Origin of the sequence: Desulfogranum marinum (assembly GCF_963675105.2) — a bacterium.
Classification (GTDB): Bacteria; Desulfobacterota; Desulfobulbia; order Desulfobulbales; family Desulfobulbaceae; genus Desulfogranum; species Desulfogranum marinum.
Window position 1 is genome coordinate 2,509,461 of the sequence record NZ_CAXXRO010000004.1, and the last position, 57,671, is coordinate 2,567,131.

48 protein-coding genes and 1 pseudogene (1 of these 49 only partly in view) are annotated in these 57,671 nt (G+C 46.6%); 14 read left to right on the forward strand and 35 right to left on the reverse strand.

Features of this window, described 5'->3' with window-relative positions; translation table 11 throughout:
• Nucleotides 1-621 carry the 5' portion of an EFR1 family ferrodoxin gene (locus tag ACHZCY_RS19690; RefSeq protein WP_319550095.1) on the reverse strand. The gene continues 180 nt to the left of window position 1, outside the view, so only the first 621 of its 801 coding nucleotides appear in the window; its start codon is at nucleotides 619-621; its stop codon lies off the left edge, out of view.
• A 210-nt stretch (nucleotides 622-831) separates the two neighbouring features.
• On the opposite strand from ACHZCY_RS19690, the gene ACHZCY_RS19695 reads away from it, so the two are divergent.
• A complete protein-coding gene (locus tag ACHZCY_RS19695; protein ID WP_319550096.1) occupies nucleotides 832-1,725 on the forward strand; it encodes an AraC family transcriptional regulator in 894 nt (297 codons plus the stop codon).
• A gap of 482 nt (nucleotides 1,726-2,207) precedes the next feature.
• Here the strand turns inward: ACHZCY_RS19695 and ACHZCY_RS19700 are convergent, their stop codons facing one another.
• The 6 genes from ACHZCY_RS19700 to ACHZCY_RS19725 all read right to left on the reverse strand — a co-directional run bounded on the left by ACHZCY_RS19700 (nucleotide 2,208) and on the right by ACHZCY_RS19725 (nucleotide 12,627).
• On the reverse strand, nucleotides 2,208-2,936 hold the full coding sequence (locus tag ACHZCY_RS19700) for a sulfite exporter TauE/SafE family protein (RefSeq protein ID WP_319550097.1): 729 nt from the start codon (nucleotides 2,934-2,936) through the stop codon (nucleotides 2,208-2,210).
• Between the two features lie 1,040 nt (nucleotides 2,937-3,976).
• Nucleotides 3,977-6,454, reverse strand: a complete 2,478-nt coding sequence (hpsG, locus tag ACHZCY_RS19705) for a (2S)-3-sulfopropanediol dehydratase (protein ID WP_319550098.1) — start codon at nucleotides 6,452-6,454, stop codon at nucleotides 3,977-3,979.
• Between the two features lie 576 nt (nucleotides 6,455-7,030).
• Entirely contained in the window at nucleotides 7,031-8,431 is a 1,401-nt protein-coding gene (locus ACHZCY_RS19710) for a sigma-54 interaction domain-containing protein (RefSeq protein ID WP_319550099.1), read from the reverse strand.
• Between the two features lie 199 nt (nucleotides 8,432-8,630).
• Nucleotides 8,631-9,554 (reverse strand): (2S)-3-sulfopropanediol dehydratase activating enzyme, encoded by a 924-nt coding sequence (hpsH, locus tag ACHZCY_RS19715; protein ID WP_324292245.1) that lies wholly within the window; start codon nucleotides 9,552-9,554, stop codon nucleotides 8,631-8,633.
• 94 nt (nucleotides 9,555-9,648) lie between these two features.
• Nucleotides 9,649-11,562, reverse strand: a complete 1,914-nt coding sequence (locus ACHZCY_RS19720; RefSeq protein ID WP_319550100.1) for a TRAP transporter large permease — start codon at nucleotides 11,560-11,562, stop codon at nucleotides 9,649-9,651.
• Nucleotides 11,563-11,619: 57 nt separating this feature from the next.
• A complete protein-coding gene (locus tag ACHZCY_RS19725) occupies nucleotides 11,620-12,627 on the reverse strand; it encodes a TRAP transporter substrate-binding protein (RefSeq protein ID WP_319550101.1) in 1,008 nt (335 codons plus the stop codon).
• Between the two features lie 728 nt (nucleotides 12,628-13,355).
• Between ACHZCY_RS19725 and ACHZCY_RS19730 the strand changes: the two genes are divergently transcribed.
• Nucleotides 13,356-14,198, forward strand: coding sequence for an amidohydrolase family protein (locus tag ACHZCY_RS19730; RefSeq protein WP_394713418.1), 843 nt, complete (start codon nucleotides 13,356-13,358; stop codon nucleotides 14,196-14,198).
• Nucleotides 14,199-14,607: 409 nt separating this feature from the next.
• Nucleotides 14,608-15,423, forward strand: coding sequence for a cytidylate kinase-like family protein (locus tag ACHZCY_RS19735; RefSeq protein ID WP_319550102.1), 816 nt, complete (start codon nucleotides 14,608-14,610; stop codon nucleotides 15,421-15,423).
• A 397-nt stretch (nucleotides 15,424-15,820) separates the two neighbouring features.
• Here the strand turns inward: ACHZCY_RS19735 and ACHZCY_RS19740 are convergent, their stop codons facing one another.
• Complete coding sequence (locus tag ACHZCY_RS19740) at nucleotides 15,821-16,237, reverse strand: DNA-directed RNA polymerase subunit alpha C-terminal domain-containing protein (RefSeq protein ID WP_319550103.1); 417 nt, start codon at nucleotides 16,235-16,237, stop codon at nucleotides 15,821-15,823.
• A gap of 301 nt (nucleotides 16,238-16,538) precedes the next feature.
• Between ACHZCY_RS19740 and ACHZCY_RS19745 the strand changes: the two genes are divergently transcribed.
• From ACHZCY_RS19745 to ACHZCY_RS19755, 3 genes are all read left to right on the forward strand, one after another.
• A complete protein-coding gene (locus ACHZCY_RS19745; RefSeq protein WP_319549146.1) occupies nucleotides 16,539-16,775 on the forward strand; it encodes a type II toxin-antitoxin system ParD family antitoxin in 237 nt (78 codons plus the stop codon).
• A gap of 1 nt (nucleotide 16,776) precedes the next feature.
• Nucleotides 16,777-17,103 (forward strand): type II toxin-antitoxin system RelE/ParE family toxin, encoded by a 327-nt coding sequence (locus ACHZCY_RS19750; protein ID WP_319550235.1) that lies wholly within the window; start codon nucleotides 16,777-16,779, stop codon nucleotides 17,101-17,103.
• A gap of 846 nt (nucleotides 17,104-17,949) precedes the next feature.
• The gene (locus ACHZCY_RS19755) at nucleotides 17,950-18,894 is read left to right on the forward strand and encodes an Lcl C-terminal domain-containing protein (RefSeq protein WP_319550104.1); all 945 of its coding nucleotides are present in this window, start codon (nucleotides 17,950-17,952) and stop codon (nucleotides 18,892-18,894) included.
• Here ACHZCY_RS19755 and ACHZCY_RS19760 read toward each other — a convergent pair.
• The 14 genes and pseudogenes from ACHZCY_RS19760 to ACHZCY_RS19825 all read right to left on the reverse strand — a co-directional run bounded on the left by ACHZCY_RS19760 (nucleotide 18,891) and on the right by ACHZCY_RS19825 (nucleotide 35,973).
• Nucleotides 18,891-21,008 (reverse strand): EAL domain-containing protein, encoded by a 2,118-nt coding sequence (locus ACHZCY_RS19760; RefSeq protein ID WP_319550105.1) that lies wholly within the window; start codon nucleotides 21,006-21,008, stop codon nucleotides 18,891-18,893. The two genes, ACHZCY_RS19755 and ACHZCY_RS19760, sit on opposite strands and share 4 nt — an antisense overlap.
• The gene (locus ACHZCY_RS19765) at nucleotides 21,009-23,885 is read right to left on the reverse strand and encodes a response regulator (RefSeq protein WP_319550106.1); all 2,877 of its coding nucleotides are present in this window, start codon (nucleotides 23,883-23,885) and stop codon (nucleotides 21,009-21,011) included. It abuts the gene before it with no gap.
• A gap of 22 nt (nucleotides 23,886-23,907) precedes the next feature.
• The gene (locus ACHZCY_RS19770) at nucleotides 23,908-24,492 is read right to left on the reverse strand and encodes a YfiR family protein (RefSeq protein WP_319550107.1); all 585 of its coding nucleotides are present in this window, start codon (nucleotides 24,490-24,492) and stop codon (nucleotides 23,908-23,910) included.
• A 48-nt stretch (nucleotides 24,493-24,540) separates the two neighbouring features.
• A complete protein-coding gene (locus tag ACHZCY_RS19775) occupies nucleotides 24,541-26,589 on the reverse strand; it encodes a TonB-dependent receptor plug domain-containing protein (protein WP_205224360.1) in 2,049 nt (682 codons plus the stop codon).
• 279 nt (nucleotides 26,590-26,868) lie between these two features.
• The gene (locus ACHZCY_RS19780) at nucleotides 26,869-27,039 is read right to left on the reverse strand and encodes an adenine deaminase C-terminal domain-containing protein (protein ID WP_319550108.1); all 171 of its coding nucleotides are present in this window, start codon (nucleotides 27,037-27,039) and stop codon (nucleotides 26,869-26,871) included.
• Nucleotides 27,040-27,050: 11 nt separating this feature from the next.
• A complete protein-coding gene (locus ACHZCY_RS19785) occupies nucleotides 27,051-27,785 on the reverse strand; it encodes a phosphate ABC transporter ATP-binding protein (protein ID WP_319550109.1) in 735 nt (244 codons plus the stop codon).
• 18 nt (nucleotides 27,786-27,803) lie between these two features.
• Entirely contained in the window at nucleotides 27,804-28,682 is an 879-nt protein-coding gene (locus ACHZCY_RS19790) for an ABC transporter permease subunit (RefSeq protein ID WP_319550110.1), read from the reverse strand.
• The gene (locus tag ACHZCY_RS19795; protein ID WP_232371210.1) at nucleotides 28,682-29,539 is read right to left on the reverse strand and encodes a PstC family ABC transporter permease; all 858 of its coding nucleotides are present in this window, start codon (nucleotides 29,537-29,539) and stop codon (nucleotides 28,682-28,684) included. The genes ACHZCY_RS19790 and ACHZCY_RS19795 overlap by 1 nt, the downstream gene beginning before the upstream one ends.
• Nucleotides 29,539-30,381 carry a phosphate ABC transporter substrate-binding protein gene (locus ACHZCY_RS19800; RefSeq protein ID WP_319550111.1) on the reverse strand — a complete coding sequence of 281 codons (843 nt, stop codon included), beginning with the start codon at nucleotides 30,379-30,381 and terminating at the stop codon, nucleotides 29,539-29,541. Before ACHZCY_RS19800 ends, ACHZCY_RS19795 begins: the two co-directional genes overlap by 1 nt.
• Nucleotides 30,382-30,586: 205 nt before the next feature.
• On the reverse strand, nucleotides 30,587-31,327 hold the full coding sequence (pgl, locus tag ACHZCY_RS19805) for a 6-phosphogluconolactonase (RefSeq protein ID WP_319550112.1): 741 nt from the start codon (nucleotides 31,325-31,327) through the stop codon (nucleotides 30,587-30,589).
• Between the two features lie 10 nt (nucleotides 31,328-31,337).
• Nucleotides 31,338-32,828, reverse strand: coding sequence for a glucose-6-phosphate dehydrogenase (zwf, locus tag ACHZCY_RS19810; RefSeq protein WP_205224368.1), 1,491 nt, complete (start codon nucleotides 32,826-32,828; stop codon nucleotides 31,338-31,340).
• Nucleotides 32,829-33,758, reverse strand: a pseudogene (gene gnd, locus ACHZCY_RS19815) (phosphogluconate dehydrogenase (NAD(+)-dependent, decarboxylating)); the annotation flags it as partial.
• A gap of 194 nt (nucleotides 33,759-33,952) precedes the next feature.
• Complete coding sequence (locus ACHZCY_RS19820) at nucleotides 33,953-35,041, reverse strand: alkene reductase (RefSeq protein ID WP_205224370.1); 1,089 nt, start codon at nucleotides 35,039-35,041, stop codon at nucleotides 33,953-33,955.
• 443 nt (nucleotides 35,042-35,484) lie between these two features.
• Nucleotides 35,485-35,973, reverse strand: coding sequence for a universal stress protein (locus ACHZCY_RS19825; protein WP_205224371.1), 489 nt, complete (start codon nucleotides 35,971-35,973; stop codon nucleotides 35,485-35,487).
• A gap of 406 nt (nucleotides 35,974-36,379) precedes the next feature.
• On the opposite strand from ACHZCY_RS19825, the gene ACHZCY_RS19830 reads away from it, so the two are divergent.
• On the forward strand, nucleotides 36,380-36,745 hold the full coding sequence (locus ACHZCY_RS19830; protein ID WP_319550113.1) for a SpoIIAA family protein: 366 nt from the start codon (nucleotides 36,380-36,382) through the stop codon (nucleotides 36,743-36,745).
• A gap of 69 nt (nucleotides 36,746-36,814) precedes the next feature.
• Here ACHZCY_RS19830 and ACHZCY_RS19835 read toward each other — a convergent pair whose 3' ends face one another.
• From ACHZCY_RS19835 to ppnP, 4 genes are all read right to left on the reverse strand, one after another.
• Nucleotides 36,815-37,171 carry a VOC family protein gene (locus tag ACHZCY_RS19835; RefSeq protein ID WP_205224374.1) on the reverse strand — a complete coding sequence of 119 codons (357 nt, stop codon included), beginning with the start codon at nucleotides 37,169-37,171 and terminating at the stop codon, nucleotides 36,815-36,817.
• 142 nt (nucleotides 37,172-37,313) lie between these two features.
• Nucleotides 37,314-37,688: a hypothetical protein gene (locus ACHZCY_RS19840; protein WP_319550114.1), complete on the reverse strand. Its 375-nt coding sequence runs from the start codon at nucleotides 37,686-37,688 to the stop codon at nucleotides 37,314-37,316.
• Nucleotides 37,689-38,323: 635 nt separating this feature from the next.
• The gene (locus ACHZCY_RS19845; protein ID WP_205224376.1) at nucleotides 38,324-38,959 is read right to left on the reverse strand and encodes a histidine phosphatase family protein; all 636 of its coding nucleotides are present in this window, start codon (nucleotides 38,957-38,959) and stop codon (nucleotides 38,324-38,326) included.
• 209 nt (nucleotides 38,960-39,168) lie between these two features.
• Nucleotides 39,169-39,483, reverse strand: a complete 315-nt coding sequence (gene ppnP / locus ACHZCY_RS19850) for a pyrimidine/purine nucleoside phosphorylase (protein WP_205224378.1) — start codon at nucleotides 39,481-39,483, stop codon at nucleotides 39,169-39,171.
• 335 nt (nucleotides 39,484-39,818) lie between these two features.
• Between ppnP and ACHZCY_RS19855 the strand changes: the two genes are divergently transcribed.
• Nucleotides 39,819-41,237, forward strand: a complete 1,419-nt coding sequence (locus ACHZCY_RS19855) for a CDP-archaeol synthase (protein WP_319550115.1) — start codon at nucleotides 39,819-39,821, stop codon at nucleotides 41,235-41,237.
• A 79-nt stretch (nucleotides 41,238-41,316) separates the two neighbouring features.
• Here ACHZCY_RS19855 and ACHZCY_RS19860 read toward each other — a convergent pair whose 3' ends face one another.
• From ACHZCY_RS19860 to ACHZCY_RS19875, 4 genes are all read right to left on the reverse strand, one after another.
• On the reverse strand, nucleotides 41,317-42,135 hold the full coding sequence (locus ACHZCY_RS19860) for an NAD(P)H-binding protein (RefSeq protein WP_319550116.1): 819 nt from the start codon (nucleotides 42,133-42,135) through the stop codon (nucleotides 41,317-41,319).
• A 266-nt stretch (nucleotides 42,136-42,401) separates the two neighbouring features.
• A complete protein-coding gene (locus ACHZCY_RS19865) occupies nucleotides 42,402-43,229 on the reverse strand; it encodes an MBL fold metallo-hydrolase (protein ID WP_319550117.1) in 828 nt (275 codons plus the stop codon).
• Nucleotides 43,230-43,460 (reverse strand): diguanylate cyclase domain-containing protein, encoded by a 231-nt coding sequence (locus ACHZCY_RS19870; RefSeq protein ID WP_394713419.1) that lies wholly within the window; start codon nucleotides 43,458-43,460, stop codon nucleotides 43,230-43,232.
• Nucleotides 43,461-44,081: 621 nt separating this feature from the next.
• On the reverse strand, nucleotides 44,082-44,657 hold the full coding sequence (locus tag ACHZCY_RS19875; protein WP_319550118.1) for a DPP IV N-terminal domain-containing protein: 576 nt from the start codon (nucleotides 44,655-44,657) through the stop codon (nucleotides 44,082-44,084).
• Nucleotides 44,658-44,790: 133 nt separating this feature from the next.
• Here ACHZCY_RS19875 and tnpA point away from each other — a divergent pair, with 133 nt between their 5' ends.
• The 3 genes from tnpA to tnpC are packed head-to-tail and all read left to right on the forward strand — an operon-like array spanning nucleotide 44,791 to nucleotide 46,524.
• The gene (gene tnpA, locus ACHZCY_RS19880; protein ID WP_319548959.1) at nucleotides 44,791-45,114 is read left to right on the forward strand and encodes an IS66 family insertion sequence element accessory protein TnpA; all 324 of its coding nucleotides are present in this window, start codon (nucleotides 44,791-44,793) and stop codon (nucleotides 45,112-45,114) included.
• Nucleotides 45,115-45,128: 14 nt separating this feature from the next.
• Entirely contained in the window at nucleotides 45,129-45,464 is a 336-nt protein-coding gene (tnpB, locus tag ACHZCY_RS19885; RefSeq protein ID WP_319548958.1) for an IS66 family insertion sequence element accessory protein TnpB, read from the forward strand.
• 58 nt (nucleotides 45,465-45,522) lie between these two features.
• On the forward strand, nucleotides 45,523-46,524 hold the full coding sequence (gene tnpC, locus ACHZCY_RS19890; protein WP_319550119.1) for an IS66 family transposase: 1,002 nt from the start codon (nucleotides 45,523-45,525) through the stop codon (nucleotides 46,522-46,524).
• Nucleotides 46,525-48,949: 2,425 nt separating this feature from the next.
• Here tnpC and ACHZCY_RS19895 read toward each other — a convergent pair.
• Entirely contained in the window at nucleotides 48,950-50,746 is a 1,797-nt protein-coding gene (locus ACHZCY_RS19895) for a PhoX family protein (RefSeq protein ID WP_319550120.1), read from the reverse strand.
• A gap of 520 nt (nucleotides 50,747-51,266) precedes the next feature.
• Between ACHZCY_RS19895 and ACHZCY_RS19900 the strand changes: the two genes are divergently transcribed.
• Genes ACHZCY_RS19900 through ACHZCY_RS19910 form a run of 3 tightly spaced genes read left to right on the forward strand, consistent with a single transcriptional unit; the run spans nucleotide 51,267 to nucleotide 54,167 of the window.
• Entirely contained in the window at nucleotides 51,267-52,094 is an 828-nt protein-coding gene (locus ACHZCY_RS19900) for a VanZ family protein (protein ID WP_319550121.1), read from the forward strand.
• Entirely contained in the window at nucleotides 52,069-53,685 is a 1,617-nt protein-coding gene (locus ACHZCY_RS19905) for a sulfatase-like hydrolase/transferase (RefSeq protein ID WP_319550122.1), read from the forward strand. The genes ACHZCY_RS19900 and ACHZCY_RS19905 overlap by 26 nt, the downstream gene beginning before the upstream one ends.
• On the forward strand, nucleotides 53,682-54,167 hold the full coding sequence (locus ACHZCY_RS19910) for a hypothetical protein (protein ID WP_319550123.1): 486 nt from the start codon (nucleotides 53,682-53,684) through the stop codon (nucleotides 54,165-54,167). The genes ACHZCY_RS19905 and ACHZCY_RS19910 overlap by 4 nt, the downstream gene beginning before the upstream one ends.
• Nucleotides 54,168-54,366: 199 nt before the next feature.
• Here ACHZCY_RS19910 and ACHZCY_RS19915 read toward each other — a convergent pair whose 3' ends face one another.
• The 4 genes from ACHZCY_RS19915 to ACHZCY_RS19930 all read right to left on the reverse strand — a co-directional run bounded on the left by ACHZCY_RS19915 (nucleotide 54,367) and on the right by ACHZCY_RS19930 (nucleotide 57,203).
• Nucleotides 54,367-54,888, reverse strand: coding sequence for a DUF6790 family protein (locus tag ACHZCY_RS19915; RefSeq protein WP_319550124.1), 522 nt, complete (start codon nucleotides 54,886-54,888; stop codon nucleotides 54,367-54,369).
• Between the two features lie 52 nt (nucleotides 54,889-54,940).
• The gene (locus ACHZCY_RS19920) at nucleotides 54,941-55,480 is read right to left on the reverse strand and encodes an MAPEG family protein (RefSeq protein WP_319550125.1); all 540 of its coding nucleotides are present in this window, start codon (nucleotides 55,478-55,480) and stop codon (nucleotides 54,941-54,943) included.
• A gap of 1,091 nt (nucleotides 55,481-56,571) precedes the next feature.
• The gene (locus ACHZCY_RS19925; RefSeq protein WP_319550126.1) at nucleotides 56,572-56,745 is read right to left on the reverse strand and encodes a hypothetical protein; all 174 of its coding nucleotides are present in this window, start codon (nucleotides 56,743-56,745) and stop codon (nucleotides 56,572-56,574) included.
• A gap of 116 nt (nucleotides 56,746-56,861) precedes the next feature.
• A complete protein-coding gene (locus ACHZCY_RS19930) occupies nucleotides 56,862-57,203 on the reverse strand; it encodes a YkgJ family cysteine cluster protein (RefSeq protein ID WP_394713420.1) in 342 nt (113 codons plus the stop codon).
• Between the last annotated feature and the right edge of the window lie 468 nt (nucleotides 57,204-57,671).

Below are 57,671 nucleotides of genomic sequence, written 5' to 3' on the forward strand. Positions count from 1 at the left end.
ATTATTGACCGGGCATACGCTGGCACAAACCCCGCACTGGACGCAGCTATCTTCTACATAGATATAATTCTCGATCCCTTCGCCAACGACATGGACTTTTAGTCTTTTTTCGCTAAAAGGTTTACCATCCCTTCGGAACATATAATTCATAGCCGCTTTATCCAGAAAGTTTTCTTTCAACGTTCCCTCTTTGGAAGCGGTAATATCAGATTTTACAGCTTCCAATTGCTGTTCAATCTTTTTTTTGGGTTCCTTGGCAATCTCTTTCTCCATATCGAAGGTAGGCAAATAATTATCCACCATCTTAATCCGGCTAATGTAAGAAAAGCGGAACCCGGCTTCATCAGCTATATCGGATAAGTGCTTGGCCACAGCGCCGGAATAAATTCCGTAGGTAACTACGGCAAAGAGATACTCACAGTTAAACTTTGCTTTCTTTAGAAAATCTACGATGTAGGGAGGTACCGACCAAGCATGGAGGGGGAATACAATACCAATCTTTTCATTAGTAAATTCATAGATATCCTCTTTCACCATTTGAGGGATGGAGTACAATTCTCCGCCGATCGATTTTGCGATATACAGGCTATTGCCGGTTGCTGTGAAATATAAGATTTTCATTTTTTATCCTTTCAAATAAATAAAGCTCGGATTACGTACCAGGAAGGCTTTTTAGTTACGTTGGTCGTTTACATGTGTGACAGGTGTTCCCCATCGTTTGGAACCACTATACCTCTCGAAGTTTGATATAGATAGGCGACATAATCTCAAAAACATGCCTAATTGTATCATCATGTTGAATTGTGTGCTTTGTAGTGCTACTTTGGTTGCATGAGCAAAAAACAGATAAAACAAATCATTGAAGACAGGGTACGAGAAGCCGGAATAGTGGAAACCGGAGTGAAGGGTGTAAAATTCTTCCGGGTTAGCGAGTCACTTCGCTGCGCCCCTGCGGTGTACGAGCCCACTGTGATAGCCATCGTGAACGGAGAAAAAGAAGCTCTATTGGATGGGACTAAATATGTGTATGACAGCAGTCACTACATGTGTTGCACTATCTCAATGCCGGTGGAGGCTGGGACGCCCAATGCTTCACCTGACAATCCCCTCCTGGGGGTACAGATTTCTCTGGACACTCGAGTGATGACCGAGCTGGCAATTGAAATGGAAAACGCCACTGGTGCCATCCGTAAGCCCAAAGGTGGGGATCTTCCCCAGGGGTTGGCACTTGCCCGTTGGGACGATACATTTACAGATGCGCTGCTTAGGCTATTGCAAGTATGTGGTAACCCGGCTGATACTGCCATACTAGGGGCTGGTCGGCTTCGAGAACTGTACTACGCTGTATTGAAGGGGGAGGCTGGGGAGTCAGCAAGGCGCGCATTTGGAGTGGGCAATGAAATTGCCCGGGCAATTGAGTACATGTCTTCCCGGTTGCACGAAGCGGTTACTATTGACGATATGGCCGCCCAGGTTGGGATGAGCCGGGCCGTACTTCACCGAAAGTTCAAGCAGGCTACCACGATGTCGCCTATCCAGTTTGTGAAATCCATGCGACTTAATCAAGCCGCCATGAAGATAGCTGGAGGAATGAATGTAAATGAAGCGGCTATGGATGTTGGCTATGGGAGTTCCTCTCAATTTAGCAGAGAGTTCAAACGATTGTATGGCCAGTCTCCGAGACAGTGGAGCCAGTCCATACAGATACCTGCAGGATTAGCCTGACAGGAAAATTCCAGGAATAATAGGTGCCTGCGAAAAAAAGGGGACAGAACTATTTAATTAAGTCAATATCTCTCCTTTAGATCATGACTATTAAAGTTATTGCCGGAAAATACAATTCCAGAGAATCTTAGCGATGTTCAGTAATTGTCTTGGACTGTGGATGCACAGGAAGCACCTCTCGTTTGAGCCGGCGGCAAAATTCATTACCTTCGATCTGGCAATATTAACTTCAATAACAAGTTTTAAAAATCACCTTATCTTTGGGAAACTTTTGTTTGCAGTTACTTCATTTCTGTGGAATTCCAGGTTGTCGGTCGATTCCACGATTCAAGAATATCCGTAACTTAAACAAGAGGGGAAATGGCTATACTTTCCTGTAATAATATTAAATTTAGAAATGGATGACATTGCTAGCAATCAATCCGAACATTGAACTGAGGAATCAATCTTTCCGCCTAGCCAGTTTCTCCATATTAGCTAGACTACAAAGCAGCAGAAAATACTAAACTGCCACCCATTGCAGCCAAGGCCACGAGCAGGAGTTTTCTGTAGACTACTTCAGAAAGATAAGATGATGCTCTAATACCAAGCTTACTGCCAAGTATTACCGCTGGAGTTGATGCTGCAAAAATGAGTAGGACGTTTGGCGTAATTTGCCCTGTAAAAGCCTTACCTGAAAAAATAAATAACCCGGTAATAACAAACCCAGCCCCAAGGATTCCTTTCACTGCTTTTGCAGGGCATCCGCAGTAGGCGGCAAATGCAGCAAGAGGTGGACCGTTAAAGCCAAAAGCCGTACCAAAGGTCGATGAGAGTACCCCTGCAAGATACCCCCAACCAGCGTGGATGGTTTTTCTCGCTTCAGCTTCAGCGAACAGTCCCCAAAGAGCATAAAGGGTAATAAAACCTCCCATCCCTATTTTCAGGTGTCGTTCTGAGATGTATTCCAGGACCATGAGACTTAAAACTGTTCCAGGTATAGCGCCCCAGAATATTCCTTTGAGATATTTGTAATCGATATATTTTCTAAACGTCCACCCGACATGACAGTTCAGTGTGAGGACAATGAGAACACAGCTGGGTACTGCAACAGAAAAATCAATGAAAGGAGCGATCAGCGGCATGGCGACCATCGCAGCTCCAAATCCGGCCATACCGTTAATAAAACCGCCTATAAACCAGCCAATTATGATGCAGCAGAGTTCAATCATTATGTTGAGAAAATATCTGATAGTCTAACGTTCAAAAATTATTTGTCTGTTTGGGGCCAGGCAATTGTGCATGAGCCAGGGACTATTATAGCCAGAGTCGATTTTTTATGCCGCAGTTCAACCTGCATTGAGATCAATCGAGTAGGGTGAGGCAAGTTGATCATACTTGCCTCATCCCTCTCGCAGAACCGTACGTACGGGTCTCGTATACGGCTCCTGTTTATTTTCCTTTCTGTGCGAAAACAAGACTACTCCTGTCCTGCGTACTCCTTCCCATGCGCTTGTTCGTCAACCTCGGTTCTTCTCGATCCGGATACCGCCTTCTAGCACAATGGCAATGTACGGCTCCTCTGATCAATACTCCGCTGAACAGCCAAAGACAGCAGAAAGGCCTTTCACAGCCCACCGCCGGCAATGCGCCTCACCCCGTCGGGTGACTCGTGTTCAATTGGCGCCAAGTTTCAATTTCCAGAGTACCTTCAAATAAACTTCATCCCTTCGCAACTCCTATGCCTTTTGGCACACAGGAGCCCCCACGAACACGCCGTGGGTCTTCCTCGTTTTCTCCTCCACACCGTTACCGGCTTTCATCGGCAAGGATTTCGACACTACTACGGAATCATCTGCCACCTCACACCATAAACACCTCCCGCTTGGGTTACCCCTTGCCGAACGAGCGCCGGAGAGTCTCCATCAAGCAATGGTGCAAGGCTTTCCCGGTTAAGGCGAACTCCCGGTAAACGATGCCATCCTCAATCACCACACGGAACTGACCAAGTATCGGGCTTCGCGCTATTTTGCACGCTTACCCTTCCGTATGGCCGAATCAGGTTCGCTTTCGCTATGGACCGTTCAATTCCTATCGCTTCCTTCAGACCCTGCCGTTGCCAACAACGCCCTTGCGATTCGGATTGTCTTCCCCCATATTGGGGTGACGCCTGCTTGCCGCAGGCTGGGTTTGCCCGCATGCAGGGCAAACCAAAAAGCCCGCCCAGGAGTATTCCTGGGCGGGCATATGTAAGACTGGAAAAAACTACGTACTAAACAGACTCATGTGCAGTACGCATGATCAGGTCGTTCTGCAGATCTGGGGAAAGATCAACAAAGTATGCAGAGTAACCGGCAATACGAACGATCAGGTTCTTATACTTATCGGGATCTTTCTGAGCGGCAATCAGGGTGTCTTTGTTAATGACGTTGAACTGAACGTGCCACAGCTTCAGATCGCAGAAGGTACGGATAAAGGATACCAGCTTCTCTGTACCTTCTTCACCCTCAAGGCATTTCGGGGTGAACTTGATGTTCAGCATACGAGCCGCACGATCACGATGTCCGTAGTTTTTGGTGTTGTAATTGGACATCAGAATAGAGGTGGGCCCATTTTTATCTGAACCGTGAGAAGCAGATGATCCATCAGAAAGAGCGGTCCATGCGTAACGTCCGTTCGGGGTCGCACCAACAACCTTGCCAAAAGGAACGTGGGAGGTGAACGGTACATAACGAATGTCGTTGTGCATGTTCATCTCTTTGGAGTACTTCTGACCAAACAGAACGTTGAGTTCATCGATTTTCTGACCAATCTCATCTGCATACGGTTCGTTGTTTCCGTAGCAAGGTGCGGACATCAGCAGCTGACGGACATCTTCTTTACCTTCGAAGTTGCACTCGCACGCCTCGATAACTTCTTTCAGTGTAATTTTCTTCTCTTCAAAGACAAACTTCTTGATCGCTGAGAGGGAGTCAACCAGGGTTCCAAGTCCCATGTGCTCGAAGTATCCAAGATTGATACCTTCTGGGATATCAGTGGTGTGCAGATCCAGGCAATGCTTCATGCAGAGGTCATGCATTGCTGATCCGAGCGGATGAGCAAAGTGCTGTGCACGCAGTTTGTTGATGGTGTACTGCTGATGGAATGCGGTCTTCAGGAAATGTGTATGTTGCTTAACATAGGCATCCCAGAATTCATCCCAGGTTTCCATCTTGGTTACATCCCCGGTTTGGATGGAAAGCTGCTCATCACCATGCTTTTGCATCTTGCCGTTTTTAAGAGTCATCTCAAGAGCGGCAACAAAGTTGATGTACGCACCACCGGAGGTATAGGTGTCACGGTTTGGCATACGTGCCTCAGTACAACCGGAAACAGCATAGTCGTATGCTTCCTCAAAGGTTGCACCTTTTGATACGTAAATCGGTACAATTTCTTCATCGTTGATCAGTTTCGGGAAACCAGAACCGTCTTTGATGGTCTCTGCAACGTCTGCCAGGTAGCGCTCTGGAGAGCGGGAGTGGATACGGGCAGCGAGATCAGGGTAGTGCAGTGGGAACTCGCGCTTGGACTTTAAGAACAGGTAAGTCAGGTCGTTGGTTGCATCACGTCCCTCTGGGGTCTGACCACCGATGGTAACAGCTTCCCAGTGAGCATATCCTTCGTTAAACGCACCACCGGTAGGAGATACGTACAGGTCGATGAACTGAGCCATACCAACCCAGAGACATTCAAGCAGCTCAAGGGCTTGCTCGTCATCAAGGAGGCCAGCTTCAACATCAGCCTTGTAGAATGGGTAGAAGTACTGATCCATACGACCGTTGGATACGATGGTACCGGTCTTTTGCTCAATACGGGAGAACATCTGAGTGAACCACTGGGACTGTACAGCTTCGTGGAAGGTACGTGCAGGGTGCTCAGGTACACGCTCACAGATATCTGCCATTTTAAACAGTTCTGCCTTGCGAACCATATCGGTTTCTTGCTCGGCAATTTTACGAGCCAGTTTTGCGTGACGACGTGCCCAAAGGATGATCGCATCACAAACAGTTACAATAGACTCGAGGAACGGCTTCTTCTCAACATTGTCTACCGGGGAGCATGGATCAAGAGCTTCCATCTTGTCAAGGGCTTCTTGTCTGATACCACCAAAACCGCGCTTTAAGATCTTCTCAAAGTCATGAACCCACTGGATGGAAGAACGGAAAGAGGAGGTCTCGTTGACAATAAAGCGAGAGGTGAGCCCCTCAGGATCATCGTAGGTGAGCTTATGTACATCTTCTGGGAAGGCTGCGTTTAGCGCTTCGTGATAGGTCTTGCCTTTCCAGTATGGAGCGATTTCCTCAACAACGATCTTCGCATCTTCAGGGGAGATGGAGAATGGAGACTCAACACGATTTGGCAGATCTTTTACCGCGATATCAAGGAAGTCACCGTCAAGCTCTGGGTAGAGCAGACCGTAACGACCAGGAAGGCCTGCACGACCACAAATCAGGTTGTCATCATCGATGTATACGGTGATGTTTTCTGCAACATGCTTCATTGCTTTTGCCCATCGCAGGCAGAGCATCTCACCTTCGGTCTCTTTCATGGACTCGGTGAAATAGCGTGCACGTTCTACATCAATTATTGGCTTTACATTGTCAAATGTATCCAGAATTTTGAAGACACGGGCATGGTTTTGGCGATAGATATCTTCCTTACCTTCGATTTTGTCCAGCAGTCTTTGCTCATGAGGTGAACAACATTGCATATCCAATCTCCTATGACTTTATTAATGAGTCGTTTTCTATAGGAGGCAAAAGTGCTCGCCTCCTACCATTTTTGTTTCCTTTTTTCTTAATTACCCCACTCTTTACAAGTGACGTGCCAACTTGACTGTACCCATAATAATTTCCTCATAATCTCCTAGCAGAGCATTGTTTATGCTCATTTACAGGATAGCTAAAAACAACAGGTGACGACTAACTGATTAATATTATGAAGAATTGCAACCTTACTTGCCTTGCAGCTTTTTTAGTAAACTGATAGGGGACAAAGAGGCGTGAAAAATGTTCAGGCAGATCTGCTTTTGCGAGGCAGTTGCTAAAGCGCAACCTGGCGGGGAGCTAAGTTGTAAAGTTGAGCAATAACAGTGGGATGCGGTTTATGTTGCAAAAGTGCTACTGGTTGCAAGTGCGCAACCTCTCCTGCAGAGGTAGCGCCACCACAGTATAGGCAGTGGATTGTGTTTAGGTTTGTTGATAAAGGATAATGTGAAAGAAAGAGGAGAAGCAGGTAGCCTAACAATGCTGGCGTTGCTTACACATTTTGGACTGATTGGGATTTTTTATTCAGATGAGTTTTTTTGGCGCATCTTCCTGAATAGTGTTGTTCTATTGATGGAGAGTGCTTCGGCTGCTTTCTTGACCGAACCGTGTTTGTCTAATGCCTGCTGAATGACCTGTTTCTCCATGTCAATCATTATATCCTTAAGTGACTTACCGCTATTGTCAGCCAAAGAGGGGCCAACTTTTTTTATGTGTGGGTCAAGGGCGGCACACATGCACGGGGAAAGGTTTTCCGGTAGAATCTCGTGTCCTTCGCAGGTTACCACCAAGCTTTGGATCATATTCTCAAGTTCTCGGATATTTCCTGGCCAGCGATAGGTGAGAAAAAAATTCAGGGTTGAATCGGGACAGATGATATCTTTACTGTATTTCGCACCAAAACGTTCCAGAAAGTGGTTTACCAGACCTGGTATCATTCCGGGAACCTCACGAAGCGGTGGAATCTCGACCACAGCTACACGGAGTCGGTAAAAAAGATCGGCTCGGAAGTTGCCGCGCTCAACCTCTTCTTCCAGGTTTCTATTTGTTGCCGCGATGATACGTACGTCAACCTTTCTCGGTGTGGATGAACCCACCGGCATTACCTCGTGATCCTGTAGTACCCTCAGTAATTTTGCCTGCATGGGAAGCGGTAGCTCACCAATCTCATCAAGAAATACCGTGCCTTTGTTGGCGATCTCAAAGTGGCCGAGTTTACCCTTGTTCGTAGCACCAGTAAAGGCTCCTGGTACATACCCGAAAAGCTCTGCTTCAATAAGATTTTCAGAAATGGAGCCGCAGTCCACCTTTAAAAACATCTCATCTTTACGAGGGCTATGCTCATGGGCCATACGGGCATAACGATCTTTCCCCACACCGCTCTCTCCAAGCAGTATGATAGTGGCATCTGTGGCTGCTACCCGCTTTACCAGGCTGGTTAATTTTTGAATCTGTGGTGCCTCGTAAGATCCGGTTACCTCTTTATTGGCTGTTGAGAGGTGTTCAATCTGATCATGGTATATGGAGATCAATTTTCGCTGCTGAAGTATCTGTTCCCGCATCTGGCCGATGAGGGTTACATCGCGAACCATGGTGATAACAAATGCCAGCTCGCCTTTGTCATCGAAGACAGGAAATCCTCTTAATATTAGTCTCTTGCCGTCTTGGAGAACCTGCACCTTAGTGACCGGCCGTTGCTTCTTAACAACAAGCGGATTGACGACTTCGTCGAAAACCCCTTCCTCTTTCAGCAGGGAAACATTCTTCCCAAGAAGATCTGGAGCACTCAGTCCTGTTAACTGCTCATACATCGGGTTAACATGAAGTGTCATTCCTTCTGGATCCGTGATGTAAAAACCGTCATCAAGGGCAGCAAAGATATTTTCTACATGAAAGGAAAGGTTTTGCAGGTACTTATTCATTTTGATTTCCGGCAAGTTAAGTTTCTCCAGCCGCCAATATTATCAGATTAAGACTTTTTTTTCATTTTCATGTTGCATAAAACAAAAAAATGCAACCCGTCCGGGCAGGACGAATTGCATTTTCAATAAAGGCTGCTAAAGAAATAATCGTGTGAGCATAGGCGGTTGAGTAACAGCTGCAAGCACCATCTGTTTGGGGTTAAATCAAAGCGGGGTGTTTCGAGGCCACTTCTTTTAGCTTAAGAAAGTGATTGTTATCAAGGGAAACATCTCCCAGCATGTATTCCCGACCCGTGTTTATATATTTCTGGGTTCCAAGTCTATGGTAAGGGAGTAACTCAAACTCCACCTCCAATGGCTCAATGAAATTGACGATGGCTTCAATATCTTTGCTGGTATCATTAAATCCTGGAATTACAGGTGTTCTCACCCGTATCTTCAGCTTTGGATAAGCCTTACGGATCGCTTTAAGATTATTCATGATTCGCAAATTATCCTGTCCAGTAAATTGTTTATGTTTTTCTGGGTCAAGAGACTTGATATCAAACATAACAGTGTTGATATATTTGCACGCCTCAACGATCACCTTTTCAGATACATGGCCGCAGGTCTCAATGGCAGTCTTCATATAACGGCGCTTGGCCTCTTTCAAAAGAGCCAGAGCAAATTCAGGCTGGGCCAGAGGTTCTCCACCACCAAGGGTTAAACCGCCTCCGGAGCGGGCATAGAAGGTCGCGTCTTTCTCCACCTCATCGATAACACTCTTAACAGTACGTTCTTCACCGTAGGTGATGAGGGCTCCTGCAGGACATACATCGGCGCAGGCTAAACAGTTGGTACAGGTCTGCCAGTTGACATCGATTTTGTCGTCTTCACCCTTTGTCAGAGCTCCTACTGAGCAGATTTCACCGCAGCGGAGACATTCAGAAACCGTGATACATTTGTTTCTGCTATAGGCAATCTCGGCTGTAAATGACTGCGACTCAGGATTGGAGCACCATTTACACTTGAGCGGACATCCTTTTAAGAAAACAACAGTACGGATTCCAGGCCCATCATGGACTGAATATTTTTGGATATTGAAAACCACGCCTTTGGTCTGTTGTATCTCTTTGTCTGTCATTGTTCTACCCGCTTTTAGGTTGATTTTTTTGTAAAAGGCATAGGCGACTCCCGACTTCAAGCGGGAATCGCCCAGCTTACACCTGATAGCCTGCCTAGTTAACCAGCATGAGTGGTAAAGATGGGATATAGGTAATAAGCAGCAGAATGAAAATCATGATACCAACAAGGGGCAGTGCCACCTTGGAGAGGTTCTCAATTTTAACATTGGCTACTCCACTTGCAACAAAGAGGTTGATACCAACCGGCGGAGTAACAAAGCCGATGGCGAGGTTAACCACCATGATGATACCAAAGTGGACCGGATCAACCCCAACCTTCATTACAATGGGTAGGAGAATCGGAGTAAGAATTACGATTGCTGCAAGGGCTTCCATAAAAGTACCAACAATCAGTAACAGCACATTGATCAGCAGCAGAATCGCAATTTTATTCTCAGTCAGACTGAGCATTGCGTTGGCAATGGTTGCCGGAACCTGCTCGATGGTCATGATGTTACCGAAAATGGTGGCCATGGACATCAGGATGATAACGATTGCCGAGGTACTACAGGCATCCATAAAACATGGAATAATATTTTTAAAGTTGAGCTCCCGGTAGACAAAAATGCCTACAACAAGACCATAGAAGGCGGCAAGGGCAGCGGCTTCAGTGGGGGTCATGATACCACCATAAATACCGCCGAGAATGATGACAGGTACCATCAGTGCCCACTTCGCATCCCAGAACGCTTTTACAAAACTCATGGCAGTACGTTCACGTTGCACGCCCTGCCACCCACGTTTTTTTGAGTAAAGGTAGGTGAAAAGCATCAAGGCACAGCCGGTGAGTACGCCGGGAACAATCCCTCCCATAAAGAGTTTACCAATTGAGACCTGAGCAGATACACCATACACAACAAACGGGTTACTCGGTGGAATCATAACCCCGATGGCTCCTGCTGCAGCAACAACGGCTGCGGCAAAGAGTTTGTCGTACCCACGTTCGACCATTGCTGGAATGGTAAGCGAACCAATCGCTGCAACCGTTGCAGGTCCAGAGCCGGAGATCGCCGCAAAGAACATACTGGTTGCAATGGCAGCCAGAGCTATACCTCCATGAAGAGAGCCAAGCAACTCGTCTGCCAGGGTGAGCAGTCGACGAGAAAGTCCACCCGCACCCATGAACACGCCAGCGGCAATAAAGAACGGGATAGCCATAATTGGGAAGCTATCAATGGATGTGAATGCTATCTGGGCAACATATTCAATGGGCAGGGTTCCAGCATTGATGATGGTTGCTGTGGCAGCAAGTCCAAGACTTACAGAAATCGGCACACCAATGACAAGAAAAATAAGGAAATACCCGAAGAGGATGGTCAGGGTACTGAGGCTTTCACTGAAATAGACAGGAACTGCAAGAGCGGCAACAAAGGCCACCCCTATGAGCGTATCAACAAAGCCACACTCTTTTACCTGCTTGAACAGATCCTGAAACAACCGCAGGGCCATAAGGCCAAAGGCAACAGGGAGCACCAGGTAAGGCCAATAGTAGGACATGCCCGTTCCAGGAGCAAACTGCGGATAGAGTTGCAGCATCTTCAGGTTATCTACACCCATATAAAAAATTACAGCAACAAGTGCCATAAAACACAGGTCGACAACTATCCAGCTGATGCCCTGAAATCTGGGTGATAACCGATCATAAACAATATCCACGCGGATGTTGTTTCTTTTCTTGATTGCAATGGGTATGGCGAGGTAGGAAATCCAGATAAAGATGAATCGTGCAAGTTCTTCGGTCCAAATGGCTCCCGCAGCATCTGCGGAAAACATGGTTCCTACATATCGATAGAAGGTCTGAAAGGTGATGATCAGGATGATGGAAAGCATTCCAATAAACAGGAAGGGCTTTTCAACGTGTTTATCTAACCAGTTAAGGACGCTTTTAAAAGTGCCGGGCTTATTCTTATCCAGCGCTGCGTCAGTGGTCGATACGGTGACTGCGTCGGCATTTACGAGGGTGGACATGTTCGCTCCTCAATCATTCTGAAAGAGCGGGACAGTTCACCTGCCCCGCTATGCAAATTACTTCTGGGTGTCTTGAACAAGCGTCATAACTTCTGCAGGGATCTTAGAAGCGAATTCTTCCCAGGTAGGCTTGGTCGCTTCAATAAACTCTGCACGCTGCTCATCAGTCAGGGTGTGGATTGAGATACCTTGAGCTTTGAAAGCTTCAACAGCTTTCACTTCAAGCTCAGCGGTGATGCCACGCTGATAGTCCAGTGCATCCTGACCAGACTTAAGGATAATCTCCTGGAATTTTGGATCCAGAGAGTCAAACTTTTTCTTGTTCATGAGAAGAATATGCATGGAGTAGTTATGGGCAGAATCCATTGCGTACTTCAGTACTTCAGTATGCTTAGCGTCATTTAACAGAGAAAAGGTGTTTCCTTCTGCATCCACGGTGCCCTGCTGCAGGGCAGTGTATACCTCACCCCATGCAATGGGAGTAGGATTCATTCCAAGTTTTGCTGCAACAGCAACTTCAACGGGAGAGGCAGTCGTGCGCACTTTGAGGTTTTTCAGATCAGCAAGAGACTTGATCTCTTTCTTGGTAGAAACGAAGTTTCTGTACCCGTACTCAGAGTACATGATCGGCTTGAGGTTAATTTTTTCGCACTCAGCAGCTAGGTATTCACCTAATGGGCCCTTATCAAGTGCGGCGTACAATTTTTCCTGGTTAGCCGGGCTTGTGATGTACGGCAAGTCGAACACCATGAACGCCTTGGAGAAGTTCGCCATGTTTGGGGATGATGAAGACGCCATATCCAGAGTACCACGCTGGGTGGATTCCATGGTTACCCGATCACTGCCGAGCATAGCATTACCAAAGAGCTGCACCTTGATCTTGCCTTCAGAGCGCTCTTCGATGAGTTCTTTTAATTTCTCATAACCTAGTGTGACATTGTTGCCTGGCGCCATAGGGTGGCCAAGGCGCAGGGTTATTTTTTTTGCTTGAACCGAAGCTGCCGCTCCGAATATCATTCCTACTGCGATAAAGGCTACTGCAACCTTTTTTCCTAGATAACGCATAACCTCACTTCCTCCATTTGTTGTGAATTTTATATTATAGGTGGCTATCACCTGAATACACATGGCTTGGCCTAAGGTGTGCCTCGAAATAAGCAAGTGCGGTGCCAGAAAGGTTTAAGTTGTTCCGACCTCGATAATTATCGCCATGTGCAGCCACTGTTTTGTATGCTTTTTATTGGACCCTGTATTATTTTTCCCTTTACACTTTCAGTGGAAGTTTCCCGGTAAATGCAAGGCTGCGCCTTGTTTTTTGGAAATACTGTCTTATGGAAACCCTAACCGAAAATTAAATAACGTTTTATGGGGATGAATAAATATTTGAATTTGCATTAATCTAAGGTGGTAATCATTATTGTTAGTTGCAACAGTGCAACATGCTGCATCTTCCAGTGATTAATTGTTGAAAATAAGAGTACCTAGCGACCAGTTGCAAGTATGCATCACGTGTCTCGCTTTTGCAACCTTGTTAACTTTTTTGTCAATCCATTTTCTATAGAATTCTGTTGGGCTTGTGCCCCACAAATAAAACTCCCTATATACATCTAACTATAGAGCGCCGTCTCCTTTCCCCTGTCACTGTTCGCCCAGATCTGTATGGCACAGAATATGCTTAACGCTCGAAAGTATATCAATTTCGATTAGTTCAATTTTAGTTTTACCCTTTGGTGCAGCTTAAGATTGCTAATCACTCTCCCTATAAATTTTGAAATTAGCAGGAGGCTGACAAAGTGGGCATTATAGACTTTCGATTTAGGCCAAACACAAAGGAAACCTTAGATGGAATTGGTAATAGCCCCATGTTTTCGGGCTTATGTGACCTTATTAATTTTCCTACAATGGCCGCGCAGAGCATGGATGACATTGTAGCTGACCTGAAGTCACATGAAGTTGTGAAAGCAGTAATAACTGGAAGGGACTGCGAAACAACCTATGGCGCACAATCAAACAATCAATCTGTTCTCGATTTTGTTGACCAGTACCCTGACATGTTCATCGGTTTTGCGGGAGTGGATCCTCATAAAGGAATGAATGGGCTTCGTGACCTTTGTACTGCTGTTGAGAAAAAAGGGTTAAAAGGAGCGGCCATTGATCCTTATCTTGCCAAAATTTACTCCAATGATGCCAAGTATTATCCATTCTATGCTAAGTGCTGCGAGCTTGACATACCGATCATTATTACCACCGGACCTGCCACTCTTGTACCTGGTGCAGTAATGGATCATGTCGCTCCACGCTATATCGATTTCGTAGCTCGTGACTTTCCTGAACTGAAGATCATCGTCAGCCACGGCGGATATCCATGGATTTCTGAAATGATCAACGTAGCTCAGAGAAACGAAAATGTTTATGTAGACCTCTCTGAGTATGAGCGTTCACCTCTTTCCGAGGCGTACATTCAGGCTGCCAACACCATGATCAGCGATAAAGTCCTTTACGCAAGTGCGCATCCTTTTGTTGATTTTAAAACTGCACTCAAGACCTACGCAGAATTACCCTTCACCATCGAAGTAAGGGAAAAAATCATGTACAATAATGCGGCTAAAGTTCTTGGCCTTCCTGCTCCCCAGTAAGCACACTGGATCTATCAGGACGAGAAGTGTCTGGCTGAGCAGGCAAAGCAGCAAAAGCGCTGTGAAAGACGATAAATTATAGCGGACTTAGAGAACTCTTCCTTTTTCGTTGCCTGAGTGTGGCTTCAATTTTCGCCCTGGAGAGTACGTACACAATGCGCCATGTCGGTCAAAACCGACTTGGCCATCTCCCGGCAGAGACCACTTGGGTTGAAATTGGCAGCCGGAAAGCGCCATCAAAGAGTGAGCTAACAGGTAGTCCACGCTCTTGTGGCGCGATCATACCGTCATAAAACAAGAATCTTCATCCCTGATTCTAGCAGCTGACAGCTACCAAGTATGGCCTGCGCTGAAAGGAGCTGGTCAATGTCTGTGAAGTTCAGGGGCACATCAATTAGTTGGAGGAATTATGCCGCTCATCACAATTACTCAGGATTACGGCAGCCACGGGTACCATGTCGCCAAGCAGGTTGCAGAAAAATTACAACTGCATCTTTATGATGACGAGACCCTTCGCAAGGCGGCTATCAGGCTCGGAGTGAAGACAGAAAATCTCGATGGACTGAAAGAACACGTGCCGGGCTTCTTTGATCAATTGATGCATGGCAAGAAAGATGTCTATCTGGACGTACTCCAAAACGTTGTCTACCAGGTAGCCAGTGAAAATAACAGCGTCATAGTAGGCCATGGTAGTCAGCTTCTTTTACGGGATTTTGGGTGTGCCCTTCACGTGCGTATCATCACCCCAGCGGAAAAAAGAATCAAGTACTTCATTGAGGAAAAGGGGCTTGAGCCAGGGCAGGCACGGAAAATTGTAAAGGCAAGGGATGAGCAGGCAGATGAGTTTTTTCGTTATGCCTTCAAGATGAACATAAATGATCCACTCCTGTATGACCTTGTTATCAATACCAATAAATTAAGTGTTGATTCCACGATCTCGCACATTACAGAGTTTGCACAGTCTAATGAGATTACCGAATGTGGCATTGATGCTCTGAAAATTATGGAGTGTAGGGCCCAAGAGATGAAGCTCCACGCGAGACTCGTTCAGGCAAACGTTTCAATGCTGGGCCTGCAGATCAAGGTAGAAGAGCCGGGTAATGTCCGAATCAACGGAGTGATAGGAGATTCTGAGCAGAAAACAAAAATCTCTGAAGTCCTGAAAGGGCTGCCCGAATTTAAGGATGTAGAGTTGAGCCTTGTTGAATTTCCGGTCAATGCTTGACTCTAGACGGTATTGTGCCGTCCAATTTAAGAGGTTAGATTTTTACGTCAGTAGAAGCATGCAGGAGTAATCAGAACCGAATCTGTCGTCTTCTTGGTTTGGGCTAGCCGAACCAAAGCTAACTTTCGATTACTCTGTGACATATCTCTAATAAGTGACAAAGTCTAAGCGGGAGATGTCTCTTGTATCCAGGAGGTTACGCTGCTCTCTATGTCTAACAACAAAGCAGAAATCTGAGAGTTGAGCTTATCTTTGGTAAGGTTTACTCAAGAGTTGCCCCATTTCTGAGCAAATGTACAGGACACCTTTTCTGCCTAGACCTCCCCCAAAATATCTTTTCCCTTTATGAAAATAGTTTTGCCCTTTTGGGTTCCCATTATGAGTTGCCGAAATGATATCAAAGGCTGGCAATAACAAATCCATACTTACCGAGAATGTCTTTCAACTGCCGGAGACCTGTTTTTCCGAGTTTTGGCATTCGTAACAAGGTTTTTTCATTATGTTTCAAAATATCTGCAACGGTTTCTATATCCCTCTGCCATAGGGCATTTAGAGTCAAGAGCTGAACGTCGGGAATTTCCCAAATTGAACTGTTTTCTGACAATTTGGCTCCGGCAGGATCATCGGAGAAGTCCCTCCTAATAAACTCAGCGGCATATGCTCTGAGTGTTGTTATTGGAACCCCCTGCTCAAACCAATTCTCGTTTGGCAGTAAAGTATCGTATAGTTTTCTATTTGTCCGGGCACAATACATTTTGGTTATTTTGACGCACTTGTGTTCCGGAACTCCATTAAGTCTGGAGCAGGATTTCACGGTTGCACCTTGCAGGATGCCAATGGCTATCTGTGTTTCCTCTTCAGAGAAAAAGGGAAATTTGCTTTTCATCTCATTATGGCGTTGTTGGTACATGAATGCTACCTGTTTAATGGACCTCGGAATTTGCCTCACATAGTGGTCACTTCATTTATTTAACGCTATTGTTGTCAATTTTCCATGTTTCAATTGGGAAAACCAAACATGCCTCAACCCGGCTGGTGGTCATAAATAAAAGCTGATATCTTTTGACAAAATGTGTATTATATATTGGTACAAATTTTTTAGCGGAGGATATTATATGCAAAGAAATACCAGTGTAACTTTAGGTGATCATTTTTCGAATTTTATCAAATCAAAAATTTCTCAAGGCCGCTTTGATAATACAAGCGAAGCTGTGCGCGCAGGTTTGAGGCTTTTGGAGGTTGAGGAAACCAAGCTGGAAGCGTTACGCGTTAAACTGGCCGAAGGTGAAGCGCAGCTTGATAAGGGACAGGGGGGTGACGGTCAAGCCTTTATGGATGAGTTAATTGGCTGATATGACCTATATTCTTTCTCCAAATGCGCAAGAGAGCTTGCGTAATATTAAAGCCTATTCATTTGAACAATTCGGTCATGAGCAGACCATCTCGTATTTGAAGCTGATTGAGAAAAAGCTGCGGGTGATCGCAGAAAGTCCGGATATAGGTCGGAAACGTGGAGAAATCAAAAAAGGCTATTTAAGTTTTTTGGCCGGATCACACGTTATTTATTACCGCAAAGCTAGAAAACACGTCGATATTATCGACATACTTCATCAAAGTATGGACCCTTACCGACACTTGGATGTGAAAAACTATTCTCCTCTATTCGATTTCAAAACCTAACACAATCAGGCAAGCTGCAACCTGTAGCTTCTCCATGAGAGGTTACAGGGGCACACGATATCACAATGGCATAGGCTAGTATTGGCAATGTTAAACATTTTAGCAACCCTTCGAGTTTACACTATTCCTGTATCTTTTTGAAGAAAGTGAGCTGGTCATCCAGTAGAGATTACATCTGCCAAGGTTTGCTTTACTCAGTATTGGCCAGCATGGCGTATACTTCCTGATGAGGTTTCGGCATGGAATGCGTAACAACGTTCTCCCAGTCAAAGTCAAGATCTTTCCACTAAATAGTAACTTTCTGGGCATCCCATAAAATGTCAAACAAGCCAAACTGTCACCCTTCTATTTTTGTGTATAAGCTCAAAATGGTTGAAATGTACCACCAGTGTTCGGAAATACAAAGTGATAAAAAAAGGAGACGCTGGTCTTTAGTGCTTTTTTGAGGCAACCATTTGTTTGTATGTGCCTCAGAGTGTTTGTATGTGCCTCAGAGGCTCACTGTCTCATGCAAGAAGAGTAATGGAGAGTGACCGATGGAGGGGAACATGTGAAAGGGTAAACTTACCCCTGCACAATCGTTTTTTAAGCGGCTTTCATGCAAGTATGTACGATGTCTTTTAGGGAATGTACTCGTTTTTGAGCGCTCATTAACAGCGCCTTTGCCGACCTTGTTCTGTTGACCATTACTGCTTAAAAGTATTTTTAATTAGGAGGTTTTTCTTTCAAGGGGGTAGTGCCACTCCTGTCTGGGTAAATTTACCGCCGATATGGGGCCAAGTGGCAGCCTCCATGAAGCGTAATTATACAAAATTCATATATGTTTGGTAAGACAAGGGCGTGATTATGAATATGTTTGCACGATTGCATTTAAGCGATTTCACAGGTGCTGCTATTGAGTGGGATATGACCCCGGATCTTGCGTTTTGTACTTTTTCGGCAAAAGGACTGAGTGAAGGGTTGACCAGCACCAAGGAAAGAGTCTGCTATTTTTTTGTGGATAACTGGGGCACATCTCCACGGCTGTACCTTATGGAGCGGGGTGTGCGCCATGTTCATATTTTGGCAGAGGTTAAGGCTCCTCAGCAATTGATCGAAGATTGCATTATAAGTCATGGTGGTACGCTCAATTCCCGTGATAATTTTCCTGTTAATGCAGCCTTGAAAAAATGGTTGCTTGCCGAGGTTGTTGAGCCTGAACACAGCCCGTTTCTTTTTCCTGTGACTGACGAAACGGCGGTTGAAGAAGAGAGAGGTGAGGCGCTGCCGATCTTGGGTAAGACAGGATTTACTGGTACCACTGTCATGTTGCCGGTAGAACAGACGACCCTTGATGATGAGCAGATAAAGCAGATCATAATGCAGTGGAACTTTTTTGATGCACAATTAAATCCGCATGGTTCATTTGCGAATTTTCTGGCCGATGATGATGACAAGACCGTGGTAGTGGACGAGAAAACCGGGCTTATGTGGCAGTGCGGAGGGGTGGATCTTTGTTCAATACGCAATATGAAACGTGCCATAGAACAATTGAACAACAACGGATTTGCCGGGTACCACGATTGGCGAATGCCAACCGTGGAAGAGGCAATGTCACTGATGGAAACAGCCCCTAACGCAAAGGGGATATATTTGCACCCCTGTTTTTCCAGGGAGCAGCCGTTTATTTTTGTCGCCGCCCGGCGCAGACCAACAGGGTATTGGTTTGTAGATTACATGCAGGGGAAGATGTACTGGTCTTCGGGCACTGTTCCCGGTGGGTTTTGTAGATTGTGCCGAGGGGCTAACTAAATAAGTTTCTCAAACTTTATTGCTGGAATCGGAGGAGAAAAATAATATCCCTGGTACTCATCACACCCATATTCTTTAAGGAGACGGAACTGCTCCTCGGTTTCAATCCCCTCTGCCACTATTTTCATGCCCAGGCTGTGGCCCATTGCAATAATAGCTTTAATAATCACCCGGTTTTTTTCTTTGTCCGAGCAGTGCATCACAAAAGAACGATCTATTTTTATTACATCTACATGAAAGGAAGTAAGGTAACTGAGCGACGAGTAACCTGTCCCAAAATCATCAATGGCCACTTTGATGCCGAGGTTTTTGATGCCGAGCAAAGTTTCAACAATTGCCTCGGTATCGCGCATGAGTACATTTTCCGTCACTTCCACCTCTATGGCATCTCCGGGCAACGAATGCTTTTTTAGATTCTGTTCCAGAAGCTGTACAATATTTTGTTCCGCAAGTTTGTACCCTGATAGGTTTAAAGCGATACGTACGGGATGCAGGCCTTTATCCTTCCATATCCGGTTTTGCCGGCAAGCCTCCTCAATGACCCATTTGTTGATGTCGAGGATGAGGCCCGATTCTTCAGCAATGGGAATAAATTTGTCTGGTGGCATAAAGCCTTTTTTGGGATGATTCCAGCGAATCAAAGCTTCGGCCCCCATTATACCACGGTTCAAAAAATGCAGTTGCGGCTGGAAATGGAGACTAAATTCCTTGTTGGCAATCGCGGATTTCATGTCTTGTTCCAGCGTAAACCTGGACAGAACCGCTCTGTTGAGAGATTTTTTAAAAAATTGATAATTATTGCCCCCATTTTTTTTTGCATGGTACATGGCAATATCAGCATGTTTTAGGAGAGCATTTGCCTCTTGACCATCTTCCGGGAAAACGCTGATACCAATACTTGCACTCACCGAAATTTCCTGGCCATCTATTACCTGCTTTTGTGGAATTGCCGCAATAAGCCGTCTGGCTGCAATTGCAGCACTTTCAGGAGAGGCAATATCTGAGAGTATGAGGACAAATTCATCACCACCGTGTCGAGCAACAAGAGTGTGTGGCTCCTCTGTTGAGGTAATTGCCACCGTATCAACCCGGCGAATCGACTGTTTGATCATATCTGCTGTATTTTTAAGGAGAATATCACCCGCGTGATGGCCCATGGTGTCATTGATCTGTTTAAATTGATCAATATCCATAAAAAGCAAAGCAAACGATTGTTTCTTGCGCTTTGAGTGCTCGAGTACACTGTTGAGGCGATTCAAAAAAAGTGTTCTATTAGCAAGCCCGGTGAGACTATCATAAAAAGCGAGGTACCTTATTTCTTCTTCGGCCTGCTTCATTTGCGTGCTGTCGTGCACAACTCCAAGGAGGAATTCAGGAGCGCCTGATTCGGTTCGCAGCACTTGGCCATACATATAAATATATCTAATCGAGGAGTCTGTTAACGTTTTTTGGAAATTGACTGTAAACGTTTTTCGCTCGCGTATTGCCTCTTCTACAGTGGCATAAATCTCGGGCTGTTCCGTTCCAATAAGAGTGTCGAGCAACTCTTTAACAGTGATTTCCTCTCTCGGTCCTCCGGAAAGACCCAGGATATGAAGTGCTTCAGGCGAAATGGTGCAGAGGTTGTTTTGCAAGTCAACTTGCCAGTTGCCGATTTTAGCAATTTCCTGGGTCTTGGCAAGAAAACTGCGGCTAAGGTACAGGTCTTTTAAAGCCTCTCCGGCTCGCAGCATATAATGGGCACGATGGCTGAACATTGTCCAGTTGATGGGTTTAGAGACAAAGTCATTGCCTCCGGCGCGAAAAGCCTCTTCAATGGATTCGTTGTCCTCAAGCCCGGTGACCATTAATATTTGGACATACTCTCCTCCCGGCCGTTTGCGTATTTCCCTGCAGGTTGCAAAGCCGTCCATTTGCGGCATCATCACATCAAGACAAATCAGATCTGGTTTTTTTTCATCAAAAAGAGCAATGCCGCTTTTTCCACTTGCCGCCTGCTCAATTTCAAAACCAGCCTTTCGTAATGCCGCCCCCATGGTAATTCGTGATGCATTATCATCGTCCACGACCAGAGCAAGAGGCTTTTTGGGCTGTTTTATATGTATAGAATCCATTTATGCCAGTTCCTTTTCCAGAGCCTTTTTGGTTCTGCTATATTGGTCGATAATTTCCGTTACAAGCAGAGCGTTGCTCTCTGAAGAGTTGGCGGCACAGTTTTCTTCGAGCTTTTTGGCCAGTGCGGAAAGTGTCATTGCACCTACATTGGCACTGCTCGACTTGAGTGTATGAGCCGTCAGCTTTAATATATCAATATCTCTGTCCGCTTGGGCTGTATCTAACTGCTTAACTATCATGTCGGCATCATCAATGTACGCCCTGATAACTTGTGAAAGGAGATCCGGTTCTCCATCCATTTGCAATTGCCGGATTGAGTCTAAAGCAAAAGGATCAAGCAGGGTGCTACCTTGCTCACTCGTCTCACTCACTGCTTCTGTAAGGCCCATCGGGAGTGCTTGATCCGGTGTTTGGGTTGAGGACTTTTTAAACCAATGGGCGATTACAGAGGCCATTTGTTCTAATTGGAAAGGCTTGCTGAGATAATCGTCCATCCCTGCTTGGATGCACTTCTCTCTATCACTAAACTGGGCATTGGCGGTGAGGGCGATGATGGGAGTGCGCATGAGCTCAGCTGATTGTGCTTCCAGCTCCCTGATTTTTTGCGTGGCCTGAAAACCATCCATTACCGGCATTTGGCAATCCATAAAGATAAGATCATATGTACGTTCGCCAAGGGCTTTTATTGCCTCAGCGCCATTGACGACGACTTCTGTTGTGCAGCCAAGTTTTCCTAACATCTTGGTGGCTACTAGCTGATTGGTGCTATTATCTTCCACAACAAGCGCATTCAAGCCAAAATTATAAGCAGCTTTGGCTACTTTGTCCTTTTGTTCTTCTTCAGATCCTGGAGTGGTGTTCACTGCATTGGATGCATTAATAACCGAGAGGATGGCTGAAAATAGATCGCGCTGGCGGACAGGCTTGGTCAGATACACATCAATTCCCACATCTTTACTTTTCTGAATGTCGCCATAGGCACCGACAGAAGTGAGCATTATTATGGGAATGGTTTTACTGTGTTCAGCTGTTTTGATTTGTTCAGCCACCTCCAGGCCGTCCATCTCCGGCATATCAAGGTCCAAGAGAACGATATCATAGGGTTTACTGTTATACGAAGTTCGAATTTTTTCAAGCGCAACCGATCCATTTTCTGCGACATCACAGGTCATATTCCAGGATGCAGTTTGATGGCACAGGATACTTCTATTGGTTGCATTGTCATCAATTGCCAGGGCATTAAGGCCGTCAAGGCTAAAGGTTTCTTTGTTATACGCTGATCCAGTGGCGGGAAGAGAAATTTCCATGGGAAGGGTAAAGGAAAATACCGACCCTTCTCCGAGTGTGCTTTCAACACCCAGCTTTCCCCCCATAAGGGCAACCAGTTCCATGGAAATAACTAGCCCAAGACCTGTGCCCCCATATTTTCTGGTGCTCGTGCCGTCGGCCTGGGAGAATGGTTGAAAAAGTTTTTTTATGTTTTCTTTGCTGATACCTATGCCTGTATCTCTGATAGAGATAGTAAGATCAGTGCCAAAATCAGTATCACTGGTTGATACTTCGACAATCACTTCACCGTGGCTGGTGAATTTTATTGCATTGCCGATGAGGTTAATCAGTACCTGTCGTAATCGGTTGGCATCTCCTTTTAAAAAAAGAGTTGAATTGGGCTGAATGAGGACTCCCAATTCAATTCTCTGAGCCTTGCTTTTTGAAGAGAGCAGTTGGATGATATCTTCAATAAGGTCCTGGAGGTCAAATGGCCGCGATTCAAGTTCAAGTTTTCCTGCTTCAATTTTTGAAAAGTCGAGAATGTCATTGATAACAGCAAGCAGGGCGGTGCCAGAATCTTGAATTGTATTTGCAAACTGGCGTTGAACTCCATTCAACTCGGTTTCAAGCAGCAACTCGGCCATGCCGAGAACACCATTCATCGGAGTTCGGATTTCGTGGCTCATATTGGCCAGGAACTGGCTTTTTGCTCGATTTGCTTTCTCTGCTGCGTCCCTTGCCTGCAGAAGATCCGTGACCGTGTTTTCTAGTTCAACTTTTGCCGTTGAAAGCGCATCCGTCCGTTGGGTGACCTTTTCTTCCAAGTCTAAACTGTATGACCTTAACTCCTCATCCCTACTATGAATTTCGGCAACCATCTTATTGAAGTGGTCGATGAGTTCCCCAAACTCGTCCTCTGTTTTTTTTTCTACAAAAATGTCGTAGGTTTTTTCTTTTATAATACGCTCCATACTTTGGACTAATCTGGTCAAGGGAGCTGTAAATAATGTTTGCGCCCAGGAAGTAACAAAGATAACGACGACAAGAATAGCCAGCCCCGCTAACCCGAGCTGAACAAAAAAATCATTAAGACGATTTTGGAGCTGCTGCATATCATCTACAAGGAGTATGGCACCCTTTATTGTATTGTCGACATACACAGGCCGTAAGAGATAGCAGTAATTTTTTGTAATTTTTGCGAAAACAGGCTTTGGAGCGAAGAGCGTAAAAAGTTCCTTTCCAGGAGGTGTTACCGCGGTTGCTACATTTTCCAGGTGGGAGATGTTTTTTTCAGTTTTTTGGTATGTGGCGTATATTTCTCCATCAGCATCGTAGAGGAAGGCAAATGCAATATCCGGCTTCCTCCGCAAAGATGCAAGGGCTTCTATGGCACCTTTTTTGTCATCAAATATCAAGTTGACACTGCTGTTCCAGGCAACGACATCTGCCATGGTGGTTAACTCTTTTACCAACCTCTTGGAAGCATTCTTTTTTTCAGAGACAACAAGAATGAGACTAAGTAAAAATAAACCAAGAAGAGCCGTTAGAAGAAAAGCAAGTTGCAGCTTGGCGCGAATGGATTGCATGGATACAAATAAATTCAAAGTATTACGAAATGCTCCGCATTTAATTATCAATCAGGGTGGCTATTTTTAGCAGGCGTGAACTCAATTTCAGGCCCTGCTTAGCAATAACGGTAGGGTTTATTGCAAATTTAAGTTTTTCGTTTTGTGTATAAAAGTGAATAGCTCCACCTAGCTTGGTGACGCGCTCTTTTTCGCCGACTGTCAGCACTGGCTTTCCGCGTACCGCAGAAAGAGTCCGTACCAGGTCTGCTGTGTCCACCTCGTCTTTATAGAAAACAATATGGCATTTTGGAGTCGTTGCCTGTGAATCCACTGCCTCCACATGGAGGAGCCGCTTACCAATCTTTTTTCCTTCTATGGATTGAAAGGCCTGGGGCAGGGTACTTGTCCCAACTACGCATAATGTAATATTCTCTGTTGGGTTGGAAAATGCTGCTTCCGGCCACTCTGTCAGCATCGCAAAATTCATGACAAAAGCAGCCTTTACTGCATACTCATCGCGTGGTGCAGCTGAAACCGACGCGCACCAGCAAAAGGTTAACAAGAAGAGGACGGTAGACCGCGAGAACCTTTTTAGAGCCTTCCTGCCTAAAAAGTTATGATAGCTATCTGGACCTGCGATCATTTATCCACCATGTTTATCCACGCCATGAAAAAGTCAACCGTGTTCTACTTAGAATCGGTAGGTTGCCTTAAGATAAACACCTCGCTCTATCTCGGTGGGGAGTGACCAGAATTCCTGAACATATTCTTCATGACTTTCCGTTAGCAGGTTCTGGCCGATCAGAGCTATGTCGAGCTGTGAGGTTGGCCGATAGGTGATCTGTATATCAGCAGTAAAATAATCGTCTATAGTATAGTACGGGTCTCCTGGGTTATAAACGTATATCCCGGCGGCATCACTTACATATCGTCCCCAAAAATCAAAGGAGAGGGAATCGGTTATTTTCCAATTGGCTCTCAGAGAGAACTGATGGATGGGAGCATCGCTGGCCTGGGTAATATAAATGTCTGTGTAGTCTTCGTTAATATAAGAGTAAGCGAAATCAAATTTTACTTTCTCCAAAGCCTGCCAGGCCACTGCAAGCTCAAGTCCATGGCTTGTACCGGCGGCTGCATTCGTAAACTGATTATACACTGCTCCATAGCTCCCATTAATAGTAGGAAGTGTGGGTTCCGTACTGCGTAGATCATCATAGTCGTTATAAAAAAGAGCCAGGTCCAAAGAGAGGGTCTGGTTTACCAGGTAGCGATACCCTGCTTCGTAAGCAACAACGATTTGTGAATCAAAGTCTGCATTGCTGGTAACGCCCGCTGCTGCAGGTATAGAAAGAGGGTTTATTGGATTAGAGGATGGAAGAATAATGGTCGTTAGCGTAGCGTTACGTTCAACCCTGTGGGGTGTTCTCACCGCTCTTGAAACCGCTCCCCAGAGCTTGTGATTTTTGAGAGGGCTGTACAGAGCACGCAGGCTGGGCTGAATTTCATAGCCGGTATAGTCATTATGTTCAAATTTTGAACCAAGGGTAAAGATGAGCGTATCCTTTAATGCTGTATATTCGTCCTGCACAAAAAAACTAAACAGGTTGGTATCAGCGTTTTCCGGTTCTAGCTTTGTCCAAAAAGTATTATAAAATTTTTCACTGATATAACGGTAATGCAAACCCCATATAAGGTCTTGCTTTTCCCCGAAAGAAAAATGATGCTGAAACTCCAGGTCCAGCGTGTCGGATTCTTCATGGTTTGTCATCTCATCCCGACTTGCCCTGTCGTAGTAAAACTGAAGGTCGACTTCACCGCCACCAGAGGTATATTGGGTCCAGGAGGCTAAAATGTTTCCACCTTTTGTATCTACGTTGTCATTATCTATAAAGAAAGCAGGATCAGTTAAGGTGGGCAATATGACGGTCTGGTTAAGATCCCCCTTGTAGATATCTCCCTGGATATTGAAACTATTGGATGACGCAAGGCTTCCATCGACACGAAATCCGCTGCGATAAGATTCCCATGAATCCTCCGAATCCTCGCCGGTTACAAATTGATAACTATCTCTCGAATTGCCTTTGGCATACAACCTTCCGTAGACGCCTTCTGTAATGGTTGTTCCGTATCGTCCAGCGGCAAAGGCTCGTTCTTCCGTTCCTCCTCCTGCTACAGCTAGTCCGCCCAGGGTATCTCCAGCGTGTTTGGTAATAATATTAATAACACCATTTACAGCATTGGCTCCCCAGATAGTTGCTCCTGGCCCGCGTATAACCTCAATACGTTCAATGTCGTCCAGCATTGTGTCCTGCACTTCCCAGTACACCCCTGAATAGAGTGGGTTGTAGACGCTCCTGCCATCCATCAGCACAAGCAGTTTATCAGAGAACCGCGAGTTAAATCCCCGGCTGCTAACTGCCCATTTATTAGCATCAATCCTCGCAACATTGAGACCAGGAACCATGCGCAGCAACTCTGGTATGCATGTGGCTCCTGATTGCTGGATATCTTCAGCTGTGATCACAAAAATAGCAGCAGCACTGTCGGAAAGACTTTGGGATTTCTTACTTACAGAGGTAACCTGGATGCCCATAAGGTCTTCAATGCTTAAGGTTGTCAGGTCTGTTTCGTTGACTTGAGCTGTCGCCGATGTAGCGAAAAGAGCGGTTCCCAGCATAATACCGGCACCCATTCGTTTCCTGTTGGCTTGAGCCTGCTTATCTGTAAATAAATCCAACATTCAAAGACCCTCCGGCCTCTACAATTTTTCTGATCAGAGATTTGCTTACCACTGATGCTGAATAGTAATCTTAATATGCTGATGTCATTATCTCTAAGCGCTTCTCTTTTGTCAAATTTTCACCATGTTCTTTCTGTTACTTGATCGGAAAGTTTGCATTCCGTCAGGGGGGATGCGGCCAAGGCAAGGGGACCTATATGGCGGGGGTGATCACATCCTAGTGCTCCGAATGCCTGACTAAAATTCCGTAGTTCCTCAATGGGCGGTTGATAAGGCTGGTCAGGCATCAATCCACCCTGGGGATGCTCTATTCCGCCAGGATTCTTTTCTCTTACATGCCAAAATGCCGGCTTGTAAAGCGATCAGCCTATCAACGGCGGAAACCATATCATGGCCGGTAACCCCCACCACCATAATTTGATGGATATCGGGGGAAATACTGCTCGCCAAAGTTCAGCTCTTTAATTCATCGACAATCGATTGCTTGGATTTTCGGGCAGACTATTTCTGCTAATACTGCACTGTCCGTTTAAGACCTGAACATGAAGATCAGCTATACGTTGAATCTGGTCTTGGTAGTGGGAAACCATAATCAAGGTGCATTTTGTTTTCAGGGAAAGTAGGAGTTCTTCAATGGCGGCGCTTGCGTCAGGGTCAAGCGAAGAGGTGGGTTCATCGAGTAGCAGGACCTCAGGTCTCAGTACAAGTGCTCTTGCAAGACACAGCCTTTGTTGCTGCCCGCCCGAGAGCAACCGCCCGTCATCGTTAAGGCGATCCTTGACTTCATCCCAGAGAGCCACCTTCCTTAGCGCGGATTCTACTTTTTGACCGACAAAGCGTTTATCGTGTATGTGTGCCAGGCGCAGGGGGAAGGCAATGTTTTTGCTGATGGACATGGGGAGTGGATTGGGCTGTTGGAACACCATCCCCACCTTGCGGCGCAATTCCAGGAGAGGGAGTGTTGGGTTGTAAATATTTGTGTTTTGCCCATTGAGATGCATGAAAACTTTTCCCGATATTCTACAGCCATCGATCTCTTCCCATAGTCTATTAAAAGCCATGAGCAAAGTGGATTTGCCGGACCCGGAAGGCCCTGTAATCGCGGTGATTTTATTAGCAGGAAGGTGGAGATTGATATCTCGCAGCACTTGCTGCCTGTGGTAATAAAAACAAAGTGACTGTGTTTGAATTTTCATAGTTATGTCAGCACGATGCTACCTGAAGAGCAGAAAGGTGGTAAATCGTCGTTGTATCCATAGAGCAAGGACCAGGAGACCGATACAGAGAAGTAGCAAGATGATTGCAGCTCCAAAGCCATTGGCTAATTCCTCCGGGCCGGTGTACTGAGAAGAAATATAATAGATGTAAAAGGGAAGTGCTTCGTACTGCCCCAAGAGCGAGCGGGGAAAACCGGCAGTTGCAACAACTCCGGTGAGCATGATCACCGCAGTATCCTCAGCGCAGCGGCCGGTTGCGAGGATAATCCCGGAGATAATGTCACTTATGGAGTGGGGGAGGAGTACAAGCGTAATGTTTTGCGAACGTGAAGCACCGAGTGCCGGGGCTGTTTTACGGATGAGCGGATCAATCGATTCAAGAGCTGTTTGCGTGGTTCGGATAAGATAGGGAAGAACCAGTAAGGCCAGGCACAAACAGGAAAGCAGAAGGCAGGGAGCAATTTGTCTTGGAAAATGTCGATTGAGCAGGATCGTCAACAAAAGGCCAGCCAAGCCCACCACAATGGAAGGTATTCCTGCCAGGATGTCAAAGGTCAAGTTAAACAGCGGCTTTAGCTTTCCCTTGCAATACTCTGCCATGTATATGCCACCGGCGACCCCGATTGGTATGGCGATCAGCATTGAGCACGCGATAAGTATAAAAGTACCTGCAATGGCGGGGAAAAGCCCGTCAAAAACCTGCCGCCTGAGAAGGAGTGCATCCAAAGGTGCTGTGTCCCCAAAAAACAGGCTCAGCTGGATGCTGTCGGCTCCTTTTTGGATGAGATAGGCAATAAGGGTGAAAAGTGCCATGAGCAAAAGGAAAAGAGCGACCCAGGAGAAAAAGGTGATACAGCTTTCAATCGTTTTGCGCATTATCTCGCCTGTGAAAAATAAGCTGTAGACAGGCGAAAGAGCAGCATCAGCAGTGCTGTAAGCAGATAGAGTGAAAGGCCGCAGACGAAAATAGATTTGAATTCCATGGAGTCAAAATCAAAAGCCAGGACAAGGGCTATGTGCGCGGTAAGGGTTCTTGCTGAATCGGTTACAGCTTCCGGCATTGCGGTACTGTTACCGGCCAGCATCAGGCTAACCATGGTGTCACCCATGGCTCGACCGAATCCAAGCAGAATTCCATTGATAACACCGGGCCACGCCTGAGGCAATATGATGTAAAGTATTTTTTGAATTTTACTACAGCCAAGAGCTTCGGCTGCCAAGGTAAATCGGGGTGAGACCTTGTTAAAGCTATTCACAAAAAAAAGGATCATGGTCGGTGCTATGACCAGTGCAAGCACCGGTGCAGCCGTGAGGATACTCATGCCACTTCCATGGCCGATAAGGTTGCGCATGAGTGGCACCAAAAAAAACAGGGCGGCAAAACTGTAGACTACGGTAGGGATGCCGGTCATCACGCGGATAAGGGCTAACAGAACACGTCGTAATCGAAGTGGCGCGAGGGCGGTGATAATAAAGCTGCAGCCGAGGCTTATCGGAAAACTGATGAGCATACTGAGGGTGGCCAGGGTCAAACTGGAGAGCAGCATTGGATAAATGCCATACAACCCTTTGCCGGGTGCCCAGGAAGAAAAGAGCACGTCAGCCAGTTGGCCCGATTGGAGCAAAGGCAAGCCGAAAAAGAAGAGAAACCCAAACACAGCGGCGGTGAGCAGGCCACTGAAAACCGCCGCTGTGAAGAATAAGTATTCGCTGGGCGAATAGCTCCGTAGCATCACTTAACTGGGATAAAGCCTTTGTCTGCAACAATTTGCTGCCCTGTGGGACTCACCAAAAAGTCAAGAAACAGTTTGGCAAGTCCGGTTGGTTCTCCTTTGGTCAGGCTATACAGACCTCGAGCAACGTGGTATTCACCGCTACGAACGGTTGTAAGAGCAGGTGTTATTCCATCAAGAGCTACCGGCGCAACAGATTTGTCAATGTGTCCTATAGAGACGAAACCAATGGCAAATGGGTCACCTGCAATGGCCGTTTTCATGGCACCGTTGGAAACAACGACATTCGCCTTGGTCGAAATATCCCCTTTTGCCAGTGCCTTATTCCAAAAAACTTTTCGAGTACCGCTGGCTTCATCTCTAGTATACAGATTGATTTGCCGATCTACACCACCGACTTCCTGCCAGTTGCCGATCTTACCAGCATAGATAGCCTGGAGTTGGGTACTGGTAAGTGACTGTACCTTGTTGGTGGGATGTACCACCGCACCAACGCCGTCGACAGCCCATTTCAGAAGTTGTAAATCAAATTTTTGAATTTCCTGGTCACTGGGTTTGCGGCCGGCGTTGCCGATATCGACCAACCCTTCTCCTGCCTGCTTGATACCCAGCCCTGAGCCTCCACCGGCAATGGAAATGTGGATTTGAGGGTTATAGTTGATGATCTGTTTGGCGGCCTCCTTCATCACTGGGATATGAGCTGTGCCGCCGGCAATGCGGAGCGTTCCTTTTTGTTGATCAAAGGGTGAGAGATCACCGGCCGCGATGGACCATGATGCAAAAAAAAGAACAACCACAGACGTTATGGTAACTAATGGTATTGAAATGCTATTTTTTCTCACTGGAGTCCTCCATATAGAAATAATTGTATAAAAATAGCAAAACAGTACTATGAGCTGGTCCTCTTTGGCAAATAGGTAATTTCTATCTGTAGTGCGCGGCTAACAGGTTATTTTGATAGATGATAATGAGGGGGAAGAGAAGTGAAAAGGAAAGCGAGTTGATATCAACCCGAATTGCTCATGAACTTTTTGATTTTAAACTCAATTAATGAGCAATTCGGGCTGATGTTGAATCAAAAGCGTCCTCGCTTACATACCAGACGGTTTTTTCAGCCGTAACGGATGCGGCAGGGTAACGGGTGGGTGCCGTAGGATCGTTTCTGATTTCGGAAATAATGTGCCGTTTACCCTGCCCAGCCACGAGGAAGAGTGATAAACGGGCAGCATTGAGCACGGGGAGGGTAATCGTCACACGGTCAACTTTTGGGTTGGCTGGCGGGTCGATTACCGGAACCACCCAATCGGTGCTTGCCAGTGCATTTGTGCCGGGGAAGAGCGAAGCCGTGTGCCCATCCGTACCCATTCCTTGCAAGGCTAGATCGAATCTCGGGACCCCCTGATCGTCAAAGATGCTCAGCATATTCTGAAGCATGTCTTCGGCGGCGATTTTGGCGCCACGTTCACCTTGAATACGGAAAATATTCTTTTCATGCACAGGCACATGAGCAAGAAGGTGATCCTGGGCTAGCTTGTAGTTGGACCACTCATGACTAGGAGCCACTGCCCTCTCATCACCCCAGAAGATGATCGTTCTATCCCACGGCATAGCTTGACGGTGACGATCTTCGCTCAGTATCTGAAAGAGGCGCTTGGGTGTAGAACCACCTGACAGGGCAACAATAAAACGTCCGCGTAAGTCTATGGCCTCGCGGGCGCAGTCGATAAATAAGCGGGCTGCGGCCTGACTCAACTCTTCAGGGTTTTTAAATACGTGAAACTCAGCCATCGATGTCTCCCTACTTTCCCATCCAGCCACGAACTTGCTTTGGACCATCGGTCCCGGCTTTGTAGAGATGAAGCCGTTCCTCATCATCCGGGCAATCGCATTCCTGGAGCACCGGTGTCAGAAACTCCCAGCACAGGTCTACGCCGTCCTGACGCCAGAAGAGTGTGTGGTCGCCCATGAGTACATCAAGCAGTACTTTCTCGTAGGCGCTGACACGGATAACGCTGCCCTGGGCGTAGTCGAAATCCATGGTCACGCTGCGCAGGCACATTGCCGGGCCTGGTTCTTTGGCCTGAAAGGTGAGCCGCACCTCTTCTTTTGGATGGATGGAAAAGATCAGCGTGTTGGCTGTGATATGATTGCCAAGAATGTTTCTGTACATTGAGTGGGGTACTTCTTTGAATTTCACCTGAATATCTGTACGTTTAGCGGCCATTCGCTTGCCGGACGTAATGTAGAATGGGACGCCCTGCCAGCGCCAGTTATCGATAAACACTTTCATCGCCGCAAAAGTGGGAGTGGTGGAATCAGGCGCTACATTGGGTTCTTCGACATAAGAGGGGACAGCCTTATTTCCAACCATCCCTGCCGAGTACTGACCGAGTATCAGGTGATTGTCCAGGTCATCCATGGGAAAGGGGCGCAGGCAGCGAAATATTTTCGCCTTTTCATCACGAATTCGGTACGCATCATAAATGGACGGCGGTTCCATGGCCACCAAAGAAAGGAGTTGCATCATGTGGTTTTGGAACATATCACGCAGCACGCCTGTATGGTCGTAGAAGTCAGCCCGATGTTCAACGCCGAGGGACTCGGCAGAGGTAATATGCACCGATTCGATATAGCGGCGATTCCACAGCGGCTCGAAAATAGCATTGGCAAACCGGAACATGAGCATGTTTTGTACGGTCTCTTTAGCGAGATAATGGTCGATGCGGTATATCTGGTTTTCTTGAAAACCCTGAGAAAGGGCATCCGCCAGTTTGCGGGAGCTTTGCAAATCATAGCCGAACGGCTTTTCCACTATGAGTCGCACCCAGTTCTTCTGTTCCTCGGCAAGGCCAACCTGGGCAAGAGATTTGGCGATGGATTCATATGCCACAGGTGGGACCGAAAGATGGAAAATTCGATTGCCTTGTGTTCCGATTTCCGACTCTTTTTCCTGTAAAAAAATCGCAAGGTTGGTGAAAGTGCCGATATCGCCATAGTCTACATTTCGGTAGAAAAGGCGGGAGCAGAAATCGTCCCAACAGGTCATATCGACACCGGTTTCTATGAAAACCGTTTTGATGCGAGCCCGAAACTCCTCATTGGTAAGTTTGGTGCGAGCTACGCCTATAACCATGCTGGGAGTGGGAAGGCGTTTTGCGAGAAGTAAATCATACAATGATGGTAAAATCTTACGTGCTGCTAAATCGCCGGTTGCCCCGAAAACAACTACAGCACAAGGATCTTCAGGCACGTTGTATTGGCAGATGTCAGACAACATTGTATCGGCCATTTACTTATCCTCTGCTTTCTTGACCGCGTGACCGCCGAACTCGCGTCGCAATGCCGCCAGTACTCGGTTGCGAAAATCATTGGGGCGACGAGACGAAAAACGTTCCATAAGGGCCATGGTCAATACAGGTGTCGGCGTTGCTGTCTCCACTGATTGGAGCACTGTCCAACGGCCTTCGCCGGAGTCGTCTACATAGCCTTCCAGGTCTTCTAGGCGCTCTGATTTTTTAAAGGCATCCGCTGCCAACTCCAGCAACCATGAGCGAATGACACTGCCTTGATTCCACAGGTCGGAAAGTTCACCAAAATCGATATTTTCGCCGAAAGGGGAGTCTTCAATAAGCGCAAATCCTTCGGCGTACGCCTGCATCAGGCCATATTCGATGCCGTTATGGACCATTTTGACAAAGTGACCAGCCCCGGCAGGGCCGCAGTGCATGTAGCCATTTTCCGGAGCAAGGGCCTTAAAGATTGGTTCCAACCGTTTAAATTCGTCTTTGGGGCCGCCAACCATGGTACAATAGCCAACTTTTAACCCCCAAATACCGCCGGACACGCCAGCGTCAAGGTACTTGATGCCGTTGTCAGCCATTTCTTTGGAGTTGACGATGTCATCCTTGTAATGGGAGTTGCCGCCTTCGATCACGGTATCTCCGGCATCGAGTAATTCCTTGAGTTGATTCATGACGGCGTCGGTGGCAGGACCAGCCGGAAGCATAGACCAGACCGTTCGAGGTGGTTCAAGCTGGTCTTTGATCTCTTGTAACGTATAGGCGGCAATGGCGCCTTCTTGTTTTATTTGGTCCACCTTGTCTGCACTACGGTTATACGCCACCACTTCAATGTCATGCTGCATCAGTCGACGAACCATATTCATGCCCATGCGTCCCAGCCCAATCATTCCTATTCTCATCTCGTTTCCTTTTGGTTTGAGGGTGTCTCGGTGGTCTTCAGTCTCTCCAACTCACGCAGCACCGGATTTGATCATTTTCTTTCCTGATTAAATAGAATAACCTGTTGTTCATTCACGAACTGCAGCTCATGTTTCGTTATGGTTTTTCCCCTCATTTTGTCGCTGCTTTCTCTCCCCTGATTCGTTTTTACCAGCTCCTCCGTCTCTTGATACTATTTTGAATAGGGGCGATAATCCGTATATCCTTCCGGGCCTGGTGTATACCACAGCGACATATCGTCATATGGCGCCAGTGGCCAGCCGTTCTGAAAACGTTCCACCAAATCCGGATTGCTGATATACGGTCGGCCAAAAGCGGCAATATCGAGATTTCCAGCTGCCAGGCGTTGTGCGGCATCTGCTTGCGAATACCCGCAATTGCCGATAATAATACCTTGATAATGTTCTCTGAACTCCTCCAGGCGCATTGGCTCCCCCAGTTCGTGGAAACCAAAAGCCAATCCGTCCATAATATGAACATATGCCAGGCCGAGAATATTGAGTTTTTTGATCAGGTAGAGGTAGGTTTCCCGGAAATCATCGCTTCCCATATCATTGAACACGCCATTTGGAGAAAGCCGCACCCCAACCCTGTTTGCAGGCCAGACATCAAAAATAGCGGCAAGGACTTCCAGCAGCAGGCGGCACTTATTTTCCAGGCTACCGCCATATTGATCAGTACGTTTGTTTGTCTTGGAATCGAGGAATTGATTGAGCAGATAACCGTTTGCACTGTGGACCTCAACCCCGGAAAAGCCGGCTTCTTTCGCACGTAAGGCCGCTGCGCGGTAATCACCTACGGTTGCTTGTATTTCTTCAACAGTGAGCGGTCGAGGCGTTTCATAGTCTTTTTTACCCAAAGGCGTGTGGATGTGATCTCCTTGCAACTTCACCGCAGATGCAGAAACCGGTAACGCACCATTATGAAAATCGCTGTGGGAGACTCTCCCGCAATGCCACATTTGCAAAAATAAATGACTACCAGTCGGATTGACCAGCTGGGTGACTTTGCGCCAGCCATCAGTCATTTCATCAGTATAGATTCCGGGCGAACCAATCCACCCATTGCCCTGGGCAGAAACAACCGTTGCTTCTGTGATCAGCAACCCTGCAGATGAGCGCTGATGATAATATTGTGCCATCAGTTGATTGGGAATTCGTGTATCTCCAGCCCTGCCACGGGTCATGGGGGCCATGGCTATTCTGTTTTTTAAGGTCAGATTGCCAACATGTACCTGGTCAAATAGCGACACTGCAGTCATCGTAGCCTCCTCCTGGATGGTCATCTTTTTATCTTTTAACCTACCAAACTATAAGATGTTTTTTGCTAATGTCTGCCGGCAAAGGGATTTCTTTTCTCTGCAGTGAAAAAACGTGTACAAGAATAGACCGGCAGTGGACGTAAATCCGCTTTCTGTGGAAGACGTAATGTCTAACTTGTTTCGGGACACGGTTTTGGGGCAACACTTGATCAAACAATGGCTGCAGGAGCCATTGCTTGCTTGAAAAAATGTTTGCCTTTGATGCGAATCAAGGAAATAATGGAGAAGATAGCAAAAGAGTGTTGATGACCAGCATCTCTTCTCTGTTGAATTAGCGACATCTTGCCGCAATCAATGTACTTGGCCGTACCGTATTGCCTAATGGATGAGGCAGGCTTTGTACGGATTAATGCTGTTGTACAAAACCTAAAGAAGCCGGTTCATTATTCCGGCAAACGTATCACCGTAACAGGTTTAAGGCATCTTCGAACGACTCGCCGAGCTGTATTTCCCAATAAAGCCGTTGCCAGTGCTCCTAGACCGTGGGTACCGATGACAACCATATCGTAATCCCCTTCATGGGCTTCATCTAAAATTTCTTGCGCTGGGTTACCTTCCCTGATGAGAGTCCGCTCTGCTAAAAATTGGCATTTTTTGGTCTCGTTAGCAGCTTCTTCACAAAATTGCTTGATCCGTTGCTGCATCATCTCTTTGTATTTGCTTACTTTATGTCTCTGTATTTCTTTTAATTGTTCTTCACTCAGGTAGTTGGCTATGAGGTTTTTACTGGACCACGATAGATCGTCCAGCACATGAAGAACGGTTATTTCCGCATCAAGTTTGTCAGCAAGCAGGGCAGCGTAGCCAGCGGCGTATTTTGCATTGTCTGAGAGGTCCGTGGCATAGAGTATTTTTTGTATTTTCGGCAACATATTTTCCTCCATTTTTCCATGAACGAGTAGACTCTATATGTACACTTACAACACTATGGCTTGTGGTGGTGCAAAGCAAGTCGGTCAAGCCAATAAACCATATGATTCGTTCGGTTTTTTGAGCAACTGAGAAAATATCCGGCACAATCTGAGGTACACTGCCCGGATAGGCGATTGTTGCTTTTCTGCTGAGCATGGGCACTGCAAACATTTTTACTTCCAGCTGATAGAGAGTTGAGCCGCAGATATGGGAACATTGCTCATAAGGTAGAGAAAAACTGGACACAGGGCCTAGAAGAGTTAATGTGCTTCATGAGGTGCTCTTGTCGATAAGTTATATGGGCATCGGGTTCATCGGGGTAATAACGAAAAGGGGGCACCCCTTTCTGCACTGGAGGTAAGGATAATGCTGGATGTTATAGATATTGGAGTTGAGCAGGCCATTGCCTATCGTGTAGCCGGTAAGATTACCGAGGAAGACATGACCACGGCACTCACCGGCATAAAAGACCAGATATATAATTTTGGAAATGTCTTTCTCTACCAGGAAATTGAGAGTATCGGCGGGGTGGAGTTGGATGCTATCGTAGAAAAAATAAAATTTATGGCTGATGTGGGCCTTTCAAACTTCAGCAGGATGGCCGTTGTTACCGACAAGCAATGGATGCATAAAATTATCGATCTGGAAGACCAACTGTTCAAAAACATTGAAATAAAATGTTTCTCCACTGAGCAGAAAGAAGAGGCTATCGATTTTCTGCGGGTACCCTGAAGAGTGTAAAAAAAACAATGCTCAAAGGCTGTACGTTGCCTTTTTTGTTTTCCCTTCCAACTTTATAGTTCAGTGTTTATCCGACCAGACCGCAAATTCATTACCACTTGGTTCTGTAAAATGAAAACGTCTACCACCAGGAAATGCAAAAATTGGTTGTATGATAGAGCCATTAGCTTTTTCAATCTTGTCTTGAGTGGCTTCTAGATCTTGACTGTAGAACACTATGAGAGCTGCGCCATTACCGGTCGAAGAATGCAACTCCGATTGAAAGAAACCGCCATCAATACCCTGGTTTGAAAATGCAGCGTATTCTGGGCCGAAATCTTGAAATGACCAGCCAAACGCTTGTGTGAAAAAATCTTTCGTGGCTCGAATGTCTCGTGCCGGAAACTCGACGTAATTAATTTTTTCGTGTTGATTCATTTCACCAATTCCATTTTATGGATAAAAACATAGCTGATCTGTTTCACAGTTTTTTTGTAGGTGTTTTGGGTGACTTCAATTTTTAAAGCGGGGTAATGGCAGACGTGATGTCCGGGCAATGCCACCTCGAACCTAGAATGGGTTAATATTGTAATACCCTTGCGCCTGGCCCAACTCTCGGCCCCACATATTGTTGTGCAAAAGTCAAATACTCTCTCCCGCCGTTAGTCCTTCTTTGTATTGATCTATACACGGCAGCCATAACTTTTATTAACTGCTCTTCAGGAGTATCCGGTAAATCCTGTTCCATGATCTGTGACATTTTTTCAAATAGAATCTTGGTCGCAGGATCCGTAAAGGACATCTCGGAATTTTTGAAATGCAATGTATCAAAAGCTGCCTCTAAGAGCTGAAGTGCTGTCTTGTCTGTAAATTCATTTTCAGCGTCGATGTCAAGTCTACACAAGATCGATTCGATGGTATTGGAAATATTCTGAAGGGTGATTGAATCAGACATTTGCTCGATTCCGTAAAAGGGAACTTTACGGTAGTTTCTATTCTGGGAAACGTTTTTATAGTGGACACAGCCCGTACATTTTTCAGGGTTACGAGATTGACCGCAACATAGACTGCAGATCAACGAGTCCTCAGCCATGCATTTTCGTTTTCCCTTACGGGAATTACATATTGTACATTTTGCCATAATTATTTTCTCCATTTTCAGTTTATCAGGCGAGGGCTGGTTGTTTTGGTAAATGAAAGTATCTTACCTGATTAAAAGCCGATTTGGCATGGCGGAAATCAGCAAACTTCGCTTACCTCTGAGGTTTTGGATGAAACAAAGCAGTTGGGCGAAAAGAATGATATTTCATCATAACCTGCAGTTGAAAGTCCGGCCACCAAATGTATGAGCTGTAATAGAAATCAAGCTGATTCGGTCTTTGAAGCTCTGTTGGAGGGTATCCTCTAGAAACATTGAAGCCACGTGGTAAATCGGCGCCGGAAGCGGTATAGCCCTTCTTGGATCGGGAACAAAAGAGTGAAGGCGTCATATCTTTCGCTATCCGCAGCCGGTAAAGTGGTAAAAGAAAATGTGGTGCGTCCATTTTTTTGCACCGGCAACGGGTCACCCAATGCGTTTCGCTGTATATTTTACTCTGTCTGCACGCTGCCAACGACTATGAATTCACCGGGTTTGGATTGTCGAACAACAATAATTTCGCCCGAATCAGGGTAGATGTCGGTCAGTGCTGTAATGTTGACCTGGTGCGTAACCAGCAAAAGCGGTTGTGTAAAGTCTTGCTGTACTAACCATTCTTTCAGCGCTTGCGTTTGTGATTTTTTGCGCTCATAGTGCCGAAAAAAGGAGTTTAATACCGGTAATTCCTGAACCGGCCCCAGTGACAGCAATTTTGCCGTTTCGAGGCACCGACACCACTGACTTGAGAATACGCGGACCTTGTCTATACCGTTTGCCCTAAAACGATCACCAATTTTTTTCGCTTGATTGCGTCCTTCATGGGAGAGGTTTCTCTGGGTTGAGCATTCTCCAAGCGCAAAATGCCCAGGATCGCCGGTTCCAGGAGCGATAGCATGACGTAACAGGGCAAAGTGGTTGCCCGATTTAAGCGCATTCCACACAGCAGACTCATTGGCATAGAGGTCTCCGGCTGTAAAAAAGAGCAGACATGAAACCGGCAGCAGGAATACCGGTAAAAAACGAAGTGCAATGAATATTGAAATAGAGCTAATCAAATGGTGCATTGTTTTCCCCTTTGGTTTCTGCATCGGCTTTCATCCTTTTTGCATCTCTGCCTTCTAACTGTAGTCCAACCGGCCACAGATCTTCCATTTACAGTTAACGATATGTACGAAAAAGGTGGGCACCACTTTTCCAGTAAACCGTTGGTAGATCAGTAACCTTAAATGTGGTGCTGCCCTTATTTGCTGACCGGAAAAGAGGATGTTTAGGCCCGCTTCCCGGTTTTTTGTATGGTTTAGTCGAGATAGGAACAGCAGTAATCGACAATTGTTTTAACCTTCAGCTCAAATGTTGATTGTGCCGGTACTTCGAAGGATTGCCCTCCGGTGATTGTCTTCCACTCCTTTGCATCGGCCAGGAGTATCTCAAGCTCGCCCGAAAGGATTTCCATGATTTCCTTGGCATCGGTGTTGAAAGTATATTCTCCAGGGAGCATGATGCCGAGGGATTTTTTTGTGCCGTCGGCCAGTACAAATGAGCGACTGGTGACGTTGCCGTCAAAGTAGATGTTTGCCTCTTTGGAGAGAGTAACGTTGGTAAATGTACTCATTTTCGGGTCCTTATAAAAGATGTTGTGCGCACAAAGGCGCAGTGATGCCGGGAACGGCGAGTAGTTTTAAACTGAAGGGTTGCATACTCCGATATTTTGTTGTTTTCGATCCTCTTGCTACCTCTGTGGCCGCGCGAGGTCGAAAAATACCTATATTTAAGCGGTTTTTTACGTAACAAAAAGGAATAAAGAAATAATGCGCAGATTTTTATTTTTCCCGGTTGGTGGCCTGTAAAAGAAAATGGAGTGCGTCCTGTTTTGTCTGCTGTTGTGCTATAATACACCAAGTCTGGTAGCTAGCCTGATATTTTCAACCGAGAGCCTGGATGAGCAGTATGAATTCTTCATTACTCACCATCATCGGAACAACGTTCGGCATTCTTCTTTTTCTTTATGTCGTGAATTGCCTGCCGGTTCTTGCTCATCTTGTATTGGGAGATAAGCTGCGGTTTCCTGTGGATGGGGGCATTCTATGGCTGGATAAGAAACCACTGTTTGGACCACACAAAACCATCCGCGGCATTGCAGTCAGTATCTTCGGCGGCATGGGAGCCTGCTTTCTCCTGGGAATGTCATGGTGGCAAGGGGGAGCAGCGGCGGTATTTGCCATGGTTGGAGACCTGACATCAAGCTTTATCAAACGCAGATTAAACGTACCTTTTGGCGGTGATACCTTTCCGCTCGACCATGTACTGGAGTCGCTTTTTCCTGTACTTTTTTTAGCGTCGTTTCTCCCTTTCTCGTGGACGCAACTTATTCTTATTGTCGTTCTTTTTACATGTTCTGCTTACCCTGCAACACTGTGGTGGAAATATACAATCCACAGGACCCCGCGCGATAATTATCCGTGTATCCTCCGCTCAACTGTTAGGCTTCGAGAATGGCGAGCGTGTCATATTCCTTTGCCAAGATACCAGATCTGGTTCAATCTCAGTCGCATCCTCACTGACCAGGTGATCCTTACCTGGTTGGTCAAGATTTCCGGGCTATATGAAAAAGGCAAGCAAAATGCGCTGGATATCCGGTTAGTGCACAAGGACTTTTCTTTTCCGACTTTGCCTGAGGCCTTTGATGGGTACCGCATCCTCTATTTGACAGACCTGCACCTGGACGGTCTGCAGGGCTTAACGGAAAAGCTGATTGATGTCGTTCAAAATATCGATGTTGATCTCTGTCTTCTGGGAGGAGATCTACGCATGAAGCTCTACGGCCCCATGGCGCCAAGTGTTCGGGAATTGCGCAAAGTGACGGCCCAGGTAAAAGCTGCGGACGGCATTTTAGGAGTGCTCGGGAATCACGATTGTATCGAAATGATACCGGACATGGAGGAAGCCGGTGTCGTTATGCTGATCAATGAAGCCTGGCCGATCGAACGTGATCAGAGAAGAATATGGGTAGCCGGGGTAGACGACCCGCACTACTACAGACTAGACGATGCCGCATACGCCTGCAGAGAAATTCCAGACAAGGACTTCACCATATTCCTGGCCCACTCCCCTGAGGCATATAAAGAGGCACAGCAGCAAAAAGCCGATTTGTACCTGTGTGGTCATACCCATGGAGGACAGGTATGCCTTGCCGATTATCGTCCCATTCTTTCCAACAGTCGCGCTCCACGCGATACTGCGGTCGGGGAATGGCGATTTGAAGAGATGATCGGCTACACCAGCACCGGCGTTGGAGCATCAAGTATTCCTGTTCGTTTTAATTGCCGGGGAGAGGTATGCCTCATTACTCTGCACCGAACCAACTAGCCTCAATTTTTCACCAGTTCATGCGGCGTCGGTTTCAGGGTTTTGGGCTATAGATAGGCAGACGAGACTCCAACATCGGTTATAAGGCATCCTCAAATTGTATTTTCATTAAATCCGGATGCAAAAATTGGTAGTGTAAACGCTGCTTCACTTTCTGGTTGCTGATTATTTTGTATGGACTGGTGCCTGTGAGAATAAATTCAGGCGCAGGATTGCCTATGGAAGTGGCCGCCTGCGTGTAAAATTCTCTTTTTGTGGGGTGGGTGTCAGCGCAACAATTAAACACTTCTCCCCATACCTCCTGCTCAATGATTTGAGTGATAATGGCGATGCAGTCATCACGATGGATGAGGTTTACCCTGGAGTCAGGGTGTTGCACCTTTCTCCCTTTGCGGAAAAAATTTCCAGGGTTGCGGCTGTGCCCGATTAAGCCGCCGAATCTGACAATGGTGGTTTTGGCTGTGTTGCATTTTTTTAACAGGTTTTCAATTATCACCAATGGGCTCTGTTCGGATTCCAGGCCGTCTGCCTCGGTTATTACTGTGTTGGTGTTGTCGTAAACAGAGGTGGAGCTGACAAAGACGATATTTTTGAGTGCGGATTTTTCAATTGCTTGGGCCAGGAGGCGAAAGCCGGCTATGTCCTTTGACGGTATGTTGATGATCAGTACGTCAGCCTGCAGGAATTCTTGAATAGTATCCGGCAAAGATCCAATATCAATCAAAAACGGCTTAACACCTATGGATGTCAGTTCCGTCAGTCGATCTTTCGAAGTGGTAGAGCCAATGACATTGTGGCCCATTGAAACAAAGTGCTGCGCCAAGGGGAGACCTAGCCAACCTGTTCCCAGTATGCTTATCGTTTTAATAGTTGCTCCTGAGTAACTGTTGAGCAGCACTCCATCTGCGCACGATCAGGCAGGAAAACATAGCATTACTATAGTTATCCAGCCTGCTTGCACCCATCTGAAGCACTGCTTCTAAGTAACAAGATGGCTTTTAAAATAAAGGCCGAGGCCCCGGTTGTATTGCTGAACAGTTACAGATCGAGGTTAAGGTGAGCTTATTTGTTACTCGCTGAATTGTTCCGCTCCCGATTATGTATAGCATAGAGGCTGAATCGGTTGGGCTCAGTGCAAAATCGTTACTCATGGAACAAGGTTATTTATATGAGGATAGTTGTGCCGTCAAGTGCCAGATATGTTTTCATAAAAGATCTTTTTGCATAGGCGAGCATTCCGCGTAGTCTTTCGTCATTGTACGAAGGGTTTAAATGTATCAAAACTAAGGTGTTTATTTGTGCCTTTTTGGCCACATGCATAACCCAATCAATATTGGCATGTGAGCGTAATGCAATGGATACATCTTCTGTGACGCTGCCGTTGTTGCTGCTCAGTGTAGTGTATTCAAGGTTGTCAAACCAGGTTTCATGCAAAAGTATATTGGTGCCATCAACAAAATCAATCGTATCCGGCGAACAGGCAGTGTCGGTTATATATGCAAGATGGTCATTTAGTCTGTATCCAATTGTCGGGTCGCTGTGGCTTTGGAGCAGAGTGCTTATTTCAACCCCTGCTATTTCATTTTTCCCTAATGCAATATCAACAAAGGCTAAATCCATAGGGTAGTCAGTCAGGGGCAAAGCAAAATAGGGTTTTTCCAGATGGGCAGAAAGGATTTCTTCTGTGCTCTTACCGTAAATATTTTTTCCAGGGCCAAAAATAGTTACCCTGCAGCCTTTCAGGTATAAAGGCAGGTAGGTGATGCCGGTTATGTGATCAAGATGATAATGCGATAAAAATATATGTATCTCTTTGAAACTCATGAGCTTTTCAGGCGGGTAAAGCTCGCCGAGCCTGCAGGCTCCGGAACCAAGATCAAAAATGAATAAATAATCGCCTAACTCAAGAGCATAGCAGCAAGTGTGCCTGTTAAAAGCCGGTATCCATCCGTTGCCTCCTAATATTGTCAGTTTACAATCACTGGTTGCCACTCAATTCCCTCGAGTTTTGTTTTTTTGTAGAATGCCGTAAATCATTTGAAAAAATGGGTATCCATGAGGAAGAGGGCAAGCAATCTCAGGTAAACGGTGGACAACGCGGCGTAACAACTCGTTACCGATACCGTTCCCAAATATATCGTTAATCGACTTGAATCGGCTGAAGTTGAGGAGCAGCAAGGCGACCGCTTTTTTTAATAGCTTGCCCCTGCGATCATAAGGCACCAGCCTGGAGCCTGTTTTTAATCAATCAACCCCTTGGTTGATCCAATTTTGGAATCATTTCATCAAGAAGGAGCGCGATCTGGTGTACCACTTTTTCATAAGACTTCCGACCATGTTGGCAAAGACCTTCTTTTTAACTCGCTGCTGTATTTACCATCTTCGATGGATTCGCTTATTTGATGGATTGTATCAGCTGCAATTCTAAACCGGTAGATTTTTTGAAGTGCTATTGATATGAACTTGATCGACGGCATTGGCCACCAATGTGAGTTCCATTTGCTGATTGCTGACAGGTAAACGTATCCGTCATGGATAACCGGTGCTCGGTACCGGCAATACGTATGCTGCTTTGTTCTGCATTGGTGCAGTAATAACAAGGGATGTTATCCTACCACCTGCGGCTTCCCAGGGGAGAAAGGGAATAGCCGATTGCGGGTAATTGCAAAGGCGGAGAAGGTGATCATTACTTTGTGGTAAAAAATATGTGGCTCAAGTCGGCCGGCAACCTTTCTTTCGTTTATCTATGCCGCAATGTTGAGTCCTCCCCGCCTATAGTCAATGCAGAACTGACGACAGTAGACGGGGATTCGACTCGGACTCCTGGGTAACGCGTTTGCCCTTTCAGCCTTTTGCAGGCTCGACCTCCATGACCCATAGGTCGGCGCCACCGTCCCTGATTGACTCAAACAGGAGAAATTTCCCGTCAGGTGACCACGCCGGGTACATATCCTGCCCATTCAGGGTCAGTTCCCTGGCGGTTTTGCTGGTAAAGTCATAGAGCCATAAGGTAGCGCGCGATGATTGATTCCAAGCCCAACAGACCACCTTTGTTCCATCCGGAGAAAAGAGGGGGCCACGGTCGCCAAGGGTATGGCCGTCAGTAAGGAAAACATGGTTGACCGCTTTGGCTACTCCATCTTGGAGGTGGAGGTCTGAAGCCATTGCCACATAACTGACCCGATCCTTGCCGGAACTGTCGGTTACGATTTCAGCAGTATAAACAATTCTGCTGCCATCAGGACTCCAGCCATTCATCTGTACCGATTCCGGCCCTTGCCAGGTGTGGATAACCGGATTTGACCATCCCTCGGGAAAGGTGATGAAGTTCTGGCCGGTGAGGCTGTAGGCACCACCTGCGGGGGCGATTTTATAAGCAAGCACCTTGCCGTCCGGGCTCCATAACGGGTTGGAGTCCATACTGCTGTCGGTGGTTAGGCGGAATTTTTCATTGGTATCCAGTTCCAGCGTAAGCGAGAATTTTACCGCATCTGTATTTTGACTTCGAGCTATGTCATGTTGATCTCCCGATCAACTCATACGGAGGCATCACATGACAAACCGTGCTCACACATCTCGTTTTTGGATGGCGCATGTTGAAGCGCAGGCAAAAAGCGGCTTGAATCGCGCCGAGTACTGTCGCCAACATAAACTATCTTACCACGCGCTGACGTATTGGCAGAGAAAACGGAGGCGACCTGATATCTCGCATACCCCTCAACTGATCCCGGTTCCGGAAAAAGCAACCCGGATCACACTGTCATCTCAGCGCGGAGACATACGTGTAGTATTGGCCAACAATATCAGCATCGAGATAAGCAATACCTTCAGCAGCGATGCCCTCGGCAGGCTTCTTCCTCTTCTCGCGAGTCGGTAATGCTATTTTCTTCCATGCCTGTGCAAGTTTATCTTGCGCCCGGCACCACCGACATGCGGAAATCAATCAATGGCCTTTCCATGCTGGTTGCCGAACAGTTCGAGCTTGATCCTTTTTCCGGGCATCTGTTCTGTTTCTGCAATCGCAGGCGTGATATCGTCAAGATTCTGCTGTGGGATCGAAACGGATTCTGCCTCTGGCATAAGCGGCTCGAAAAAGACCGTTTTCAATGGCCGCAAAGCGAGCTGGAGGTTATGAGCATATCCGGACAATCATTATCCTGGCTGCTTGACGGTTTGTCCATTGAGCAGGTTGATGCCCATGAACGCCTCATGTTTGACACTGTATAACAGTCTGTTTTTTTAAGTTAATCGATGAAAATTCAGGTAGATATGTTATGATGGTTTCATGAAATTTGAAGCTGCCACATTACCGGATTCGCCAGAATCTCTTAAAGAAATCATACTCGATTTGCAGGACAGGATTGAGGGGCTGGAGGCGTCTTACCAAAAAGAAACCTCTATCCTGTATGAGCAGTTACGTCTTCTTCGGGCCAAACTTTTTGGCCGTAAAAGTGAAAAGATCCCACCGGACAGCACGGTTGAAGTTCTCCCCCTATTTGACATGCCGGAGCCGGAGGGAGAAGAGGCTGGCCCTGAAGAAATCCCGGTTAAAGGGCATCAACGCAAGAAAGGGGGGCGTAAGCCGTTACCTGCGGATCTCCCCCGTGTGGAAAAAGTGCACGATATTGCTGATAGCGAGAAGACCTGTGGTTGCGGATGTCCGTTGACCAGGATCGGGGAAGAGGTCAGCGAACAACTGGATATAGTACCTGCCAGGATGCAGGTAATCCGCCACATTCGGCCTAAATATGCCTGCAAGTGCTGCGAAGGTGCGCTGGATGAAGGGCCGACCGTCAAAATTGCCCCTGTCCAGCCACAGCTTATCCCCAAATCCATAGCTACCGCCGGTCTGCTTGCTTTCATCATGACCGGGAAGTTCATAGATCATCTGCCTTTTTATCGGCAGGAGAAACAGTTTTCCCGTCTTGGGGTTAAAATATCGCGATCCTCCATGTCCACCTGGGCCATGCAGGCCGCACAGGCATGCATCCCGTTGCTGAACCTGCTTCACGATGAACTGCTGGCTGCAAATGCCATCAACATTGATGAAACTACTGTACAGGTGCTCAAAGAACCCGGTCGAGACCCGACTTCCAATTCCTATATGTGGATCTTCCGCCGGGGCGATCCCGACAAACAGGTTCTTTTGTATCAATACCACCCGACCCGTGCCGGAGATGTTGCTGCCGATTTTTTAGGCGAGTACACCGGATACGTTCCAGCAGCCACAGATCCCAGTTCTGGTTATGGTTGGCAGCCCAGGCCAAAACCTTATCGTCGGGGCTGAAAACCGGTCGGTCAAGCAGATTTGATGATTGCTCGACAATACGGTGCTTATCGTTTTTGAGGTCGATAACTTTGATCAGATTTTCCTCGGACTCTGGGTCGTAGCCCCAGCAGACAATGCGATTTCCACTGTGGTCCCACTCCGGCCAACCATGGCTCGCCGGCCCTGTGGTCAATTGTACCTGATTGGCACCATTGGTATCCATGAGCCACACCTGGTCACGGCCGCTGCGGTTGGACACAAAAGCTATCCGATTGCCGTCAGGGCTCCATTTGCCGCCGATGTTGCGCCCGTTGTTTCGAGTTAGCCTCGATAACGCCGACGTTTCTTTTTTCTCTCCGTTGCCTATGTTTATCGGTTCTGCGAAGCGTAACTTCAACTTCGCAACCGGGGCATCTATCCGGTGACAGGAGTAGCAGCTTGGGTTGTTACCCAGGGGAACGATCAATCGAGTAGGCAAGGTTAAACGATCAGGAAAGCTGTGGTGTACATGGTCAAAGGGGGCTGCATAACTGCTTCTGCGGATTATACCATGCCTGTCTGTTTCGTACGCCTTACCATTCGGGCCACCCATGGATTTTCCACGGACCGATGATTCTACTTGGCTGGTGGCAATAGCGGAGCCTGCAGGCGCACCGGGAGGCAGGTACCTTCCATACACGCCGGCTATGTTGGTTTCCTGTTGCAGACCGGTAGGCAAGTCCTGCTCGACTTCCTTGTGGACTGTCTTGTCCAGCGGCTCCAACGGGGCGATCCTGCCTTGGGCATAGCTCTGCTCACGCACAAGGGAAAGGTAGGCTTTGTTGAGTTGCAATGCCCTCTGCGGTGAGGGGATAAGCAGGGTGGAAATGTCATCATGCAGTTTGTTGAGCATCTGCGGTCGCACGCGTCCTTTTTCGTTAAAAAACAGGGCGTCGGCCTCGCTGTTTCGTCTGTATTCCGATGCTGACCCGCTGTACATCAGATAATAGCTGTATTCGTAGTAGAGTGCCCCGTTATCAAGCTTGATTTTGGGCTCTTTGATCTGCTGGTACCGATGGCTGTTGTGACCGATCCAGCCGTTCTGCTCATTGCGGCCGTTGAATTTTCTTGAAAAGGAGTAGACACCGTCTGTGGGCGCACCTACTCCGCCGTGGCAGCCTGTACAGCTGAGGGTCTCTTCGTAGCTTTGGGGACGAAGGCTGCCCTCGGTGTCTTCGATAAAACCCTGGAGCAACCAGCCGTTGCCATTGTATACGCCTTGTTCCATGCTGCCAATGAATTGAGTCAACCGGTCCGGGAAATCATCACGCTCCTTAACTTCTTCCAGCGTGCCTTCTTCAAGGTCTGCATAGGTTTGCCAGGTCTTCTTGACCATGTAGCGCAGTTCTTTCATTCTTGGCGAGAGAATGAGTCCTGCTTCTTTGGGTTGGAGATAGTGCAGGGCTTGGAGGAACTCCGTTCCCTGAGGGAAAAGGCCGGCCGCAAGTCTGATTTCGCCCTCCTGCTGCTTCACGCCGGCAAGTCCTACCCATTGCATCTGCCTACCGGCAAGAGGGTCCCAGTCGTAGTGAATATACCTGGCCATGCTCAGGCGTCCATCCCTATCCAGATCCACCTGGTAAAGTGTTTCATCGACTGGAGCAATCATGATATCCTGTTTGCCGATAAGTGCTTCAAGGATAGCCAGGTTGACCACATATATCTCCTCGTTTTCCTCGCCATATATATCCTGGCGAAAGGCTGCGGGAAGGCGGATGGCCAGCTCATGGAGGGTGCCGTTTGTCGGCCAGGATGCCGTTGGCAGGGGGTAGGCGGAAAAGACTCTCCAGCCCGTCATCCTACCCGTTGGAGTACGATCAAAACCATGGATGTCAAAATGAAAATAGCAGTCTGGTACATACCCATCCCAGTGGCCGTTGCTGTTTTCATCCCACTCAGGCGGAAGATTTGCCAATTGAGCCATAAGTTTTAGTTGACCATCATTGGTTCGGTAATTGTCCGTGCGCGTATAGTCTGTAATTTCAGCATCGGTGATGGTGGCTGCTGTCGGGCGCCAATCCTTAAAGAGATTCTTCCATGGGTTACGCAAGGCCTGCTCAGGGAACGAATAGGACAACTGCAGGTCCTGATCATTGAGGTAGTTAGGCTCTGTTGATCTGGTATGGCAGACATAGCAGGGGTTATACAGTGCCTTTGCTTGGCCTTTGGTATCGGTGTAGCATTGGGGAGGAATGTAGGCCGTTTCGTTCTTCGGAGTCCATTGGGCGGAAGATACTACGGCGGGAGCGAACAAGCACAAAATACTAAGTGCGAGGGGAAACAAACGGGTCGGGGGCGGTGGTAAAAATAACATTGCTTCTCTCCGGGGAAAAGACAACTCCCCGATGCCTTTACAGGGCAACGGGGAGCGGAAAGGGCACAACGAGTAAATTGACTGTCGTGCTTAATTTACAACGGGAAGTGGTCCAATATAGCCGGTATAGGCGGAAGCTTCAGCCGGATCCTTCAGCTTATCCTTATCAGATTCGCCATAAGGATGCTGGATAACGCTCATGAGATAAGCATGTCCATTAATATTGGAGTAGTAGTAGGGGGAGGTGGTTTCCGAACCATAAGGAGTGGTCTGGATGCGGGTAAGGGACTGGGTGGCTGTATCGTAGGCCCAGATAACATCATTCTGGTGGCCGGAACCGGTATCCTCACCAATGATAAGGATATTGGTGCCGGTCATGTAGGTTACATTGTCCGGATTGGAGATACCATTGATGTCGCATGTATTATTGGCGTAGTCGCTATCTTTGGGATAGGTGCGCATAATGCCGTTAACCACGCCGTACATGTTTTTTGCAACGTACTCGCTGCCGATTTTTTTGTCTGCACCAATTGTGAGGCCATACACAACTCCGCATTTATTCTTGGGCAGGCGAATATTATTCGGGCCACCCTTATCCTGTTTTGCGTTGTCCTCCATGCCCTTGGCGATTTCGGACATGGCCACGTATAAAGTGGAGGTGGCAGGGTTAAAAGTAATCCCCTCTTCTTTGCGGAATTCTGTGGTGGCGCCTTTCATGGCTGCATATCGTCTGGTCTCCAGGCGAGAGGCAATTCTCTCCTTGCCTGGCTTGAGCTGCAGGCATTCATGACCTGTGGTGGTGTTTATTGATGTAAAACCAGCTTCACAGCTACCGTCTTCCTTGGGGGATGAGACGTCGAAGATGTCGGAAAAAGTAATTCCGGATTCGATGGCATCCTGTATTTCCTGGTTGTTTGCATGGCCGAGATCAATCCAGTCAAGCTCCGCATAGCCGCCGGAACCGTTGTGGACCTGGTTCCATTTTGCGGCGTAGAGGTTTCCTGCAGAGAGATCTTTGGCTTTATCGGCAACAAACATGAAAAAACCGACATTGGTACCGTCATCAGAGATGTAGGTGGTTTTGTTATCCGGCATCACATAGGCAAGTTCAACAGCTACGCGGCCCATGGAAAAATGTTTCACCGGGGTTGCGGAACCATTTTCTTTTACACTAACTTCAACAGGGTAGCCGTAGCGGTAGGGCTGAAAGACGGAACGAAAGGTGTCCACTGTGGTAGATTCGGCATATGGATCGACGCCGAAATACCTGGCCATGGGTTTATCGTAATCTTCAATTTCCGCCATCGATGCAGCAGACTCAGTGGCTCGAGCATTATTAGGGTACTCTTCACTGCCCAAATGGGTGTTCCACGGGGTAACGCTGCCTGCACAGGGAACCCAGAGGCCGCCATAGGCAGAAAAATCGATATTCTTGGTGCTGAGTGCTGTCAGTTTACCGGTGGTTTTATCCTGAGAGAGTTCAGTTACGTACATAGCGCCGGGGCGGCTCTCGAAATGGGAAACAGCAAAGAGCTTGTTGCCTATGGGCAGCAGGGAGGAAAAATCGTTATCGACCGAGATATGCTGAGAACCGTCCTTGTTTCTAACGGGCTTGCCGTTTTTATCCATCAACAGACCAAAGGTGCCGTCACCGACCTTATCTCCACTACGAAGGATGACGTTATAACCGATGGGGTAATCTTTTCCATTCACCGTCACCGCAGAACTGGCAAGAACCTGCCGTTTCTGTTCATCGGTTACGGGAAAGGTGACGCCTTGAAAAGCCACCTCTGCTGGTTGAGCTTTACTTGTTTCACCGGCTAAAGTGGAAGTGGCGGCCATCACCATGGCACCAAAGCACACAGCGGCGGAAATCCGTTTTTTCATGTAACCTCTCCTCAAAATCGTTTCAATTCCTGCAGCAAAAGACTTCAGGTGCTTTTGCTTCCTTGAGTAAACCCAGTGACAATTACCGGAACTTGATTAGCGATAGATTAGGATTGCTTTAAAAAGCAGTGAAAAAAAGAGGGCATCTTGAATAATTAGAATTGTCGTTCAAGATTGAGGCGTGGATTTGACTTCGACAATTTTAGTTAACAAATCTGTTCTTTGCATTGAGTTGTGTGGATCACAAACAAAGATGGCTAAAGTCTTTTGGGAATAGTCTGCCAAGATTAAATTTTTTTTATGTTTTAACAACGAGTTGGTAACTATATCTCGTTATAGGGTTCAATAATTCTTGTTTTCCGGTCGATCTTGAAGGTATTTTGTACAGAGTAAATATTTTACGCCGAAGGACATCAAACGGTTGAACACTCTGCTTTACTGGACAAAATGAAGAGAATCTCATTCCTTTGCCGGGCCATCTCTTTTTTTTCGTATTTTGCATGATGGAGGTGGTAACCTGATGGAAAAAGGCAGCTTACCTTTGCAAATTTTTCTCTATACAGCCTGCTGTTTATTGGTGGTTGTTTTTGTGCATCTTTACGGTGTTTTTTCCCTGCTCAACAGATTGCTTCCCACACCGGTCATTGCTGTCGTTCCCATAGCTGCCGTACTGTCGGTACTTGTGTTTCTCCCTCGTTTTTTAAAGACTCAGGCACATGAGGGGAAGGTAAGTCGGCCCTGGGTAGTTGCAGGCGTATTGCTGTGTATAATTGCGCTGGCCATTCCAGATGGCCGGTACCCGGTGAAAAGAATTCATGTGCTCGAATACATGGCACTTTCCTGTCTGGTCCGCTATGCGATGTCCTGGAGACTGCAGGGCGGCCCGCTGTTGTTTTTTTCAGTGCTTGCCGGCATGGCTTTTGGTGTCCACGATGAGTTGCTCCAGGGGATACATTCACAGCGAACATACGGACTGCGAGATATTTCAGTCAATGGAGTCGCGTCACTTGGTGGGAGCTTTATCTGGCATGGAGGGGCACTGTTTGTTGGGAATAATAAGAGGCTGCTGCCCGAACATATCACGGAACGATGGGGCACAGCGCTTTTCTATCTTGCCTGGTTGGTCCTGAGTACCCTTGCATTTATCATCCCCCTTGCAGGATATAAAAACGTTGCCCTTCCATACTGGATGTTCCTGCCGTTGTCCGCCGCTCTTGTTTTTTGGGCACTGTATCACCAGCAGTTGCAAGGGAGCGTGCGGTATGGCTGTCTGGTTGTCAGTTGTTTGGCTTTTTCTTTCTTCTGCTACCCGGTTGTGATCAATGCGGTATCGCTTTCTTTTCATTAGTCTTGCGTTCATCCTTTTTTTCACGCTGGTGGTCAAAGGTGTCCTTCTGTACCAAAAGGAAAACCGCATCAGCGTCATTCTCCTTACGGTGGAGAGTTTGCGCCACGATTTGGTGAAAGAGTCGATAACACCCAATCTATTGCAGGCCGCAAAAAGCGCTCATCGATCCCTTGTCCATCGTGCTGTCAGTGGCTGGACAGGTTCCAATATGATTACTTTGCTCACAGGGCTGACACCTTTTCAAGCGGGTGTGCATACAAGGGGGCAGTCAGTTGACGGTAAGCTGCTGTTGCCCTTGGAGGTGCTTGCCGATAAAGGGTATCAGGTGGCAGGACTGCAGGGTTTTATGACCATGGACCTGTATCGCAACCTGGGGCTTGGTATCGATGATGTGGGGACTGATCCGTTTTTTTGGCTTACCCAAAGAGCACAGGATAAAAAGTACTTCTTTCTCTGGGAGCATTATCTCCATACCCATCTGCCATATCGGCCGGGCAAGGGATATGAAGTTGCACTCGATGCGTTAGTGGCTGATAAGGAGGCCAAGCAAAGGGTTGAAGCGGTTCGAACAACGACCCACATCAAGGCCGGGAGTATTGCTTATCAAACTGGAGATGTGCTGGCCATCCACGCATTACATACGGCAAATGCCAGGGAATTTGACGACTGGTTTGCACGGTTCTGGGAGTTGTATACCAAGAGCGGGCTGCGTAACAGGTGTGTGCTAGTTGTCACCGCCGACCACGGGGATGAACATGGAGAACGGGGAAATGTGGGCCATGCTTCCACCAACCTTGGGGGGCACCTGCATGAAGAGATCGTTCGCGTGCCTTTTTTTATATGGGTGCCCGAGACGCTGATAAAACAGGAGTGGCCCAAAGTTGTCGACCATTCCAGCCATACAGATGTAATGGTGACGCTCCTTGAGCTGCTGGATGTGAACGTCCCTAAATATCTCGAAGGGCGAAATTTTTTAGAAAAGCAAGTCCCAGCGTCATGGTTCGGCATGACTTCCGGCGGGGGATTCAGCGAGGAAGATCCGGCCAATATCAAATATTTCGAATATGGGGTGATCGAAGGGCGCTGGAAGCTGCTGTGGCGAAAACATAAGGATGGCAGAGAAGCAAGGCGACTTTATCATTTAGGGAAAGATCCTGGAGAAAACGACGATGGGTATGCATTATATAGGGATCAGGTCGCAGAGCTCGAAAAAACGCTTGCGGCAAAAATACACACCGCCCGAAATCGGCCGGTGCGAGAAGATGCTGCGCAGAACCTTGTCGGCAGCGGCCCGCAGTGGGTTTTTCCACCCGGAAGCGGTGCGTACGGTTATAAGCAGCTTGCCGGGCGTTTTTACTTTGAATGGCAGGGCAGGGACGATGCCAATTATATACTGCAGTACCGGGCAGGCAGCGGAGACAATATGGTTGACGGCGAGCTGGAGGTTCGCGGAGTAAAAAAAGATTTTGGCAAGCTCAGTAAAAGATATTGGCAAACTTGGGTGGTCCCGGTGAGTCCGGTGCGAGTCCGTGTCCGCAGGGCTGACAGGGGCGGCTGGAGCAGCTGGCTGGAGCTGGAGGCTATGCCGTGAAGTGGTTGAAACCGGCGGTCGTTTTCCTGGTGTGTTGTATCAGCGCTATTTTGTGGTGTATCCATGCCGTACAAGCCCCTTTTTTTAATGAGGACACTCGCCGAACCGAGGCATATCTGCGCGCAATGTACGATAAGCTGGCGCCGGATCTGCAACAGGAGAGGAGGTTGGCAAAAGCTTACTGGAGACGCTATCCCGACGTCCGGGAAAACCAACTCTGGGGCGAAGATGGAGTACTCGGTATTAAAGGTCCTGCAGATCATTATCGTAATCATGGTCGGCAGGAAGGCAGGACTTATACGGAAATAGATTGGCCCGAGGATATCGCTCAAGAAAAAAAGTTGGCGCAGGCCTACTGGGACAGATATCCGGATGTCGCTGCTTCAGCAGTATGGGGGAGGAGGAGCTCCATGGGCGTGCTAGGCCCCAGGGATCATTACCGGCTTTTTGGCAGGATGGAAGGACGCCACTGGGGGGAGTGATTTTTTTTCGAATTGAAATCAGTCTGTTCCAGTTGAAGGTAATTCTCTTCAAAGTCGTTTTTTCAGGCAACGTGAGCTTGTAACTTTGACTTCGCCGAGTGCGGAACAAAGGGAAAAAGAAAGGACGTATCACATTTTCAATGATCAACTGGTAAATCGATAGAAAAACGTATGGTAACCTTCTTTTTTTGCTACTTTTTTAATAATTCGTAGCTCCTCGCAGAATTTTTGTCTGGGCATAGAGTAGTGCGAAGCCGATTATTGGCAACAGGATATCGGTCCAAAGGACAGTGCCTGCGTTCCCTGAAGCCATATTGTGTGTTTGAAATATTTGGTAAATATGGCCTCCTGCTGCACCAAGCAGAAAGAAGGCGGGAGGGATAAAAGTTGCTACTCGGAAGGCTAGGTTTTGCCTAAAAGCGATGAGGCCTGCCACGCCCATGCCAAGACTGGCAAAGCCTACTTCCAGTTGAAAAGGGCTGTTGGGCCAGCCAATGAATTTTGCCGTATATTCGGCGAACACAACATGCATAAGGAAGTTGTTTAGATATCCTATCCCAATGCTGAACAGAAAAAAATAGGCAACAAGGTCTTCTATAATAACGGACTTCGTTAGCGGCTTTTTCTTGAAATTGAGCGATATCAGTGAGCTAATCAACCCAAGGAAGAGAAGAGAAACAGAGGGGTTCGACAAAACAAGTTTAATCAATGAAGCGACCATTTTTTGCTCCTTTTTGTCGTTGAATGTTGCATGGACATGCTTGCACAGCGCCTTAGATTATGAATTTTTCGATCTGATAAAATACAAGCAATAGCAGCAGTAAAACCGTTGGGTAAAAAGTTAATGCAAAGCCAAAAGCCCTTGATGGAGCGCCTTTTTGATATCCTGAATAAAAGCTGAGACGGCCAATAGCAAAAGCCAGGGAGCATAATGGTACGGCGGACAACCAGGCTGCAGGCATGACCAAGCACCAAGCAGTATATGCGCCAATTGCAATGACAAGTTGCTCTAGAGTGTTCTGCAGGAGACTTTGCAATATTATAGCCTTTTCAGATCCCTTTGTTAATCCACTTCCATCTATGTCCTCCGGGCTGAAAAAACGAAATTTGGCTAGTCGGCCTATCGAGGCAGTCAAAAATAATGTTGGGAGAATAATGCTCAGTCCCAAAACCTCCAATTTTCCTTCGAGCCCTTCGAGTTTATGGAAATGAAATGGGTCGGTCATAATCCCCAGGGTCACTGTAAGTAAGGATACAAGCATCGCCGTAGCCATACCTTTAAACACTCCGACCTGTTTTTGGGATATCTTCATGAAATATCTTGTAAAATTTAAAGAGGGTATTGGTGTTTTTGAGCTTGACCGTTAGTCTAAACGGTATTTATCCGTAGACGCTCTCTGGTTGTCCCCTTCTATCATATTTGCAACGGGGGCAGCATGTAGGCATTTTTTATTGTAATACCAGGTAGCTTTAAAAATCCGATAAGCCGAAAGGCAGATGAGCACTTTGAAAATTGAGAAAGCATTACCGTAATCCAGCCAAATGCCTTGAAAAAATAGACCCAACGCTACAATTGCTAGCAACGTTGCTGTGATTCTACTCTTTAGCCCGGATTTCTCATCAGTTCAGGCGGCGTCAGGTTCAAAGTTTTTGGCAATGAATAGGTAAGCGTAGACTCCGATAGTCGCCTATATTCATTGCCAAAATACTGAAGAAAATGATGCTGGATGGACTGACCTTTGGTGAACATTGTGACAAAATGCCAAATCTATTTGAATTTACATAACATACAGAAATTAGGTGTAATTTGTTAAGTTGACACAATGTTCATGAGAAATTCGGGTTGATAACGTTGTCAGATAAGCAAGGGTAATAGAGAACGTTCCAGCAAATAATAATTCCGAGCCAAAAGATATATCAAATGAATTTTCATTACGGCTGATGAAAAATGTGCCCGCCAGTAACGAAAACACCCCAATTACATAAAAATAATAGGCGTTATCCTGTATAATTTTTTGGGCCTTTTCTTTCGAATCTATAAGTGATTCTGGATATATCGTAAAAGGCTCAATCATTTCTTATATTTTCATTATTATAACGGTGAGTGCATCGACGAGCCTCAGCGAGCTCCCTCTATCCGCCTTTTTTTCTCCGGATACCTTTACTCTGAGCTCTTTATCAGTGTTTTAAATAATGAGATTTTTTAATCAAGATCAGGTAAGCCTCGACTCCGAGGTATGCTCAAAATTTTACCACAGGCATATATAGTATCGGAGTCTACGCTTACCTCCGAGGATAAAATTTTGAGGATAACGCCGAAATTGGCAGAAAAAGCTGTTATTTAAGATGCCCTTATGAATCCACAAAGACTTTTGGCCTTGTTCAACTTCTAATTTTATTTGTTCTAGTTGTCGTCATTAACAATAGGTGCACTTGTATCACCATTGACCGTTAAAGATTGATCAGCTTGAGATTCTTGGGTAGCTTTTTCCAATTTTTTTAATCGCTTTTGTTCCTTTTTTTTCTTTTTAGCCAGCTCTTTTTGTCGTTTTTCGTATGAATAATTGGGTTTTGCCATTGGTTTCCCTCGTATTGATTAAAAAGTAGGTAGTATGAAATATAACATTAAACTCACTTGCACCCATCGGCCATGTCATCAGTCCGTTACAGATCGGGGTTTCAAGTGAGTGTTTTTTACTCATGAGTGGTAATCAGCACTTTCTTTTTATTTGCAGTGCAGACGTTATCCTGCACGGGGGTTGAGGGATATTTTTTACAAATCCCTGGTCTTTCATCGTATACGGTACAAGAAAAGCTCCCCTCATTCTCCTTTAAGAAATAGCAATGTCCATTATCCTGGAATTGTAAGAAATATTCTTCTACTTCTTTGCCTATTGGGTTTGTAAACACCTGAGCTGGTAGGCCTGTTAATTTTTTTAACGAATGTATCTCATTTTTAGAGAGAGTTATAAAAGGATAATTTTTACAACATTCAGCACACTTTTTACATATTTCCGTCAATAGACGATTCTCCATAATTTAAGAAGTATTGTTTGCATCATATCTGTTTCGGTGAAGATTGTTCTGTAATATCGCTTCTATCCGCAATTCGCAGAGCAGACTCTGCAGATGTTGAATTCACCTGTAAAAAGAATTCAGCGGAATGTGGGAAGCAATGGTGCGCGCCTTATGAAAGAAGCGGTTCTTACGGCAGGCGAAGATTACAATGGTGTATGGTCCTGTAGCGGACTCATCTCAGACGGGAGGTTATGGGTTAGGCACTAATTGTTCCTATAGTACCCTATTGTCAATGTATCATACCATAGTCATGACCGTAAGGCCCCATCTACTTTACGCTACCCGTTGCTGACTCAGAAAGAGGAAATGTAAAGCGTCTTTAAAGTTTTCGATCTTGCCGCTACAAGAAGCTGATATTTTATATCAACAGGCAGAGCTGTATAAATGCCACCTGTTACTTAAGCGAATCCTGTTTTTCCATTTATC

Coding starts and splice junctions, on each gene's coding strand:
- ACHZCY_RS19720 (WP_319550100.1), bottom strand. CDS start 11,562: ATGTCCACCCTCGTAAATGCCGACGCAGTCACCGTATCGACCACTGAC.
- ACHZCY_RS19735 (WP_319550102.1), top strand. CDS start 14,608: ATGCCGCTCATCACAATTACTCAGGATTACGGCAGCCACGGGTACCAT.
- ACHZCY_RS19725 (WP_319550101.1), bottom strand. CDS start 12,627: ATGCGTTATCTAGGAAAAAAGGTTGCAGTAGCCTTTATCGCAGTAGGA.
- ACHZCY_RS19855 (WP_319550115.1), top strand. CDS start 39,819: ATGAATTCTTCATTACTCACCATCATCGGAACAACGTTCGGCATTCTT.
- ACHZCY_RS19920 (WP_319550125.1), bottom strand. CDS start 55,480: ATGAAGATATCCCAAAAACAGGTCGGAGTGTTTAAAGGTATGGCTACG.
- ACHZCY_RS19900 (WP_319550121.1), top strand. CDS start 51,267: ATGGAAAAAGGCAGCTTACCTTTGCAAATTTTTCTCTATACAGCCTGC.
- ACHZCY_RS19750 (WP_319550235.1), top strand. CDS start 16,777: ATGACCTATATTCTTTCTCCAAATGCGCAAGAGAGCTTGCGTAATATT.
- pgl (WP_319550112.1), bottom strand. CDS start 31,327: ATGGCTGAGTTTCACGTATTTAAAAACCCTGAAGAGTTGAGTCAGGCC.
- ACHZCY_RS19905 (WP_319550122.1), top strand. CDS start 52,069: ATGCGGTATCGCTTTCTTTTCATTAGTCTTGCGTTCATCCTTTTTTTC.
- zwf (WP_205224368.1), bottom strand. CDS start 32,828: ATGGCCGATACAATGTTGTCTGACATCTGCCAATACAACGTGCCTGAA.
- ACHZCY_RS19700 (WP_319550097.1), bottom strand. CDS start 2,936: ATGATTGAACTCTGCTGCATCATAATTGGCTGGTTTATAGGCGGTTTT.
- ACHZCY_RS19770 (WP_319550107.1), bottom strand. CDS start 24,492: ATGATCGCAGGTCCAGATAGCTATCATAACTTTTTAGGCAGGAAGGCT.
- ACHZCY_RS19845 (WP_205224376.1), bottom strand. CDS start 38,959: ATGCAGAAACCAAAGGGGAAAACAATGCACCATTTGATTAGCTCTATT.
- ACHZCY_RS19895 (WP_319550120.1), bottom strand. CDS start 50,746: ATGAAAAAACGGATTTCCGCCGCTGTGTGCTTTGGTGCCATGGTGATG.
- ACHZCY_RS19925 (WP_319550126.1), bottom strand. CDS start 56,745: ATGGCAAAACCCAATTATTCATACGAAAAACGACAAAAAGAGCTGGCT.
- ACHZCY_RS19915 (WP_319550124.1), bottom strand. CDS start 54,888: ATGGTCGCTTCATTGATTAAACTTGTTTTGTCGAACCCCTCTGTTTCT.
- ACHZCY_RS19785 (WP_319550109.1), bottom strand. CDS start 27,785: ATGAAAATTCAAACACAGTCACTTTGTTTTTATTACCACAGGCAGCAA.
- ACHZCY_RS19795 (WP_232371210.1), bottom strand. CDS start 29,539: ATGCTACGGAGCTATTCGCCCAGCGAATACTTATTCTTCACAGCGGCG.
- ACHZCY_RS19820 (WP_205224370.1), bottom strand. CDS start 35,041: ATGACTGCAGTGTCGCTATTTGACCAGGTACATGTTGGCAATCTGACC.
- hpsG (WP_319550098.1), bottom strand. CDS start 6,454: ATGCAATGTTGTTCACCTCATGAGCAAAGACTGCTGGACAAAATCGAA.
- ACHZCY_RS19745 (WP_319549146.1), top strand. CDS start 16,539: ATGCAAAGAAATACCAGTGTAACTTTAGGTGATCATTTTTCGAATTTT.
- ACHZCY_RS19830 (WP_319550113.1), top strand. CDS start 36,380: ATGCTGGATGTTATAGATATTGGAGTTGAGCAGGCCATTGCCTATCGT.
- hpsH (WP_324292245.1), bottom strand. CDS start 9,554: ATGACAGACAAAGAGATACAACAGACCAAAGGCGTGGTTTTCAATATC.
- ACHZCY_RS19835 (WP_205224374.1), bottom strand. CDS start 37,171: ATGAATCAACACGAAAAAATTAATTACGTCGAGTTTCCGGCACGAGAC.
- ACHZCY_RS19695 (WP_319550096.1), top strand. CDS start 832: ATGAGCAAAAAACAGATAAAACAAATCATTGAAGACAGGGTACGAGAA.
- ACHZCY_RS19875 (WP_319550118.1), bottom strand. CDS start 44,657: ATGGACTCCAACCCGTTATGGAGCCCGGACGGCAAGGTGCTTGCTTAT.
- ppnP (WP_205224378.1), bottom strand. CDS start 39,483: ATGAGTACATTTACCAACGTTACTCTCTCCAAAGAGGCAAACATCTAC.
- ACHZCY_RS19790 (WP_319550110.1), bottom strand. CDS start 28,682: ATGCGCAAAACGATTGAAAGCTGTATCACCTTTTTCTCCTGGGTCGCT.
- ACHZCY_RS19840 (WP_319550114.1), bottom strand. CDS start 37,688: ATGTCTGATTCAATCACCCTTCAGAATATTTCCAATACCATCGAATCG.
- tnpB (WP_319548958.1), top strand. CDS start 45,129: ATGCCTGTGCAAGTTTATCTTGCGCCCGGCACCACCGACATGCGGAAA.
- tnpA (WP_319548959.1), top strand. CDS start 44,791: ATGACAAACCGTGCTCACACATCTCGTTTTTGGATGGCGCATGTTGAA.
- tnpC (WP_319550119.1), top strand. CDS start 45,523: ATGAAATTTGAAGCTGCCACATTACCGGATTCGCCAGAATCTCTTAAA.
- ACHZCY_RS19710 (WP_319550099.1), bottom strand. CDS start 8,431: ATGAATAAGTACCTGCAAAACCTTTCCTTTCATGTAGAAAATATCTTT.
- ACHZCY_RS19775 (WP_205224360.1), bottom strand. CDS start 26,589: ATGTTGGATTTATTTACAGATAAGCAGGCTCAAGCCAACAGGAAACGA.
- ACHZCY_RS19760 (WP_319550105.1), bottom strand. CDS start 21,008: ATGGATTCTATACATATAAAACAGCCCAAAAAGCCTCTTGCTCTGGTC.
- ACHZCY_RS19755 (WP_319550104.1), top strand. CDS start 17,950: ATGAATATGTTTGCACGATTGCATTTAAGCGATTTCACAGGTGCTGCT.
- ACHZCY_RS19930 (WP_394713420.1), bottom strand. CDS start 57,203: ATGGAGAATCGTCTATTGACGGAAATATGTAAAAAGTGTGCTGAATGT.
- ACHZCY_RS19825 (WP_205224371.1), bottom strand. CDS start 35,973: ATGTTGCCGAAAATACAAAAAATACTCTATGCCACGGACCTCTCAGAC.